The organism is Thermobacillus xylanilyticus, assembly GCF_907165215.1.
Taxonomy (GTDB): Bacteria; Bacillota; Bacilli; order Paenibacillales; family Paenibacillaceae; genus Thermobacillus; species Thermobacillus xylanilyticus.
This window is the reverse complement of record NZ_CAJRAY010000081.1, coordinates 19,780-77,450: the sequence shown is the minus strand read 5'-3', so window position 1 is coordinate 77,450 and position 57,671 is coordinate 19,780. Positions and strand designations below refer to the sequence as shown.

38 protein-coding genes (1 of these 38 running past the window's edge) are annotated in these 57,671 nt (G+C 58.6%); 1 reads left to right on the top strand and 37 read right to left on the bottom strand.

Annotation, left to right across the window (positions count from 1 at the left end; genetic code table 11):
- From KJQ12_RS15315 to KJQ12_RS15220, 20 genes are all read right to left on the bottom strand, one after another.
- A protein-coding gene (locus KJQ12_RS15315) for a glycoside hydrolase family 78 protein (protein WP_213485629.1) crosses the window boundary here: on the bottom strand, nucleotides 1-4,296 show its 5' portion. It extends 2,217 nt beyond the left edge of the window; 4,296 of the gene's 6,513 nt are visible here — the first part of the coding sequence; the start codon lies at nucleotides 4,294-4,296; the stop codon falls past the left edge of the window.
- 4 nt (nucleotides 4,297-4,300) lie between these two features.
- Nucleotides 4,301-5,572, bottom strand: a complete 1,272-nt coding sequence (locus tag KJQ12_RS15310; RefSeq protein WP_015253161.1) for an S-layer homology domain-containing protein — start codon at nucleotides 5,570-5,572, stop codon at nucleotides 4,301-4,303.
- A 327-nt stretch (nucleotides 5,573-5,899) separates the two neighbouring features.
- Entirely contained in the window at nucleotides 5,900-6,373 is a 474-nt protein-coding gene (locus KJQ12_RS15305; RefSeq protein ID WP_213485627.1) for a hypothetical protein, read from the bottom strand.
- A gap of 159 nt (nucleotides 6,374-6,532) precedes the next feature.
- Nucleotides 6,533-7,258 carry a response regulator gene (locus tag KJQ12_RS15300; RefSeq protein WP_015256544.1) on the bottom strand — a complete coding sequence of 242 codons (726 nt, stop codon included), beginning with the start codon at nucleotides 7,256-7,258 and terminating at the stop codon, nucleotides 6,533-6,535.
- A gap of 17 nt (nucleotides 7,259-7,275) precedes the next feature.
- Nucleotides 7,276-8,466, bottom strand: coding sequence for a sensor histidine kinase (locus KJQ12_RS15295; protein ID WP_425315984.1), 1,191 nt, complete (start codon nucleotides 8,464-8,466; stop codon nucleotides 7,276-7,278).
- Between the two features lie 31 nt (nucleotides 8,467-8,497).
- On the bottom strand, nucleotides 8,498-11,137 hold the full coding sequence (locus KJQ12_RS15290; protein WP_213485625.1) for a stalk domain-containing protein: 2,640 nt from the start codon (nucleotides 11,135-11,137) through the stop codon (nucleotides 8,498-8,500).
- Between the two features lie 268 nt (nucleotides 11,138-11,405).
- Nucleotides 11,406-15,749: an Ig-like domain-containing protein gene (locus tag KJQ12_RS15285; protein ID WP_213485623.1), complete on the bottom strand. Its 4,344-nt coding sequence runs from the start codon at nucleotides 15,747-15,749 to the stop codon at nucleotides 11,406-11,408.
- 164 nt (nucleotides 15,750-15,913) lie between these two features.
- The gene (gene metK, locus KJQ12_RS15280; protein WP_213485622.1) at nucleotides 15,914-17,116 is read right to left on the bottom strand and encodes a methionine adenosyltransferase; all 1,203 of its coding nucleotides are present in this window, start codon (nucleotides 17,114-17,116) and stop codon (nucleotides 15,914-15,916) included.
- A gap of 244 nt (nucleotides 17,117-17,360) precedes the next feature.
- Nucleotides 17,361-17,630 carry an alpha/beta-type small acid-soluble spore protein gene (locus KJQ12_RS15275; RefSeq protein ID WP_015256549.1) on the bottom strand — a complete coding sequence of 90 codons (270 nt, stop codon included), beginning with the start codon at nucleotides 17,628-17,630 and terminating at the stop codon, nucleotides 17,361-17,363.
- An 81-nt stretch (nucleotides 17,631-17,711) separates the two neighbouring features.
- Nucleotides 17,712-18,200, bottom strand: coding sequence for a hypothetical protein (locus tag KJQ12_RS15270; protein ID WP_213485620.1), 489 nt, complete (start codon nucleotides 18,198-18,200; stop codon nucleotides 17,712-17,714).
- A gap of 21 nt (nucleotides 18,201-18,221) precedes the next feature.
- Entirely contained in the window at nucleotides 18,222-20,735 is a 2,514-nt protein-coding gene (locus tag KJQ12_RS15265; RefSeq protein ID WP_213485619.1) for a hypothetical protein, read from the bottom strand.
- Nucleotides 20,736-20,877: 142 nt separating this feature from the next.
- Entirely contained in the window at nucleotides 20,878-23,877 is a 3,000-nt protein-coding gene (locus KJQ12_RS15260; protein WP_213485618.1) for an S-layer homology domain-containing protein, read from the bottom strand.
- A gap of 521 nt (nucleotides 23,878-24,398) precedes the next feature.
- Nucleotides 24,399-28,481, bottom strand: coding sequence for an S-layer homology domain-containing protein (locus KJQ12_RS15255; protein WP_213485612.1), 4,083 nt, complete (start codon nucleotides 28,479-28,481; stop codon nucleotides 24,399-24,401).
- 275 nt (nucleotides 28,482-28,756) lie between these two features.
- The gene (locus KJQ12_RS15250) at nucleotides 28,757-29,893 is read right to left on the bottom strand and encodes an MraY family glycosyltransferase (protein ID WP_213485611.1); all 1,137 of its coding nucleotides are present in this window, start codon (nucleotides 29,891-29,893) and stop codon (nucleotides 28,757-28,759) included.
- Nucleotides 29,894-30,095: 202 nt separating this feature from the next.
- The gene (locus KJQ12_RS15245; protein WP_213485610.1) at nucleotides 30,096-30,890 is read right to left on the bottom strand and encodes a WecB/TagA/CpsF family glycosyltransferase; all 795 of its coding nucleotides are present in this window, start codon (nucleotides 30,888-30,890) and stop codon (nucleotides 30,096-30,098) included.
- A gap of 11 nt (nucleotides 30,891-30,901) precedes the next feature.
- Entirely contained in the window at nucleotides 30,902-32,071 is a 1,170-nt protein-coding gene (gene csaB, locus KJQ12_RS15240) for a polysaccharide pyruvyl transferase CsaB (RefSeq protein WP_213485609.1), read from the bottom strand.
- A complete protein-coding gene (locus KJQ12_RS15235; RefSeq protein WP_213485608.1) occupies nucleotides 32,032-34,158 on the bottom strand; it encodes a DUF5693 family protein in 2,127 nt (708 codons plus the stop codon). The genes csaB and KJQ12_RS15235 overlap by 40 nt, the downstream gene beginning before the upstream one ends.
- A gap of 12 nt (nucleotides 34,159-34,170) precedes the next feature.
- Nucleotides 34,171-35,880 (bottom strand): phospho-sugar mutase, encoded by a 1,710-nt coding sequence (locus KJQ12_RS15230; protein ID WP_213485607.1) that lies wholly within the window; start codon nucleotides 35,878-35,880, stop codon nucleotides 34,171-34,173.
- A gap of 54 nt (nucleotides 35,881-35,934) precedes the next feature.
- The gene (fabZ, locus tag KJQ12_RS15225) at nucleotides 35,935-36,378 is read right to left on the bottom strand and encodes a 3-hydroxyacyl-ACP dehydratase FabZ (RefSeq protein WP_425315985.1); all 444 of its coding nucleotides are present in this window, start codon (nucleotides 36,376-36,378) and stop codon (nucleotides 35,935-35,937) included.
- A 174-nt stretch (nucleotides 36,379-36,552) separates the two neighbouring features.
- Entirely contained in the window at nucleotides 36,553-37,068 is a 516-nt protein-coding gene (locus KJQ12_RS15220; protein WP_213485605.1) for a CDP-alcohol phosphatidyltransferase family protein, read from the bottom strand.
- A gap of 224 nt (nucleotides 37,069-37,292) precedes the next feature.
- Here KJQ12_RS15220 and KJQ12_RS15215 point away from each other — a divergent pair, with 224 nt between their 5' ends.
- On the top strand, nucleotides 37,293-39,461 hold the full coding sequence (locus KJQ12_RS15215; protein ID WP_213485603.1) for an Ig-like domain-containing protein: 2,169 nt from the start codon (nucleotides 37,293-37,295) through the stop codon (nucleotides 39,459-39,461).
- 94 nt (nucleotides 39,462-39,555) lie between these two features.
- Here the strand turns inward: KJQ12_RS15215 and KJQ12_RS15210 are convergent, their stop codons facing one another.
- The 17 genes from KJQ12_RS15210 to KJQ12_RS15130 form a co-directional block, all read right to left on the bottom strand.
- A complete protein-coding gene (locus tag KJQ12_RS15210) occupies nucleotides 39,556-39,897 on the bottom strand; it encodes a DNA-directed RNA polymerase subunit beta (RefSeq protein ID WP_015256562.1) in 342 nt (113 codons plus the stop codon).
- A 17-nt stretch (nucleotides 39,898-39,914) separates the two neighbouring features.
- Nucleotides 39,915-40,748, bottom strand: coding sequence for a flagellar hook-basal body protein (locus tag KJQ12_RS15205; protein ID WP_015256563.1), 834 nt, complete (start codon nucleotides 40,746-40,748; stop codon nucleotides 39,915-39,917).
- Nucleotides 40,749-40,804: 56 nt separating this feature from the next.
- Nucleotides 40,805-41,671: a flagellar hook-basal body protein gene (locus tag KJQ12_RS15200; protein ID WP_213485602.1), complete on the bottom strand. Its 867-nt coding sequence runs from the start codon at nucleotides 41,669-41,671 to the stop codon at nucleotides 40,805-40,807.
- 103 nt (nucleotides 41,672-41,774) lie between these two features.
- Nucleotides 41,775-42,773 carry a rod shape-determining protein MreB gene (mreB, locus tag KJQ12_RS15195; RefSeq protein ID WP_015256565.1) on the bottom strand — a complete coding sequence of 333 codons (999 nt, stop codon included), beginning with the start codon at nucleotides 42,771-42,773 and terminating at the stop codon, nucleotides 41,775-41,777.
- A 237-nt stretch (nucleotides 42,774-43,010) separates the two neighbouring features.
- On the bottom strand, nucleotides 43,011-43,301 hold the full coding sequence (gene spoIIID / locus KJQ12_RS15190) for a sporulation transcriptional regulator SpoIIID (protein ID WP_015256566.1): 291 nt from the start codon (nucleotides 43,299-43,301) through the stop codon (nucleotides 43,011-43,013).
- 299 nt (nucleotides 43,302-43,600) lie between these two features.
- Complete coding sequence (locus KJQ12_RS15185; RefSeq protein ID WP_213485601.1) at nucleotides 43,601-44,332, bottom strand: M23 family metallopeptidase; 732 nt, start codon at nucleotides 44,330-44,332, stop codon at nucleotides 43,601-43,603.
- Nucleotides 44,333-44,400: 68 nt separating this feature from the next.
- Entirely contained in the window at nucleotides 44,401-45,624 is a 1,224-nt protein-coding gene (gene spoIID / locus KJQ12_RS15180) for a stage II sporulation protein D (protein WP_213485600.1), read from the bottom strand.
- 256 nt (nucleotides 45,625-45,880) lie between these two features.
- Nucleotides 45,881-47,272, bottom strand: coding sequence for a UDP-N-acetylglucosamine 1-carboxyvinyltransferase (murA, locus tag KJQ12_RS15175; RefSeq protein ID WP_213485599.1), 1,392 nt, complete (start codon nucleotides 47,270-47,272; stop codon nucleotides 45,881-45,883).
- A gap of 229 nt (nucleotides 47,273-47,501) precedes the next feature.
- Nucleotides 47,502-47,747 carry a DUF1146 domain-containing protein gene (locus tag KJQ12_RS15170; protein WP_213485598.1) on the bottom strand — a complete coding sequence of 82 codons (246 nt, stop codon included), beginning with the start codon at nucleotides 47,745-47,747 and terminating at the stop codon, nucleotides 47,502-47,504.
- A gap of 1 nt (nucleotide 47,748) precedes the next feature.
- Entirely contained in the window at nucleotides 47,749-50,832 is a 3,084-nt protein-coding gene (locus KJQ12_RS15165) for a S8 family peptidase (protein WP_213485597.1), read from the bottom strand.
- 216 nt (nucleotides 50,833-51,048) lie between these two features.
- Nucleotides 51,049-52,617 carry an NADH-quinone oxidoreductase subunit N gene (locus KJQ12_RS15160; RefSeq protein WP_213485595.1) on the bottom strand — a complete coding sequence of 523 codons (1,569 nt, stop codon included), beginning with the start codon at nucleotides 52,615-52,617 and terminating at the stop codon, nucleotides 51,049-51,051.
- Nucleotides 52,618-52,621: 4 nt separating this feature from the next.
- Nucleotides 52,622-54,229 carry a complex I subunit 4 family protein gene (locus KJQ12_RS15155; protein ID WP_213485593.1) on the bottom strand — a complete coding sequence of 536 codons (1,608 nt, stop codon included), beginning with the start codon at nucleotides 54,227-54,229 and terminating at the stop codon, nucleotides 52,622-52,624.
- Nucleotides 54,229-56,097: an NADH-quinone oxidoreductase subunit L gene (nuoL, locus tag KJQ12_RS15150; protein ID WP_213485591.1), complete on the bottom strand. Its 1,869-nt coding sequence runs from the start codon at nucleotides 56,095-56,097 to the stop codon at nucleotides 54,229-54,231. Before nuoL ends, KJQ12_RS15155 begins: the two co-directional genes overlap by 1 nt.
- Before the next feature lie 5 nt (nucleotides 56,098-56,102).
- A complete protein-coding gene (gene nuoK, locus KJQ12_RS15145; protein ID WP_015256575.1) occupies nucleotides 56,103-56,405 on the bottom strand; it encodes an NADH-quinone oxidoreductase subunit NuoK in 303 nt (100 codons plus the stop codon).
- 2 nt (nucleotides 56,406-56,407) lie between these two features.
- Entirely contained in the window at nucleotides 56,408-56,932 is a 525-nt protein-coding gene (locus tag KJQ12_RS15140) for an NADH-quinone oxidoreductase subunit J (RefSeq protein WP_213485589.1), read from the bottom strand.
- 3 nt (nucleotides 56,933-56,935) lie between these two features.
- Nucleotides 56,936-57,385: an NADH-quinone oxidoreductase subunit NuoI gene (gene nuoI / locus KJQ12_RS15135; protein WP_015256577.1), complete on the bottom strand. Its 450-nt coding sequence runs from the start codon at nucleotides 57,383-57,385 to the stop codon at nucleotides 56,936-56,938.
- A gap of 15 nt (nucleotides 57,386-57,400) precedes the next feature.
- Nucleotides 57,401-57,671, bottom strand: a 271-nt coding sequence (locus tag KJQ12_RS15130; protein WP_213485587.1) for an NADH-quinone oxidoreductase subunit H, incomplete at its 5' end; no start/stop codon positions are given.

Sequence of the window (57,671 nt, the reverse complement as noted above, 5' to 3'; positions counted from 1 at the left end):
CGTCTCGACCGCGTAACGATTGGCCGCATTCGCTGCCCTGAACGACATGCCGACCAATTCCCGATCGACATCCGCATCATCCAGGGACAACGTAAAGGTGATCTCATGATCCTTGACGTTGTCGGGCGAGAGCAATTGACCAAGGGTAAGTCCCGGACCTTGGCGCTCACCCCCAACCGGAACCCCGACGTTCAACCACGGGTAAAAATAAAAGCTATAGGGACTAGCAGTACTTATCATCATGGACAGCAAGATGCCATCCCCGACATATTGCGAGTTCATGATACGCTCCGCAGCGGTAGCCATGTAGCCGTCGTAATCAATTATGCCTCCCGCGGTAAATGAAAACTGCGATTGTCCGTCCCAGGTATAGCCATTATACCGATTTTGGTTCCATGTGAACTTGATCCCATACGGTGTATAGGAGTACGGCGTCGTTTTCGTTGATCGCATCTGTTTCTGGCCAAAAGCGTCGATATCGAAGTTGGTGCCTTCAAAATCAAAAACCAGATTGGGATCAAGCGTGCGCACAGCGCCGGTATCCATATTTACAGCCTGAAGGACTTTCGTACCGTTCCATTCGTTCGTGTATTTATACGTCCGGACGATAATTTCTTTCTGGGCCGAATTGACAACCATGTCCGGAATATCAACAGCGGTATCGGAAATATTGGGTTTAAAATCCGTTCCTTCAAGCTTGGTCCGCCATACGAGATTGAAGTCGGGGTCAAACTTCACCAGATACACAGAACCGTAGTTTCTCGACTCCATGGAGCCGTTCATACAGTTGTGTTCTTCATACATATAGGTGTTTTCATTAAGATCCTCAAACGCAAGTTCATAGTTATAAGCTCCCGAGCACGTCAGGTACGGTTGCGGAGGATTGATTTGGATCGGCGGTATTTCTTTCGTGCTTTTAAGATTCAAATGTCTGTCATAGGTGTGGGCTGAGAGCTTTTTAAAGTCGGAATACCAAATGACCAAATTCCCGTTTCGGGAAAATCCATTGTTCAGGGTGTTATAAAAATAATCGATTCTTTTCTCCAGCCCGTTTGCAATCATCTCACCCGTTTTTAAATCATAGGAGATGATCGTTTGCCCGTTTTTCGTATAAATTTCTCCATCACTTTTTAAGCAGGAACAACTCCATTTGGCGATTTGATATACGGTATCCTCCGTTACAAAATACTTGTCTGGCGTAAGGGTAACGGGTGCATAGCTGACACCAGGCTTTCGTTCGTTTTCTTTCACAAATTCAGGAACATCTTTCCAGTCCCGAACCTCCGCATAATACTTGATGCTTGGTGCGTTCAAGATGTAGTCATAGTAAGAGCCATCGGGCAGGTCGTGTCTTAAGCCCACAATCGATCCATTTTTCACTTCGAAATTGTATTCATATCGGCCAATTTTACTTTTGTTGAGCGCAAAGAAACGGCCATTATGACTGAAATAGACGTGTGTAGGCGTCGAAACGAAATTCGGTTTATTGGAACTGATGCCGAAAGCTATCGGGGTCCATTCCCCTGTACTGGGATTTGGAACAAGCAATGGCTGACTGAGGGTTTTATTCGGGTCGGCTGCACCGATCGGCCGATAAAGGTTATAGCCATTCTTCCCGTACCCGGCATCAGCGAATGGCGGAAAGAACGCTATAATGCCTGTTGGGTAGTACAGTCCGTTGCCGTATAACCGCTCATTCTTTTTACCGGTTTTTCCGAATAATTCCGTATCACTGAAGCTCCAGCGCATCCGCTTTCCGTCCAGCGCGCTGGTACTGTTGACGCCCGTCAATGTCCAGTTGAACATTTCAGCCGGCGTATAGACACGCCTGAGCGACAGATCCGGCTGCGGGTTCTTCCCTTCCAACTCAAAGGAGACTTCCGGTGGAAGGTTCCGAACGTCCATCATCGTGACTTCAACCGGATCGGACAGCGTATCGTCGCATTTGCCGTAGTCCTCGCAAACTTTGACGTAGAACTGGTATTTCCCGACCCGGTTCGGCTTGAAGACAGCGCGGGTCATATCCCCCGTCATGTCCGTCCACGGATCATCATCGAAGCCGTTGTTCTCGTCATCGTAGCGCATTTTGTACTGTACGGATGCGATTTTGTCTCCGTCCGGGCTGTACGATTTGTTGTACACGTAGTATGTCTGGCCGCGAATGCCGCGGGGTTCGACTTCGAGCTTGGCGACCGGCGGCTCGTCCGGCAGGACGATGAGCTCATGCACCGCCGGCTCAAGCGACCGCAGGCCGATGCTGTCGGTGACATAGAGCGTGATGGTCTCCTTGCCCGGCTTCGTGTACACATCTTTCAAGTTCGTCCACTCGTCCTTCGAGTGGTCGATCGAACGTCCGACAGGGCTGTAGCTTTTGGCGCTGCTGAACGGCTGCGGCAGCGGCCGGCCTTCCTTCACTTCTTTCGGCCCTTCGATAACGGCAACCGGGTTCGGCGGGATGACCCGGATGTACGTCGTCCTGGTGGTTGTTGCTCCGAATGCATCCCGCATTGTCGCTTTGACCTGGTGATAGCCAATGCCGTTCATGACAATGTTGTGGTATCCGTCGCCGTATTCGGGATAATTTTGCGGGATGGTTTTGGCCCAGCTTGAGCTTTCGGAAAAGTCGAAGCCCAGAAATTCCAGCGGGTCCCCGTCCGGATCATACGGCGTCGGAACGCTCGGGTCATTGATGTAAATCAGGTGCATGACCGTGCCTTCGACAACTTCATGAACCGGCTGGGTCGGGTTAAACGGATAGACGAAACCAATCTCAAATTGGGGAGGATTGTTGCCGCTCGGCCCGTTCACGACAAGCGTATGCGTAGCCGGCTGCGCCGTTCCGCAATCCTTCGTCCGGATCTCCAGTGTAATGATATGGGTTCCGATTCCGATAACCCGCGGATACGTGCTGTAAGAATACGAATGGCTTTCGCTTTGGCTGTTCGCCCAGGATGTGTAATAGGTGTCGCCATTCCGCTCGATCTTGTACCGGTGGCTGTCATAGGTGCAGCCCCTGAACACAAAATTTTTCGGCTTAAGTTCGAACGGTTCACGGAATTCAATAATAGGTGGCAGCACGTCAAAATCGCCGGTGAAGTTCTTGTTGGGATCCACCCCTTTGAACGATTTGGATACCTGGTTGTTGTTCTCGTTGCTCTCCGCAATCGCGTTGGCGCTGTCCACCACAAGCAGGAACGTCTTCTGCTCCGCGGACGTGAACGTGTAGGTGAAGTTTATGGAATACTCTCCCGGCTCGCTTGCCGGCTGGCTTGCTAACTTTAATTCCCCCCCATCGACCATGATTTTCACGTTATAGGGTTTTCCCGTCGTTTTATTATCCACCCGCCATTTCGCAGTAAAGTTCGTCGGTTTGCCGACTTCGATCGGACCGTTCGCCGTAATGTCCACCGCTACCAAGTCGGGTCTCTGGGTCTGTTGCTCTCGATATACGCCAACGATGTCCGTACCCCCTACAGCAACGGTCGGATTGCGGGTCTTAAGACTAGGATCACCCTCAAATTGCGGAAAATGTTCAACCTCCGGCTTCAGCTTGTACCGGATATATGACTTGTACAGTTGGTATGTCTTTCCATCCCGGCTGATGGTATCTGACAGCGTGTAGCTGAACGGTGTCCCGGCCTTCACGCCTTTCACCACGTTTTCAGGAGGGCGTTCCTCCACGGTTGAATCTGCACGGACAAGCCGTACTACGGCGTCACCGTCATACTTCGGCGACTGGAAAGTGATCAGATTATCGAAGCGCATGCGCAAATTTTCCCGTGTCGCCTGGGACCAGTTCTCCGCAGCCAGTATCTGATCCAGCGTGTAGAACAGTTTCCCCGCGTTCTTCGGGCTGTTCTCAATGCGGAAGATCGAGTGGATATAAACCGTCTGACCGTCCACGGCATCGAGCAGATCGGCATCCTTGAGCGCCTGTTCAAGGACAGTCCGGGGCACGGCGAAGAAGGTTCTGACATCCTCGCCCGGACCCGCATTGGGCGGGTCCTCCCTAATTTGAAACCCCGGATTGCCATCATTGTCTAGCATCACGCCGTGCGTATAGGCCAACGGATTTCCATTCGTTGGCACCTTCGTCACGGTCCAGCCGACCGTCCGATAGCTTATTTTATCTGGACTTGCCTTGACATCGTTGGATGATCCATCAAAGGTATCGGTAGCCTCGTTATATCTGAACATCATTTCACTTGCCTCGGCTTCCCGGACAGGAACGAAGGGCAACGTGAAAGGTGCGAGCAACGCCGCGATCAAAACATATGAAAACAGCTTGCGACGCATACCGTCACTCCTTGATGTTAAAATCGTAATTCCAGAAGAAGGTTGAATACACATGCCCCACTCGCATATCCGTCAGCGTATCCGGAAGAGTGACCATGTTGCCGAGTTCGATATCCGCGTAACCGCGATACCACCGTCCGATTTCGAATCCTTCCTTTGGCTGAAATGACATGAAGAACACGTCTTTCGGATTTTTCGCATCGACAATTTTAAACTCCACTTTGGCCCGAATGAACGTGCGATACAAATCGTCATTGACGATGATGGATGGCTCCAACCGGACGTTGCCAATGATCCGGATTTTCTCTTTCCGTACTTTCTCGGCGTAACGGGTGTAGAAACTGTCGATGGCATCTCTCCGGGCAAAATAATTGCCTAGATCGCCCATCTCCTTCACCCAACGCTCGTCAATCGTCCGGTAATCGACGTTCACCGCCATATTCAGCCACTGCTCCGCGTTGGGCAACCACTTGTCGATGTTTTCCCGTTTGTAGGACTTCAATCGTTCATGGAACTGCCTTGAAGTTTCGCCCAATCCATTCGGAAAGAACTTCTTGTTGTATCCCATCTCGTACATGGCGTTCGGGATGCCTTCGAGGATATACGGATACTCCGTCGCGTTTTTCGGAAGATTCGTCGTCCGAATAACTCGTCCCCACGGATCGGCTTTCAGCCCTTTCGCCTTCGCGTGTGCTGCGGCATCGACAGGCAACCCGTTTCCGGAACGTAACGCCAAAAGCCGCTCAATGAACGCCGCAGCTTCGGCGCGAGATGTGTGGCTGCTCAGTCTCAGATCTCCGTCGAGTCCTCGCAGTAACCCTGTCTCCGTCGCCAGTCGAACTAATTCGATTTCTTCCTTGTCGATATGTGCTGTATCCAGCGCCTTGACCGACAGCCGAATCAGCTCAAGCCGGGTAATCGGAGCGTCGTAATTGAGGAAGTGAAAGTCATCATCCTCCAAAATACCAGCTTTGCGCAGCGCATTGTCGTATGACTGGTACCACGGCTGACTGAGCCCTTCAGGCTGAAGTTTCAGCGCTACGGCCAGCATCTTGACGAACTCGGAGCGTGCAACATCCTGATTGGGACGGAACTTCCCATCGGGATATCCAGAGACATACCCTTTGGACACGGCGCTTTCAATCACCGATCTCGCCCAATGCTCCTTCCCCACGTCCGGGAACATCTGGCCGCTTTCCTCTGCTTCCGCTGCAACATTAATAGAAGTAAGCGATATAATGGCAACAACCCCGAAAATCAGCAGTTTCTTGAACATCTGATAATAGCACTCCTTTGCGTCATCTTACTGTTTAAAATTCATACACAAAGCGCATTCGCAGACTCATGCATCTGCAGCCGCAGTCCCACGCCCATAGCACCAAGCATACACCCTTTGGTTATCAACCCGCTTCCATTCAACTTTTGTCGACAAGTTCAATATTAGACGATTATCACCAATTCTGGAACATTGATCCCACAAAATTTTAAGAAAAAAACACCTGTCCCGCGCCAAACCCGCGAGACAGGTGCTTCCTGTCCGTAGTCAAAATTTTGCTTACATTATATGATATCCATGCCTGAAAAAGCAAGATATCTATCGCATTTACGGCAGCATCGCCACATCCGCCGGATCGCTCAGATTGATCAGCAGCGTGCTGTCCATGCCGCTTTCGGAATCGGCGAAAGCAAGCGAAGGCATTGCCGGCCGCCGGCGCAGCCACTTCTCCTTCAGCACGGCCGGATCCCCGGGATTGCCGCCCTCTATGCCGAAAATCTCATCCGGACGGACAACGGTTACCGCACCAACCGCGCCCGCCCGGCGATCGAACCGTTCCGCAATGGCCGCGGTGTCGTCGGTTGACCGGCAATCGACGAGGGTGACGCGGACATCCCGGCCGGTGCGGAGCGACCAGCGGCGAAGCCTGCGCAAATACCACTCGACCCGATCCCCATGATTGCCCGCGAACAGCACCACATGCATGCCGGCGCGCCATCCCGGCAAATGACGGGCGGCCATCCTCACCGCCAGCGCAGCGAAGGCGTAGCAGCCGATGATCGCAAGCAGCATCCACCACATGAGCATCCGCCTCCTTCGTGCCATCAGCATATGCACGCGGATGCCCATTCGTGATGGCAGGCATGACAAAAGCCCCCGCGCCGAACCGGGACGGATCATGGCTTTTCATCGATCCGCTTCCCGTTCCGGCAACCGGGGGCTTGTACGCCGGCGCGCGGTTTACAGCGTCACCCATCCATATTTGATGGAATTGATGACCGCCTGCGTCCGGTCGTCGACTTCCATCTTCTGCAGAATGCTGCTGACGTGGTTCTTGACCGTCTTCTCGCTGATGAACAGGTGCTCGCCGATCGCTTTGTTGCTCATGCCTTCGGCCATCAGCCGCAGCACTTCCGCTTCGCGCCGCGTGAGCGGACTGTTCTCGCCCGCAACGAACTTGACGCCCGACTCCTTGCTGGCGGCCGCACCGGATACGACGCCCATCTCGTCCAGATACGTCATCCGACGCAGCTGGTTGATCAGCTTGCCTGTCACCTTCGGGTGTATGTACGCATGGCCTTCCGTGACGGAACGGATCGCATTCACCAGCGATTCGGCTTCCATGTCTTTGAGCAGATAGCCGGACGCGCCTTTGCGGAGCGTCTCGAAGACATAGCTTTCATCATCATGAATGGACAGAATGATGACTTTCACATCCGGGAACAGGTCGCGCAGCCGTTCGGTGGCCACGACGCCGTTCTCGACGGGCATATTGATATCCATCAGCACGATATCCGGCTTCGTATGGTTGCAGAACTCCAGCACCTGAATGCCGTCGCTGCACTCGCCGATTACTTCCAGATCCTCTTCCATGTTGAGAATGCGTTTCAGGCCTTCGCGGAACAGCTGATGATCGTCCGCAAGCAGCACTTTGATCTTGCGGCTGCCCGTAGCCTTGAGGTCCATGATGATCACGGCTCCTTTCACAAATCCGTACTCACAGGTATGGAAATCGTGATTTTCGTCCCTTGTCCTCTGGCGGATTCGATATCTATCTTGCCATTGAGCAATTCCACCCGTTCGTGCATACCGATCAGTCCGTAGTGTGAACTCGTTTTCGACCGGGCCATGGTCTGTTCGACATCGAACCCGACGCCGTTGTCCTGGATGACGATCAAAATCCGCTTCGGAAAGAACGTCATCTCCAGACTGACGTATGTCGGAGAGGCATGCTTGAGCGCGTTGGAGAACGCTTCCTGGACAAGACGATAAACGGCGGCTTCCATGGCGGACGGCATCCGGAGTTCGCGGCCTGATGTTTCAAACACCGCGCGGATTTTCGCTTTCTCTTCGAAATCCTGCACAAACTTCCGGAGCGTCGGCACCAGCCCCAGATCGTCCAGAGCCATCGGCCTCAGATTGAAAATGATCTTGCGGATTTCTTCCAGTCCTGAGCGAACCTGACTTTTCAACTCCATTAATTCTTCCTGCACCAGCTGAAATTCCTGCTTCATCATCATTCTTTCCGCAATTTCGGTCCTAAGCACTAGATTTGCCAAGGACTGGGCAGGGCCGTCGTGAATCTCGCGCGCCATCCGCTTTCGCTCTTCTTCCTGAGCCAAAATGATCTTGAGTCCGATGAGCTGACGGTTCTTTGCCGATTCCAGGATGCGTGTCACCTGGTTGAGATCGCCGGACAAATATTCCAGCACGACGTTGATCTGCGAGCTGATCGTCTCCGCCCGCTCCACGGACACCTCGACGCTTTTGATCCGCTGCTGCAGTTCGTCCCGGCGCGCTTTCAGGTAGTACTCTTTCTCCCGGTACATGAGCAGATCGAGCTGGATCCGGGTCGCTTTCTCGTAGGCGCTCTTGATGTCGGCTTCCTTGTAGCGGATGAAATCCTTGCTTACCTCGACCAGCCGCATGCGCGCGCGCCGGAATTCGCGTTCCAACTCGTCTACCTTGTCGATCGTCTCGCTCGTTTCTTTCTTGACCCGCTCAAGCTCCTGCCGGAGCGACAGGAGCTCCTGGCGGGCCGATTCGGCGATCTCGAAAATCTGGTATTTGCTCTGTTCCATCACCGAGATCGCATTTTTGATAATGCTGTCGATGTCGTTTATCCGGACGTCCACAATGACTTCCGCACCCTCTCGCGATTGGGTTCCTACCATCTAAATATACCATAAAATGATTCGCGGTTCGTCACTGGATCGTCACGGTGTTGTTCTCCTTGTTCCAGTCCACCCGAAGTCCGAGCTGTTCCGACACGAGCCGGATCGGGACGAGCGTCCTGCCCTTTTCGGCATACGGCTGCGCGGGGGCGCTCTTCCGCTCACCGTTCACGATGATCGTCTCCTGACCGAACCGCAGCTCCAGCAACCGGTCTCCGCGCAGCACCGTCACTTTCTTCGTCTGCGCATCCCAATCCGTCGAACCGCCGAGCTGGTCCGCCACGAAGCGGAGCGGCAGGTAGGTGACGCCGTCTTTCGCGAACGGCGCGACATCCAGGGTTACCGGCTGTCCGCCGACCTTCGCCTGCCGGGAGCCGATCGCAAGCACGACAGTGCTGCTCTTCTGTTCTCCGGATGCGGCGGGATAATGCAACACAATATCGTCAAAATAGACCTCGCCGTACGCCGGCCGATCCGCCTGCCCCTCCTTGGGAGAAGCGACATACAGACTCTTGAGCTTGACCGGATAGACGAGCGGATAGGCGGTCAGATCCGCGGTCAACGTTTTCCATCCGTGCCAGTTGAGCGATTTCGCCAGGTCGACAAGGTGGTCCTTGCCGGCCGCGTCCGTAATCATCGCGCGGACCATGTGGCCGCTGGCGTCGCCGTACACTTCCACCGACAGACGGGTCGGCTGCCCCGGCAGCGCGACGCCTTGGCCATTGAACATCGCGTAAGCCGCTTTCGTCCGGTCTTCCGCGCTCGTCGAGAAATCGTACTGCAGCCGCAGCGCCGTAGATGTTTCACGTCCCGGCAAGCCGGACACGAAGCCGGTTCCGGCCGTCACTTCCGACGGCACCGAAGACGGCGTGATCGCAAATTTGACGTTCTCGAAATCTTCGAACAGCTGCTGCGAACTGCCCGCGGTCAGCGTCAGCAGCGCCGAGTAGCCGTCATAACGGGCGATGGCGTAGCCGGTTTTGACGCCCTCTTTCACCGCATGGATGTTGATGACTCCGTCCTTCGCCGTCCCCTCGAAGCCGCGGAATTCCCATTTCACGCTTGCCGCGGGAACGGACAGCTTGCGGCCGTCCGCGAGCTCCACGGATACCGGTACGCGGATCGAGGCGCCCGGCGCAAGCTCCGTCTGCGAGGCGGCGATCGTCATGCGGACGATCTGCTTTTCGCCGATCACTTCCAGCGCCAGCTTGTCCGATATGCTGCCCGATTTGACGGTCAGCGTGCCGGTGCCCGCCCGGGCCGGCTGAAGGACGTTGCCCGTCAGCTTGCCGAGCTCCGGCTTGTCCAGGCTCCATGCCGCGGACATTCCCGCCGGATCAAGCGGATTGTAGTATTCGTCATAAGCTTTCAAGGCGTACTCCGCCTGCTCGCCGATGAACAGCACCTGTTTGCCGGATATCGAGATGCCGAGCAGCTTGCCCTGCGGCGCGCTCGTGTATACACCGATGCCGTTCACGACCGGCCGCTGGTAGGTGCCGGATCCGCCGTCTTCCGTCGCGTGCGCCAGCTGCGTTTCGAACTCCCCGAGCGGCCGGGCGATCATCGTCGTCGAGCCGCCGCCGTCCAGATTGATGCCCCGCCATACGCCGAGCATGACCAGGATTTGCTGAAGTTCCGACAGGGTCGCGCCGGCGCTGGAGCCGCTCTTCTCGACCGTCACGAGATAGACGGTTTTCTTGTCCTGCGAATAGCCGATGGCCGTGCGGGCTCGGTCGGCGTTCGGACTCAGGCTCGAGACGCTCCGCGAGAAAGCAGCCGGAGCGCCGCCGTCCACCAGAATCGTATGGCCGCCGATCATCATGCTCCAGTCATTGGCGGAATAGGTCATGCCCGACGTTTCCGATTTGATGAAATATGTGGCCGTCACCGGCATTCCCGGCTGCAGATTATCCAGGATGAACTGCGCCGCCTGGCCGTGGCCGCGCAGAATATATCCGTTCTCCGGCGGCTGAACGGGCAGGGCCGCCTTGTCGGACACCTGCACGACAATCCCGTCCTGCACGAGCGCTTCCGTCGGCGTCGTGCCGCTATTGCCCGGCCGCTCCGCAGCCGTCCAGCTGCTGGTGTACATGTACAAGGCATTCGCATGGCTGGCGCTGCCGTCCTGCTTCCAGTACGCCGCCTCGTTCACGCCGCTGAGCTCGAATTTGGCTCCGTTCGCAGCGACCACGCTGCCTTGCATGGTGAATCGGTCAATGACCGGCAGACGGCTGGACGTAATGCCGAACATGTACATGCCGTCGAGTTTGCGCGCCGTCTTGAGCAGTTCCCCGCTCGTAATCTGGAAACCGAACGGCACCGCCTGACTGCTCGACATGTCAAAATAATCCGCGTTCACCCCGGCGACAGCGCCGCTCTCCTTCACCATCGTGCCGACAGCCGTTTTGCCGGGCAGCGTGCTTCCCCCCGTCATCGCATTCAGCGACACATAGGGGTTGGTCATATCGATCGCAATGACATGCACCCTCGTCTTCCCGTTCGCTTCGCCCTGCGCCGGGATGAAGTCATACGTGCGCCGAACGGCGCCGGAAGTGACGGGAGATTCTCCCAACAGGAGCAGCTGGGGCGATGCTGTCGCACTCGCCGACGATGTCTTGCTCGCTGCCGATGCCGTCCATGTCAAGTTGCCCGCGACTGGCTGCAACAGCATCGCGGCTCCGATTGCTCCGGCCATGAATGTACGCGCCATTCTCCGCATTGCCGGCCGCTTGGCGCTTCGACTCCATCCGAACTTGATGCGTTGCATCGCTTCTCTCTCTCCCATCTTATGGTCTATCGGGTAAAACGGACAACTTATAAACGCTTATCCTTCTAAAATAGACTACCATTCGAAAGGAAAAGTTCCGGTGATTCGACAAGAATTGTGGAAAGTTTGTTGGAATCGCAAGAAAACCGCCCTTATCGGGCGGTTTTCGATGTTACATCAGTTTCACATATTCGAGCAGCCGCTTGATCATGACAGCCGCTTCTGCCCGTGTCGCATTGTTTTTCGGGCCGAGCTGGTTGACGGACGTTCCGCTGATGATCGTGGCTTCAATCGCCCGGGCCATGTCTCCCCGCGCCCAAGTCGACAGCGAATTGTAATCCCTGTAAGGAACAAGGTAATCGGACTGCGTGCGCGACAGCAGGATATCTGCGCCCGCCGCCCGCGCGGCGCGAACCATCATCGACGCCATCTGCTCACGGGTAATCAGGCTGTTCGGCTCAAACCGGTCCGCCGATACCCCTGCGACGATGTTGGCCTTGTATGCCGCTCCGATATATGCGGCCATATCCGAAGAGGTTCTGATATCCCGGAATACGCCCGCTGCCTGCGGATCGCCTTCCAAGCCGAGGCCGCGTACGATAAATTCGGCGAATTCAGCCCTTGTAATCGGCTGGTTCGGCTCGAACTTCTGCGGCGTGCGCCCTTCGATGATCAGCTTGTTCAGCATGATCTGCAGGTCTTTGCGCGCCCAGTGGTTCGCCGGAATATCCGAGTAAGTCGCGTTATGCCGGATCACCACGTAGGCCGCGTTCTGCTTGTGCTTGAACGTCACGATCGACGAGCTGCCCTGATTCCGGATGGCCGTCGGAATGTAGGCGATTTTGCCCGTCTTCGGATCGAGCCAGACCACCGTATGCTGCTGTGCGTCCAGCGAGCCGGAGATCTTAAGCTCCCGCGTGGAATAGTCCTTCAATGCCGAGAGCGTTTCGGTTTTGGAACCGCTCGTGAAGTACAGATTGAACACATACGTGTCCGAGATCATCGTCATTTGTTTTTGAATCAATGCCGCCCGCAGTTTGCTGGTCTGGTTCACGTTGCCTTTGTCAATCTCGATCAACAGGTTGCCTTGGCCGTGATTTCGGACCAGCTCGGCCAGCGCGGTTTCATCGATCGCGCGAAGCGGCAGCTCGTAGACGATGTCGCCGTAAATTACGGCGAAGGAAGCCTGGTTGGACATCCCTTTGGCCTTCAGCAGCGCATCAACCGGTACTTCCACCATGGCAGCCGACTGCGATGCGGGCACCGTAAACGTCACGCGGTACTGGTTGAATTTCGACAGGCTGAGGTTGTAGGCGTCTGCCACCGTGGAGGACGACAGCGTGTAGCGGTTGGCCGTCCTGCCGCCTGCGGATGTCCGCGTCGACGCCGACCCTGCCTGGGTCTTGATGTTGACGCCTCCGCCCGGCGCCGATTCATAGTTTCCGCCCAGATCGACGCTTCCTCCGCTGTTACTTCCGCCGCCCGTGATCACATAATCGGTGAACGCAGGCACTGGGATGCCGGATGCCGATTGCAGCATGGCCGTCGAGGTCGGCGTGTAGCTGACCGTCACCGTTGAGCCGCTGCCAATCGAGACGGCCAGATCAAGCCTTACGACCGAACCGTTGACCGACACGGCGTTGACCGTACGGACCGAACCGTTCTCTTTCACGGTAAACTGCGATGCAGCAGGCAGATTGCTCGTCTTGAGCGTTTGGTCAAAATTCAGAAGCACCGTATTGCCGGATACCGAAGCGCTTTTCAGATTAACGGCGATCGTATTGTTCGTTACCGGCTGATTGCTGAACGCCGGCGCGCTGTTGCCGGCCAGATCCTTCAGGGCGGGACTGCCGCCGAGGTAGCTGACCGTGACCGCCTGCCCGCTTGTCAAGTTGGTCGACAGCGTCAGGATGACCGTCGCCCCGGATACCGAGACGGACGAGATCGTTCGGGTGACACCCGATTCCATCACGACAAATTGATTGGTTTTCGGAACCGAGCCGGAATCCAGCGCTTCATTGTACACCAGCGTCACGATATTGCCGGACGCATGCAACGAATAGAGCGCCGGTGCCGTCTTGTCCAGTGCGTTCCGAACAGCAAAATTGCTGAACCCTGCCACTGAATTTCCAATGACATCCTTGAGCGGATAGGATCCCGGTGAATAGTTGACATGAACATTCACGTCGGTCGTAACGGCCGACGACAGCGTGAGCGTAATCGTATTGCCGCTGCTCTTGATGCTGGTCGGCGCAATATATACGCCGCCCACATAGACGCTGAATTGCTGGTAGGCCAGTTCATGCACCGACTGCAGCGAGCTGTTGAATGTCAAGGTCAGGACAGCTCCGCTTACCGAGCCGCTGAGCGGTGTCGGCAGCGTGGATCCCGCTTCATTCTTGACGGCATAATTCGTCAGGTTCGCCGCCAGATTTCCGGACGGGTCCTGGATTGCCGGATAGGCCGGCGAGTTGCGCGTATAATACAGCTTCACGGTTTGCCCGTACACCACACCGGACTGAAGCGTCAGAATGACCGTTTGGCCGCTGACGGACACGGACGTCACGTTAATACGGATATCGTTGGCCGTGACATAGAAACTTCCCGAAGGCGGAACCGACTGCTCGTCAAGCGGCTCGTTATAGGTCAGCACGATGCGGTTGCTTCCCGACATGACGGCACTCTGGATGGCAGGCGGCGTCTTGTCGGTGCCGACCGTGCTGAACGGCCAGATATGCTCGTTCAGGATGCCGCCGAACGGATTGCCGGCCATGTCTTCGATAATGCCTGGCGGAATTTCAACATAATAGCTGGTCGCACTTTGCAGCCCGGCAGGTGTAATCACCAGCGTCTTGCCGTCGCTGTCGATGACAGCGGTCGAGGATACGGTGGTACTGCCCGACCCGGTTCTCCGGAATCGGATGTCGGACGTCGAATTCGAACCGTTCGCGAAGCGGACCGCTTCGCTGAACGTCAACTTGAACACTGCATTGGGGTCGACACTCTTCGTCCCGGGTGCCGGCTCCATCGAGGCAATTGTCGGGGCCGTGTTATCCTGGGAGACCGAGAAATTCCATGTTGTCTTGTCCGCGATGCCGGCGAAATAGTTTCCCGCGGCATCACGGAATGCCTGTTTGCCGATCATGACATAGTACGATTGATTCGAGGCAAACGATCGGCCGACCTGTATGCTGATCGTATCGGAACCGAACCCGGTCACGCTGCTGGCCGTCACCGGAATGGACGCGAATACGGCATCCGAGTTCGAATGGCGGATGGTAATTTCGCCGGTGCCGGGATAGACCGGCTCGCTGAACTTGATCTTGAGCGTCGACGGCAGGCTCGAATTGACGGAATTGTCCGCCGGCGTCAATTCGCGAATGGTCGGCGGCGTCGTATCATTTCCCGGCATGGTCGTGAAATTCCAGGCGGAAGCATCCGCAATTCCCGGGAAAAGCACGCTGCTGTCGGCCGCATCGACAAATGCGCCCGGGTCGACCAATACGTAATACGACGTGTTGGCGGCCAATCCGCCGGGAAGATTGATCGTGACGGTCTGCTGGTTCACAACGACCGAGCTCGAGTCCACCGGAATGGTGTAAACGACGGCGTTCGTGATCAGATTTTTGACCGTGATCGCTTTGCCCGCCGGGCCTTTTGCCACATTCTTGTTAAAGATCATCGTAAGCGAGTTCGTGCCGGCGGCAACGCCCGTCGCATCGTCAGCCGGCGCAAGGCCGGTCAAGGCAACGGAAGAGCCGGAAACCGTAACATTAATCAATGTGCCGGCATACCGGTTCTTGGCGGCATCCTCAAACGCCGTATTCGGCACACTGACCTGATAGACGGTGCTGCCTTTGAGCGGAATGGACGGCAGGATGGATATGGTCGTCGTACCGCTTCCCCGGACTTGACCGTCCGTCACCGGAATCGACCGGATGTCCGCGGCATCGTTCTGGTTCGTGAGCGTAATGGCGCCGCTGGCGGCATAGACCGGTTCATTGAACGTCAGGACAATCGGTTCGCCCACCCGGACCGTTGTCGAATGCTGCACGAGCTGCGGCGGCGTCGTATCCGCGCTGCCCGTCGTAAACGTCCAATCTCTCGCACTGGACAGGCCAGCATAGTCGATGCCGGCATCATTGCGAAATGCGCCCGTATCGACGATGACATAGTAGGAGGTATTGGCTTCCAGTGTAACGGAAGGAGCGATCGTCACTTCGTTCGATGAGATGGAAATGCGATTGCCGGTTGACGTCACGAACGCTTCAACCACGCTGTTGTCGGAAACGCGGCGGATCGTGACAGCCGCCAGCCCGGTTCCGACTCTCACAGGCTCATCGAACGTCAGTGTCAGATTCGTATTCGTGCTCACGCCTGTCGCATTGTTCGCAGGCGATATCGCCATCAGTTTCGGGCCCGACGCCCCGGCCGCTTCGGCCGTGGAGAACATGCCGGGAGCGCCGGGCGGCAAGAGCATATATCCGATGAGATGAAGGATTGCGATCAAAGCCATAATTGTCCGAACCCGTTTCAACGATGATCACTCCCAATGAAAGACACTCGTACTTAATTTTTCGGCCGATTCGCCGCAGATGTTTAGCCGGCGAGTGAACAAAAAGGCGGGAAAAACAAAAAATAAAGCGCGCCTCGCTCCCGAGACACGCTTTGTTATTCCGGTCATTTCAAGGCGTCTGCGCGCAACTGCTCCGCGCGGTCGATGCGTTCCCAAGGCAGATCGATATCGGTGCGTCCGAAATGGCCGTAGGCTGCCGTCTTCGCATAGATCGGACGGCGAAGATCAAGCATCTTGATGATCCCTGCCGGTCGGAGATCGAAGTTGCCGCGGATGATTTCCACCAGCTTCTCATCGCTGACCTTGCCCGTGCCGTACGTGTCGACGCTGATCGATACCGGATTGGCAACGCCGATCGCATAGGCGAGCTGGATTTCACATTTGTCCGCGAGACCCGCCGCGACGATATTCTTGGCGACGTAACGCGCCGCATAAGCCGCCGAGCGGTCGACCTTCGTCGGGTCCTTTCCGGAGAATGCGCCGCCGCCGTGACGCGCGTAGCCGCCGTAGGTGTCGACGATGATCTTTCGTCCGGTAAGTCCGGCATCGCCTTGCGGTCCGCCAATGACAAATCGGCCTGTCGGGTTGATGAAATATTTCGTTTCCTTATCGAGCCATTCACCCGGTACGACCGGGCGAACCACTTGCTCCAGGATGTCTTGCCGGATTTGCTCCTGCGTCACATCTTCTCCGTGCTGGGTCGAAACGACTATCGTGTCGACGCGCACCGGCCGTCCGCCTTCGTATTCGATCGTTACCTGCGTCTTGCCGTCCGGACGCAGATAATTCAACGTGCCGTTCTTGCGCACTTCCGCAAGGCGCCGCGAAATCCGGTGGGCAAGCGCGATCGGGAGCGGCATGAGCTCGGGCGTCTCATTTGTCGCGAACCCGAACATCAGCCCCTGGTCACCGGCTCCCAAAGCTTCGTTCTCTTGGTTGACTTCTTTGCCTTCACGGTATTCCAACGCGGCATTGACACCTTGCGCAATGTCCGCCGATTGCTCGTTCAGCGACGTGAGAACGGCGCAGGTATCGGCGTCAAAGCCATACTTCGCGCGGGTATAGCCGATTTCGCGGATCGTGCGGCGAACGATGGACGGAATATCGACATAGTCCGCGCGGGTGCTGATTTCACCGATTACAAGTACCAGACCTGTGGCCACTGCCGTCTCGCACGCGACCCTCGCGTACGGATCGACTTCCAGGAACGCGTCGAGGACGGCGTCGGAAATTTGGTCGCAGATTTTGTCCGGATGCCCTTCCGTAACGGATTCCGATGTGAACAAATGACGGCCTTTCGTCGTCATGGCGGATCGACCTCCTGCTGCATGGGAACTTTGCCCGACGGGCAAGCAAATCGGCTTGCGCCGTCCCTTGCAGGCAGGCGCATCCGTTTGCGGAGAAAGATAAGCCGTTATAAGCTTGAAACTTACAAATTCTTATCTTTCAAAAAATCAACCTTTTCCAATTGGAAAAGGTTGTTAGACAACTTTTCTAATAATTAATGATATCCGATTTGTCGGGTCCTGTCAATTTGCTGTTCGCGGTACATCAAATTCTGCCGAGGATCTGCTCGGCCTGTTGAACCAGCCTTCGCGTAATCATACCGCCGACTGCCCCCGCATCGCGCGTCGCAATGGAATCCCATTGCACGCTGCCGTAGACCGCTTCCGGCTGTGATCCGAGCTCCCCTGACGACTCGGTCAGAAAATCGGCAGAAGGCGATGTCAGGCCAAGCTCGGCCGCAATCTCATATTTCATGCGATCAATCGCGGCTTGACACTCCGGCACGACCTTGATGTTTGAACGTCTTCTCGCCATTGTGAGCACCTCCCGTCGGTTGGTGCCCTTAGTATGAGACGAGAAAACCGCGCCGAAGCGTATAAGATGTTGACATGCGGGTCAGGATCCGCTGGAACTGGGCGCTGCTGTAATTTCATACCCGCCGATGACCAGTACGGTAAGGGCGGCTTTGGCTTGCGGATCCGGCATGACGCCGCGTCCGTCGCGCGGGAAAATCAGCAGATGATTGTTCGCCACCGGCTGTCCGCTTTTGATATCCTTCCCATCCGTTACATCGGATATGCCGTTCGCATCCGAACTATATGCGACGCCTTTGCCGGCACGCAGCACGAACTGCGCACCGGCTTTGGCCAGCAATACTTCGCCCGGATTGACCGAGACAACGGTGGTCTCAATCCCTTGCGTCGTTCCCTGTCCGCCCCCTGTCGAGCCGCCTGCCAGCAGCTTGTCGACATAGCTCTTCGTGACGAGCGGATCATCGATTGAACCCGGTTTGGCGCTGTCGGCCCTGGAATCCGAATGGGTGTAGATCATGACTGCAGTAGTTGTCAGTAAAATCAATAATGCCGTCAGCCCTAATTTCTTCAATGAAGCTTACCACCTTTCGCGTCACGGAACCGGAACCTGGAAGCTGTTGTTGGTCTTGGAACCGAGCAAACGTTTGTAGCCGTCAATTTCTTCATAAATGTTAACCTTGTATCCGTTGTAAATCAGATTGGCGATATTTTGACCCTGAATTTCAACCCGGATTTCCTGCTCGATTCCGACCTTGAGGCCGCTGCCGTCGTCCTGCTTCGGTTCAACTTCTACGGTCTTGCCATACTTCAGATGGTTTCCTTCCAATTCCACATACAACTTCCGAGCCGTTTCCAATACGTCGAATTCGGCTGTTTTATCCAGGGTATATCGGATATCCAGGCGTACATTCGAAGCATCGGACAATACCGCGAATGCATTATGGATCCTCAGCTTATACGGTCTGAAGGAAAGATCGACAAGCTCTTCTTTGGCGACATTTTGATTTTTCGGCAGTTTGAACGATACAGCACTGATATAACCGTCCGGCGTTCCGTCCGGCTTTGCATATTGTCCGTTCTCTATCGCTTCGCCGATGACCAATTCTACGTTGCCGTCGCTGACGAAAGTTTTCGGCACGACGGCTTTCGCTGCAAGAAGCGTAGTGCCATTCGATTTCAATTGCGACTTGACATTTACGACATCGGCTTCAAAGTACGTGCCGTCACTTGTTTTGAAGTAAGCTTTCAGCGCCGGGAGCGTCTTCGAACGCGTCTCGTCGTTTGAGTACTTAAACTCGGCGTACAGCAAATCGTCGTCCTTGCCTTCGAAGACATAGGTGTTCAGGAACTCAAGCGAAGCGCGTCTTCCAACGGAATCGATTTTGTGCTTGCTGCCAATCGACACGGACGTAGCCGGAGAAATCTTGTCTGCTCTGAAGAGACCAATGGTCGCTTTGGCTTCACCGGAGGTCTGCTCCGACAGGTTCAGCGTCAATTCATTAAATGTGTAGGTATACGGAACCTTGGTCGTCACGACATAGCTTGTCTTTTCTTTGGCGCCGAGCATGATCTTGTCTTCAATTTTCATGATCTTGACGTCTTGCTCGTTCACATTGATGCCATTCAGTTTCAGCGCAGCGGTAATCTGCGGAATGATTTGCGAAGTCGAACCGAGGTTCTCGACCTCGACATAAGCGTTGATGAGATCCTGATCTCCCCAGGGGAGGCGCTCCACCCGCGAAACGCTGATCTGATACAGTCCGTATTCGTTGCGGTACTTCTTGCCTTCGACCGGCCCCGTCGCCTGTTCAGCATTCAGTTTGAAAGCCGCCGCGATATACTCCGTCGGATTCGTCTCGTCCTTCGGATACCGAACCAGCAGCGTGAACGGTCCGTCAACAGTAGGCGGGGTGACGGCAGAGCCGATGATTTCCTTGTCGATCCCCGGCACAACCTGGACTTCAGCATCCGGAACCTCTACAGGATAGCGGACTCCGCGGCTGTCCATCAGTTCATACTTGTATTTCGGAAGTGTGACGGCGGAGTCTCCTTTATTCGTCCACTTGAGCGTAACCGTCCATTCATTCTGGGTTTCCGTTCTGTCGACATAGAGGGTTTCAATGCCGGCTTCCATGGCATTGTCCGACACTTTCAGCTGTGCCTTCTGATTTTCACCGGTTATAAAACTCGAAGCGGTATCCCATACTAGGTTGTACATGGCGATGGGCGTCTCGATGGCCTGTTCGCCGCCTGAAACCGCCTGAACAATCAGCTTCGTTCCATTCAGATCAATGCTGGATTTGATTGCTCCGGACAACGTGACAACGACTTTCTCACCAGGCTGAAGGTTCAGTGGGTTGGCAAGGTCGGATGTCAGTTTCACCATATGGCCGGCCTTCGTCAAGATGTAGAACTGCAGATTCGGTACCGTATAGGTCATCCAACCGACGTTTTCCATCTCAAAACGAAGCCGAACCTGATGGTCTCCGCTGACAGCCAATTTGCTGCCCGGCTGCAGATAGGTCTTTAACTTGTCGTTGCCTTTGCGGATAATGTAGTAATGTTTGGAAGGCACAGAGTTTTGATAGGCTGTTGTAATGGCAGCCTGCCCGATCAATCGCGTATAATTGGGCGCATTGAAATCAATTTTTTGAACCTTGAACACCAAATCCGTGTAGTTCAGGCTTGAGTTGATATTGGCGTAATATTTGAATTCCTCCGTCGTGCTGGGTTCCACGATGCCGGATTTTTTGTTGTCCGGATGTTCCTGAACCGTGAACTTCCCGCCGGAAGCAGCAAAAACTTCGGGGTAATAATACGTAAAGTCGATTGCGTGTTTGTCGCCGTTGTACACCAATATCGTGAAGAATACTTTTTTGCTGTTGTTGTCATACTGAAAGAAAATATCTTTGACTTGAACATAGCTGTTCGCGGATATCATGAACGTCTTCAATTTGGTGCCGGCAAACGGCTGCAACGCCTGCGCTTGCGCCGTCGTTGCAGTCTTTGAAGGTGCGGCTGCAGACCATGCGGCATTGGACAACGGGATGATCAGCATGCTGCCGGCGATCAACGCTGTGCCCGCTGTTTTCGCGATTTTTTTCATAAATCCTTTTCTCCTTTTTGCCTTCATCGTTATTTATATAGACGAAGAGACAGGCAAAAAGTTGCTTATAGATTTACGATTCATGCAATAAAAAAGAAACCCCGATTCCGAAGAATCGAGGTTTCTTTGTGAATCAGATTGATCAGCTTTCAGCTACAACTTTAACCGTGATGCTTACGCCCGATGCTTTGGACGTGAAGACAACCGTGTAGCTGTCGCCTTTTTCGACGCCTGCGATCGTAACCGTATCAGCGGACTTGCCGTTGTTGGTTACTACCATCGACTTGTTGGCGTCATCTTCATCAGTGATGGAGACCGTAGCGTTGAATTGCGATGCAGCGCCGTTAACTTCATCCGGATTTGCACCATTCATTTCAAAGCCGAATTGGTCTTTGATCTTCAGCGCTTGGAAGACAGTTGCCAGGTTAGCAACGTCACCTTGCGGTCCCTTGATCACGCCGTTCGAACCTTTCAGGTTGCCGCTGTCCTTCAGCTCGATCGTCGTCGGAACGAGATCTGCCTTGGAAATGACAACTTCTTTTTCGATCGTTTGGCTGGTGGCCTTGATCGTAACGACAACCTTGGCCTTCAGTTCGCCGTTGTTATCGAAGCCGCCATTGATGCCGTTTGCGCTGAGCTTGCCGGTATTTTCGTCATACGTCAGACCGCTCGTTGCCGTTACCGAATATTCGTCCTTCGGCAGTTGGACCGTCGTGCTGTTCGAACGTTTGCCGTAGACTTTCAGCTCGACTTCACGGTTAGCCTTGTTGCTCATCTTCGGAATGTCATCAACAGTGTAGTCGGCAATGTTGCTCTTGTCGACGACATTGAAGATGAAGCCTTCGTACGAGTAAACAACTTTGTTTTCCGCTGTGTTGACAAGCTGAACTTTCACACGTTCGCTGCCCTTTACTTTGCCCTCGAACGTGATCTTGTCGCCGTCAAACGTCAGTTCGTTGTTGGATTTAAGAGCATCCGTCGGGTCAGCTTTAACGGCAATGACATCCCACGTATTGTCTACCGGTTCAATGACAACCTTGTAGTTCGGGAACAGATCCTTCAGTTCCTTATCGCGGCCATAGTTGTCTTTCACAACGACATGCTTCGGTTCAATCGAAACCGTTGCATTTACCGCAAGGTCGGAAGCGACATCTTTCAGGCCGGAGATCGATTCAGGCGTCCATGCCTTCTCGATGTTGAACTGAACCGACGCTACTTCTGCGCTGTTCTTGATTCTAACCGACAGGTAAACCGGAAGAGCATACTGAACGTTCAGATTGTTCGGAAGCGTCAATTCGAGATAAGCTTCCTTCGTTACGTAGTCTTCCTTCAGCGCGAAGGTGCTGCCTGCCAGCGGAGACGGCAGAACTTCGAGCTTGTCTTTGAGTTCGCTGTACTTCGTGATGCGGTTGCCGTTTTGGTCTTCAGCAACAAACGGAATCTTGACCGAATCGTCGTTGCTTGCAACCACTTGGTTCGGAGCGCTCAGCGCGATCTTCGCTACCGTCGCAGCTTTCGGCACTTGCACGTCATACGTGAAGGTCTTGCCGCTGTACGACTGGATGCGGATCGTGTTCGTGCCGTCATATCCGAGGGCGTAGACCGGATCTGCCAGTTGGATGGCAACCTGGTCTTTGTTCGGACCTTTGTTGTCAACGATTCCTTTGATTTGGAAGATCATCGGATTCGTTACGGAATACAGCACGCCGTTTTGAACGTCCGTTGCTTTCAGCTTGTTGCCGTATTGGTCTTTCGCTTCGATCAGGACGTAGAAGTCCTCAAACTTCGAAGACGTGTTCAGTTGCTTGTTGTCGTCATGATATACGCCTTTGAACTCGATGCTGTCGATCTGCGAAGGTTGACCAACGGACAGCGTCTCGGAGAACGTTACGACATACGTGCTCACGGAGAGGTAACCCGTGATCATAACCTGTTCGTTCAGATAGAACGGGTTCGTGTTCGTTGCCGTAACCGTCAGAACGCCGTTTGCAGCGCTAGCGGTTGCGCCAGCCTTGCTGACGACGAAGTTCGGCGAATAAGCGAGCGTCGTTTCTTCACCAAATTGGTTCAGAACTTGGAAACCGACTTTCGCTTTCGTGAAGTCCGTCAGCGATTGCAGAGCAAGCTTGTCGCTCTTGAACTTCAGTTGCGTTACGCGTTCATCTTCAGCCTGGAACTTGGCTTCGATGTTGTTTGCTTCAATGCCGCTGATCGTGACAACCGAATCGCCGTTTTGCAGGCGCGTCGTCAGTTCAACAATGGCTTTCTTCTTGTCGTCGGATACCGTAACTTTCGCAACGTCGCGCGAAATGATGCCGTTCTTCACAGCAAATTTGACTTTCGAATCGTCAATTGCTTTGTTGAACGCAACTTCGATCGTCTTCGCGCCGACTTGCTTGGCCGTAGCGGCCGTAGCTTCGAATTCAACTTCAACTTTATACTCGCGATCGTTGTACGTAACCGTAATCGTGTTCTTGCCCAGCTTCAGCGGCTCGTCGAGTTCAACTTCAACTTTGCCGCCGTCCGAGAACGATACGACAACTTTCGTTGCGCTGACGACTTCATAGCCCGTAACCTTCGCGATGTTTTGGAGAACTTGGTAAACTTCATACGTAACGTCTACCAGGTCACCGCGCGTTGCGTTAACGGTGTAGTCGCCGAGCGGTTGAATGAGGCCGGCCGCGATTGCAGCTGCGATGTACGGTTGCGCCCAAGCGCCGGCTTTGCCGTCAACCGTAGCATCTTCGTCGATTTCAAGACCGACGATCGTTACGGCAACTTTGATCAGCTCTTGCAGCGTCACATTCTTCGACGGTGCAAAGTTGTTGTTGCCGGTGCCTTCCATGTAACCGGCTTCCGCAACAGCGGCGATGTCCTTCGACGCCCAGTGGGAGCTCGGAACGTCATTGAACTTCGCCGTGCCGCTGGACGTTACGCCAGTCAGACGAGCGATGATGCCAGCGAACTCGGCGCGGGTCATTTCATTCTCGAGTGCGGCGGAACCGTCACCCGTACCTCTGAAGACACCCGCTTTCTTGAGCTCGTTGTACTTGGATTGAGTGTCGGTTGCTGCGGCTGCTACGGTCGCGAACATCGAGAAGACCATAGCAATGGCCACGAGCAGGGACAAACTTTTCTTCATAACCTTTTTTTCTCCTCCTCTGAACTGCTTCGGATGTTGAGAGTGTTGTGGATGGCTCTTCCTCATCTGCCGATTCACCCCCTTCCCAGAGTTGAGCGCGAATTCGTATTAAATGATGTCTGCGTCAAGTCTCATACGAAAATGTAAGATCATGTCGCAGAAACTCGTAACCGTTGGAAGAAAATCTTGGTAGCTTCATATACGACACTACAACATTATACAATGCTTAGACAATAACCGTAAAGAGGCAGTTCGGAACCGGCAGCCTGCGATGCTCTGCAAATTCCGTGATTCCCGAAAGTCATGTATTTAGACGCAGACGGTTCAAAAAAGTTGCGATGTTTTGCTCAGATACGAAGAAATTATTTTTTGAATTTCCGCTGGTTGAATCGGCTGACTTACGCTTATGAGTATAGCTTGATGAGGTCTCGCCAGTCGATATTAACTATCTTCCAAGAAGCGCGATTTTTGCATGCGGAAAACCGGATCATGATGATCCGGTTTTCCGTGCATCATCGGGCTTACTGCTGCGGCGCGAAAATCTTCGGCAGCTTCTTCTGATCGGCCATTACGCGCGCGATGATGATGGCGGCGTCGGACCGCAGCAGACGCGCCGTCGGTTCGAAAACATAGCCTTTCGACAAATCGTTCGCGTCAACCGGCGCACCGGTAATGAATCCTTTCTTCTGGATTGCCGCGATGGCCGGTTTCGCGTAGACGCTGATGCTCGCCTCGTCTTTGAACGCTTTCTGCAGCTGCTTGCGAATGTTGTCGTAATTCGTATCCTGCTTCAGGTTCAACGCATTCGCGAGCATGACGGCAGCGTCCTGGCGCGAAATGTAATTGGTCGGCTCGAACGTCTCCGGACGGGTTCCCTTGACGATGCCCGCCCTGGCCGCCGTTTCGATATAGCGGTAATCCCAGAGCGCATCCGGGCTGACGACTCCGCCCGTATCACCGATGTCCATGAAGTGTTTCGGGCCGTCGTAATTGAGCGGCAGCTCGAGCGCGCGGACGATCATCCGGGTGAACTCGCCGCGCGTTACATATTGATCCGTGCCGAACGCGCCGCTCGGATCGATCGCGTTCATGACGCCTTTGGCGAACACGGCTTCAACCGCATTGCGCGCGTACGGATGGTCGATAATATCGTTGTAGCCGGCGGACAGCTTGCCGACGACGTAGTAGCCGAACCGGTCGAACGGCACCGTAATCGTGTTCTTCTTCTCGTCGACTGTGCCGCCGATGTTCTCCCATTGCCGGGTGAACGGGTCGAACCGGAATACGGTGATCGTCACGCCTGCGCTCTGGCGCGCCGACGGGTCGTACCCGAGCGTCAACGTGCCCCGTTTCGACGGGATCAGCTCCCTTTCGGGATTGCGTTGGAAATAGTACTCGCGGCTTTCATCCTTGATTTTCGAGAACGGCAGCGGATCGTAGCCGGACGTAATCGGATCGTAATGCGAAGTCGCGATATCGTCGGCCTGACCCGCGTCGATCCAGAACACCGGGCTGACCTTCACGAATCGTTTCGGGAAGCTCGCGGAGAAATATACCGAGCCCAATTCCACGTTCAGGTCATATCCGGCCGGCACGCTCTCGAACTCGTGCCGGTCCACGACGCCGTCCGTCGGGTTGGCAATCGCAAACAGGATGTTGTTGCCGTTGTATACCTGAGTCTTGTATTCTTGCGGCACGTTATAATCCCGCCGAATCAGGTTGGTGCCCCGCTCGAACGACAACGTCAGCGCATTGCCGAACGGCGTATGCTTGTTCTTCATCGTCTCCATAACCTGCGCACCGGGAATGTTCTCCGGCGTGTAGGTCACGGTGAGGGTGTCTTGAATTTTCTCGGAGCCGCTCGTAATGACAAACTTGATGTTCGTCGGCTTGTTCGCTTTCAGCCCCGTGACGAGCCCATAGAAAGCGTCCAGTTCTTCTTCCGGCGACTTCGAATAGTCGATGTAACGGACCTTCTTCGCCTCTTTGCCGTCAATCTGCACCGATTCAGCGCCTTCGGAGTAGATCAGCACTTCGACGAAGCTCTTGTTGACGGTGCGCTTCTCGGAAACCGGCGACAGGATCGTGTACGGAATCGTCGTCGGGTCCACTTCCAGCCGATAGGTCGCCCGCGGTCCGTTCAGACCGGAGTTGAATACCGTGATCGTATAGACGATCGGACTGCCGTCCACCGGAAGAGCCTGATTCTCCAGGATGAAGGAGAAATATTGCCCTTCCAGATCGTAAGTCACGTTGATCGGAGAATCGTCCGAGTTATGCTGTTGGCCGTCCGAATCCCGGAACACTTTGGTCAAGTCCCATTGGATGGGTTCCGAGTCGCCGGTCCGAATTTGAAGAATGTAGTTGTTTTTATTTTGCAAACCATTGAGCATTGTGCTCACCGATCCGGAATCCGTGCCCAAATCGATGAAATCGAACGTTCCGTAAATATTCATCCGCGCTTCGCGCGTCGTATAGACCGAGCCGCGCAGCTCGAAGTTCGGATCGTTCTTCAATGGCTCCGTCCGGTTCACGCTGTACGGGAAGACGCCGTCCGTGTTTTTCGCCGGAATTTCGGGCAGATTCGTCGGGATGATGACGAATTTCGTCTCGTTGACATAGCTGTTGTTCGGCGTCAGGAAGACGAATTTGACGACATTCTCGCCGCCTTTGAAGATCGCATCGAAGGCCTTGTCCAGGTTAGAAGAGTCGCTTGTGTCCAGCATGAACCGCGTCACCGGTCCGGTGGCATTTTCTTGCGTCAGCTTCACTTCAATGTTGTTAATGTACATGAATACCGTTTGCAACTTGGCCGGCGGTCCCGGATCATTGGAGTATCGAATATCCCCGGTGTTGCTGACGTTCTTCAGTTCGCCCTTGAAGTCGCTCAAATACGTGTCGAGGAAGTTGACGGCCTCGCCGGCATTTTGGAACTGTGTCGTGTCATAGTAAATTTCCATGCCGTCATACAGCCGGTCATATTTGACATACGGACCGTACAGCAGCTGGATCTTGACCTCCGTGCTCGTGCCGTTTGTAACTTCGAACTTGAGCGTCAGCGTTCCGGAAGCCGGCAGCTTGTCAATCCTCAGAAATACGCGCTGGAACTGACGGTCGACGCCGTCAATCGTCCGGGTCACGAACACCGGCGACGTCATTTTGATCTGATCGGCCGAATATTCGGAATCCTGCGCCGGTGTGCCTTGCGAATTCTTGACCCCCGTCAGCTTGACTTCTTCTTCATTCGCCGTATCCGGGTTGCCGATCAGCAGTTCCACGCCGAGCGGCAGCGCCGGTATCGTGGCGCCATTCAGCGGCGAACCGGTCATGCCGGGCAGCTGCGATTCATTGGTCGCATCCGAATACCCCGGAAGATAATTCACTTCATGAATATACGGTTTGTCCGCATTGCGGAGGTAGAACGCGAACCTGCCGGTGGTGTCGATATTCGCCGGCGCATTCTTCATCGCATTCACGCCGCGGAACTCCAGCGTGTGAAGCGTGTCGAAAGAAAGATCGTTGTCTACCTCGCCGATCTCCTGTTCGAACTGGACCGTCACGAATTGGGTGGCCGGCGTGAACGCCGGGGGATCGGGATCGGTCAGCGTGAGCTTGGACCAGGCCGCGCCATTCAGCGAATACTCATAACCGGAAGTCGGATTGCCATCGAATATGCTGACATCCGGCGTATAGACCGTCTCAAAGTCGTTTTCGTTATTCAAACCCTGCTGCGTCACCTTGACCGGCAATATGACTTTGCCCGTGACGAAGACCGTTGCCCCCGATTTGACGGAATAGTTCGGCGCCGACTCGAGCGAAGCGGTCGACGAATCGCCGTTGTTCGTCAGCGTCAGATCGTAGAACGTCACTTCGCCGTTGTAGAACGCGATGTCGCGCGTCGTCTCTACGTACTGGGTGCCGTTGTGAACACGGATCGTCACCGTGTTCTTCCCTTTTGAAACGTTGACCGGCGATGCCGCAAACGTCCATCCGTTAATGGAAGAAACCGTATAGGTATAGCTGCGGCCGTTCACAATGACCGTCACGCGGTCGGCATTCGGCGCCTTGCCGGTGATGATGATGTCATAGTTCGGCTTATACCGCGACAATGCCGAATGAATGACCGTCGTCCGGTCTTCCAGAATGTCAAATTGCTGTCCGTCGATAATCGCCTTCAGATCATAGAGCGACGGACTGTTCCGGTACTCGATGTAGATGCTGCTTGATACTTCCGTGAACCCGTTCAGGCCTTTGAACGTAATTTTGTTCACGCCCGGGAACAGCTGAATGCTGAGGATCCGGATCGAGTTGCCGTTCAGGATAATGTTGGCCGTCTGATTCGGATTCGACTGGACGACCTGCTCCACCCCGTTCGACTTGACGACTCTCTCGACCGTGTACGAAATGGTGGACCCGATGACCTGGTTGATCGTCCCCGTCAGGTCAATTGTGTTTGTCAAGACAACTCTGGCATTTTCAAAATCCGATTGTTCCCCCGGAAATATGAAATAATCCCCGTCTGCCGCCGATACAGGCGCGATCGCCGTCGGAACCGACACCAGCGCCAGGCAGATGGCCAGCAGCACAGCGGTAAACCGTTTCACAAAAGCTCCTCCTCCTTGCGCAACATCATTTGTCCGAAAAAAGATTCCCGCACCCGCCGTTCAGCCTTCTTCATGCGCGGGTGACAGTCGTTCCCGATTCGTCAACTGCCCTCCTCCTGTTCGACTTCCCGTAACCAAGTTATCGGCGCGCAGGACGCGAATATTTAGTCGAACAACCGCGAAAGAGCACAAAAAAAACCCGGCCGCAAAACCGACCAGGTGAAAGAAAAATGATGGGATCCGTCTTCACGAGCGGGTACATCCCGCGTTCGGCATCACTTCGACCGCGTCGAAATTCCCGCCTTCATCCGCAGACGGGCCAGCAGGTTGAGCACCGGACGGCGCGATTTGTCCACGATCCCGATCAGTTCCGCGCCGATCTGCAGAATGAACACGAGCACCGCGATGACGACGAACGTCACCCAGTTCGCCGACGACGACGGCACGACGGTCGACATGAAAATCGCGGTCGCGCCGAAGAATGCGGCGATTCCGTAAATGATCAGCACCGTGCCGCGGTGGCTGAAGCCGAGCTCGCGCAGACAATGGTGCAGGTGGCCTTTGTCCGGCTCGAAGATCGGCCGCTTGTTCACCACCCGCCGGACGATGGCGAAGAACGTGTCCGACAGCGGCACGCCGATGATGAGCAGCGGCGTCACGAACGAAACGATCGTCACCTGCTTGAACCCGAGCATCGACAGCGTCGCCAGGCTGAAGCCGAGGAACAGCGAGCCCGAGTCGCCCATGAAAATCTTTGCAGGATGGAAATTGTACCTCAAGAATCCGATGATGCCGCCGAGCAGCGGCGCGCTGAGCAGCATGACCGGCTCGGAGCCCATGATGACGGCCATGACGAGAATCGTCGCGATCGCGATGCCGGAAACACCGGCCGCAAGGCCGTCCAGTCCGTCGATCAGATTGATCGCGTTCGTGCAGCCGACGATCCACAGAATCGTCAGCGGTATCGCCAGCCATTCCGCGACCGGCTCAATCGTCGCGCCGAACGGGATGTTGAGCAGACTGATGCGGATGCCGAAACCGAACACGACGACGCAGGCGGCCGCAATCTGCCCCAGCAGCTTCACCTTTGCCGACAATTCGAACCGGTCGTCGAGCGCGCCGATCAGCACGATGATCGTGCCGCCCGAGAGGAGCGCCGCGATGAATCGCTTGTCATATCCGCTCAGCATCGCATCCGGCAGGAACGGCAGAAGGGCGAAAAGCCCTATGGCGAACGCGGCGTAGATCGCCAGTCCTCCAAGCCGCGGCATAATGCGCGTATGTACCTTGCGTGCATTCGGCTTGTCGACGGCGCCGATCTTGAACGCAAGCGCCTTGACCGCCGGCGTCAGAAGCAGCGACATCGTTGCAGCGATGATAAATCCGATAACGAGGTAAACGCCCGTGGGCATCATCACACTCTCCCGTACAAGCATTGCTGCGTTGCAACCGGATTTGCCGCTTGCCCGCGCTCACGGTTGCGGCAAAACCATAACGAATGCATTATACGCCTCTTGGGAATGAAAATCCATCCTCGTTTTCAGCCGATTTTCACAGGCAAAACGGCTGCACCCACCGAATCAAGCGAAAGTCGGGCCGATTTGATCATGCAGCTTAAATTTTCTTCATTTCCGTCTCGCGCACCGAGGCCGGCCGCTCCCCGAGTTTCCGGCCCGCGCGCAGCACTTTCAACACAAAACGCGGCAGCGCGGCCATCCGGCCCGCGCGCGAAGGCTGGCGAAGCAGCCGGTACAGCCATTCAAGCCCGAGCTTCTGAAAAAAAACCGGCGCGCGCTTCGTCCGTCCCGCGATCACGTCGAAACTGCCGCCGACCCCCATCATGACGGGCACGCCGAGCTCATGCTTGTAGCGCGCGATCCACGGTTCCTGCGTCGTCAGCGCGTCGCGCGCGACGAACAGGAGATCCGGCGCGGCTTCCCGGATCGCGGCGACAACGCCGGCGTCATCCTCCGGTCCGAAATAGCCGTTCCGCCAGCCGGCGATCCGGACCAGCGGGTAGCGTTCCTGCAGACGCCGCGCGACTTCCTCGACGACTTCCTGGCGCGCGCCGAGCAGATACGCCGACCAGCGCCGCCGCTCGCCCTCCCGCATCAGTTCGTGCAGCAGGTCGAAGCCGGCGACGCGCTCCGGCACCGGATTGCCGGCGAAGCGGGACGCCCAGACGATGCCGGCGCCGTCCGGCACGATCAGTTCCGCCTGCTCCATGACGCGGTAATAATCGGGCCGCTCAAGCGCCGCCATCACCATGATCGGGTTCCCGGTGATCACCTGCGTCGGACGCCGCGCTTCGACCGCCCGCGCGAGATATTCCACCGTCTCCGCCATATTCATCTTCGAGAACGGCAGGCCGAAAATCGGCACCGCCGGATAATCGGGCTTCTGGCTCATGTCGTCACCCCTTATGCCATGCCGCGCAGCGTCTCCACGACAAGCTGCGCCGGCCGGCGCGCTTCCCGGCGCAGCGCTTCGATCGCGGAACCGTACCGCTCCCGCCAGGCCTCCGCGCCTTCCGGCGTCAGCAGGCCGTCAGCCGCGGAAGCGAACGCCTCCGCATCGAGCGCTTCCGTCGTCCCGATCGGCGCAAGACCGAGCCGGGCGAGAAAATGATCGATCTTCGGATCGTAGGACAGACCGAGCATCGGCACGCCGCGGTTCGCGGCGTAGATGAGCGCGTGCAGCCGCATGCCGAAGATCAGGCTGCAGCGCCCGACCTCGAGCAGCATCCGCTGCGGATCGTCGCCGGGCTCGGCGAGCTCGGCGGCGTCCCCCGCGCCCAGCGCGGCCAGCCGATCCATCACGGCACGCGACGCCTCCGCGTCATCCGGCGTGTGCAGCGGCAGGAAGCGCAGCCGCACGGCGCGCCGGCGGACAAGGGCGGCCAGCGCCTCCGCGACCCGCGCCAGGTCGGCGCCGTCGGGCCGCCAGCGGCGCACCGACACGCCGACCACCGGCGCGGCGCCGTCATCGCCCGGGCCTTGGCCGCCCATGCCATCCCCGGCGCGCGCCTCCGCATCCGGAGGCAGCGGCATCCCCATCACCGGATCGGGCACCACCTCGATCCGCCCGCGCGCCGCCCCGAGGCGCGCGAGCAGCGCGGCGCTCTCCTCATCCCGCACCGTCACGATGCGGGATGCGTTCATCGCCGCGCGCACAAGCGGGCGCAGCCACGCCCGCTTGACCGGCCCGATCCCCTGGGCGTAGACGAACACCGGCTTGCCCAGCAGCCGGGCCAGCCCGACGATCCCCGTGTAATAGGGGATCGTCTTCGCGCTCGTCGCGTCCTGCAGCAGGCTGCCGCCGCCGCTGATCAGCGCGTCGCAGCCGCGCAGCGTCCGCAGCACCTCGGCGGGCCGCATCCGGTGCGCGGCCTCGACGCCGTGCGCCGACTGCGTCCAGGCCGGATCGCCGGACAGGACAACCGGCTCAATCTCCACACCGGCCGCCCAGGCTTCCTCCCGGAGCGCCGTCACGATCGAACGAAGCACCGCTTCATCCCCGCTGTTGCGAAACCCGTAATAGCCCGAGATCGCTACGCGGAACGCCGCTTGCCCTTCGCGGAGAGCGCCCATCGCCGCCACGCTCCTTCCCCGAGCTGCCACAGGGCGATCAGGATGAGCCCGATGATGAGGCCGAGTCCCAGACCGAGCAGACAGCGGATCAGCGACAGCAGAATCGGCGAATGGATATGCGCGAACGTGTCCACCATCGACAGCTGCCCGAGAACGCCGGCGATCATCAATACCCATGCTGCCCGATAGCGGAACGACAAGAACAGACCGAGGACGAACAGCGGATGCGCCAGCAGAAACTCCTTCGTGCGCGGCCGGACGCCGAACGTCGACTCGAGGAAATTCCGGAACGCGAGCTCGATGGACGTCACCTGGCCGGAGTTGCCCGTGCGCGTCATATAATAGTAGCCGACGCCCGCCAGCACGGCCGCGACAACGACGCCGAGCACCGTCACCTTAAGCCGCAGCAGCTTGCGCAGCTGCCCGGATACGGACCGCCCGGTGTACAGGAACACGTACAGCGCGACGAGGAAGATCGGCGCCGCATGCAGCACGCTGACGCCGCGGAACTGCTGCAGCACCAGGCTGTACGTCACATTCGTCAGCAGGCCGAAGACGAACGCCGTGCCGCAGAGCGACAGCAGCGATGTCACCGCGAACAGGAAAACAGCCGAAACAAGCCGCCTGCCCGCCGGGTGGCCGTCGAACAGCCACCGGCCGCCGAACAGCCGCTCATCGTCCGCGCCAGCCGGGTCGGCATCGCCGAACCCGCCGACCGGCCGCCGGTCGCCTTCGGTATGCGCGCGCACGCGTCCGAGCGCCCAGATGACGGCCAGCGTCGGCGCCGCCACCGACGCGCCGAGCGCCAGCGCCTGCTCCAGCAGCGACGGGCTGAGCACGAACAGGCCGGCGCTGCCGACAAGACCGATGACGAATGCGATCAGCCCGAAGCCGCGCAGGAACGCATCGAGGAGCAGCGCGATGATCGCGATCGCTCCCAGCGCGACGACCGCGCGCAGAACCTTCTGCCACCCTTCATACCGGTAATCAAACGGCTCGGCGAAGCCCGCCTTGAAGCCGAACCGTTCCAGCTTCGCGACGGCCCCTTCCTCGCCGTCCCGGCCGTCCAGCGCCGCGACCAGGTTGTCCAGCGGATCGGTAATCGTCGGTTTCGACGCGCTGCGCATCGGCGCGGCGTTCAGATAGAACATCCGGATGTTCCGGTCCTTCGCCGCCAGCAGGAAGCGGTCGGCGATGGCGGCGGGACTCATCGTGGACGCGTCGTTCTCGGACAGCGAGTACAGCCGCACGACATCGTAATCCGTCTTGAAAGCCAGCGTCGCGAAGCCTGCCTGCGGCGTGCGCATGTTCTCGATCGCCGCAAGCCCGAAACCGTACTTGTTCAGCAGCGACGCGAAATGATCCAGGCTCTGCATCTGCGCCTGGTCGCCGAAGCCTGTCGCCTCGGTGCCCTCGAACAGCAGACGCTCCACGCCGAGCTCGGCGAACCGGCCGAGCATTTCGTCCATCAGGTCCGGATCGTAAGGACGAATCCGGTCCGTAAGACGCGGCAGCAGGCGGAAACCGGCAGCCGCGAGCTCTTCCAGCGTCAGCGGGTCCGGCTCCATCGGCCGAAGCTGCGCATCCTCGACCGACGTCTCCAGCACAAGGCCGGGCTTGCCGCCGAAAGACCAGGTCCGGACCGCGTTTCCGCTAGCCTCGAACGCCCGCCGGAACAACGGTTCGAGCGCCTCGGCCGCCTTCTCGTCCGCAAACAGCACATACGTGTAGTTCTCATCCGCCGGAGCGGGCTCTCCCTGCAGCAAAGCGGCCTGCATGGAGTTGTAGACGGTGATCCGTCCCGCCCGGGCGAAATCGTCCAGCGACCCTTCGAACACGGCCAGCGTCGTCACGCCGGCCTCCTTGAGCAGCGCCAGCTTCTCTTCCATGAACTGCTGCGGATGCGCCTGATAGGAAGCGACCAGCAGCAGATCGCGGTAATCGAAGACGAACTCGACCGTTTTCGACTTCTGCTCCATCTGATGACGAACGAAACCGAGCGGCAGCGCCGCAAGCACGCCCAGCGCCGTCAGCACCAGGAGCAGCCGGCGCGCCGCCCGGTTCCAGAATCGATATGCTTGTGGCAAAGTGTCCACTCCTTAACTTCGATTGTCCACCCGCGCCATCACTTCGGCGGTCAGGCGGGCGAGCGCCGCCTCCGCTTCTTCCCGCTTGCTTCTGCGCACGGCGAAATAGACTTTGATCTTCGGCTCCGTACCCGACGGACGCAGGCAGAACCAGGAACCGTCCGCCAGCATGAACTTCAGCACGTTCTCCGGCGGCAGGCCGTCCAGTCCCGGAAGATAGTCGAGCACCCGCTCCACCTTGACTCCGGCGACTTCCGCGGGCGGCGCCGTCCGCCAGTCCTCCATGATGCCCTGAATCTTCCGGACGCCGTCCAGCCCTTTCAACGTGCGCGATTCCAGACTTTCGAAATAATACCCGTAGGTCTCATACAGTTCGAGCAGCACATCGTACAGCGTCTTGCCCTGCCGCTTGTACCAGGCGGCCGCCTCGGCGATCAGCAGCGAGGCGACGACCGCGTCTTTGTCCCGCGCATAGTGCCCCGCGAGATAGCCGTAGCTTTCCTCATAGCCGAACAGGAACGTCGCTTCGCCCGTCTGCTCGTAGCGCGTCATCCGCTCCCCGATGTACTTGAACCCGGTGAGCGTGTTGTCGACGCGGACGCCGAAGCTGCGGGCGATGTCGGCCCCCATCTCGCTCGTGACGATCGTCTTCACGACGGCTCCGTTGTCGGGCAGCCGGCCCGCTTCGCGCAGCGCCGTGAGCAGATAGTGCACCAGAATGGCGCCGGACTGGTTGCCGGTCAGCACGACATACTCGCCGCGCTCGTTCTTCACGACGGCGCCCATCCGGTCGCAGTCCGGGTCGGTGCCGATGATGAGGTCGGCGCCTTCCCGCTTCGCCTGCTCGATCGCCATCGCGAACGCTTCCCGCTCTTCCGGGTTCGGCGACTTCACCGTCGGGAATCCGCCGTCCGGCTTCTCCTGCTCGGCGACGACCCGCACGTTGCCGAAGCCGGCCAGCTTCAGCACTTCCCGCACCGGCACGTTGCCCGCGCCGTGCAGCGGCGTATAAATAATGGAAAGCTCATTTCCCGCGCCGGCTTTCAGCAGCCCGGGCCGCAGGCTCTGGGCCGCGACCGTCTCGTGGTACGCCCGGTCTTCGCGCTCGCCCAGCCAGACGATCAGCCCGGCTTTCTCGGCCTCCCCGCGGGCCATCCGCTTCACTTCCGCGAAGCTCTTCACCTTCCGGATATGGCCGATCACTTCCTCCGCGAGATCCGGGACAATCTGGCACCCGTCGGGTCCGTAAACTTTGTATCCGTTATATTCCGGCGGATTGTGGCTCGCCGTCATCACGATGCCGGCATCCGCGCCGAGATGGCGCACCGTGAACGACAGCTGCGGCGTCGGGCGGAGCCCCGGCCACAGATACGTCTTGATGCCGTTGGCCGCCAGCACTTCCGCGGCCGTCAGGGCGAACGCATCCGAATTGCGGCGCGAATCGTGCGCGATCACCACGGCGGGCTGCGCCTTGCGGCCGAGCAGCCAGTTCGCCAGCCCCTGCGTCGCCTTGCCGACCGTGTAGGCGTTCATCCGGTTCGAGCCGGCGCCCATCACGCCGCGCAGGCCGCCCGTCCCGAACTCGAGATCCCGGTAGAACCGGTCCGCAATCTCCTGCTCCTGTCCTTCAAGCGCCCGCAGCTCGCGCTTCGTCTCTTCATCGATCGACGGATCCGCGAGCCACGCCCGATATCGCTCAAGAGCTTCACCCAGCTCCATCATCGTCCCCACTCCTTGCTCGACATCATGATTCCTCAATCGTCCGGCCGGCGCGCCTCAGGCGCCGGCGTTGCCGTCCCCGTCCGTCAGGGCGAACATGATCTCGCCCTCGACGACCGTCTTGCCATCCACCGACGCGACCGCCTTGCCCTTGCCGATCGGCCCCTTGAGGCGGATGATCTCGACCGACAGCGTCAGCGTATCACCCGGAGTCACCTGCCCGCGGAAGCGGAGATTGTCGATTCCGGCGAACATCGCAATCTTTCCGCGATTCGCTTCGACCATCAGGATGGCGGCGGCGCCGACCTGCGCGAGCGCCTCGACGATCAGCACGCCGGGCATGACCGGAAAGTCCGGAAAATGCCCCGCAAAAAAAGGTTCGTTCATCGTTACGTTTTTCAGCCCGACGGCCCGCACGCCCGGTTCCACTTCCAGAATCCGGTCAATCAGCAGAAACGGCGGGCGATGCGGTATGATCGCCTGAATCTGTCTGACATCCATCACGACATCATCATCCTCCCTCAGGTACGGCTGCATAAAATTTCGCGGAACCACCAAGAATAATAACACCCTTCGCGAACCTGCAGATCGCGGAGGTTCAGATAAGGGAGCTTGTCCAGCAGGGATCGAAGCATCCCGCGGGGCAAGCTCCTTTTCGGCCTGATCGCCGGTCCGTCAGCCCGGCTGACGGCTGTTGAGCGCCCTGAACTTCACGATATACATGACCGATGTGACGAACGAGAACGCGATGACGCACCAGAGCAGCGCAACGCCATACGGCAGTTCCAGGAAAATGAACATCAGCGCCACATAGAACAGCACCGTCGTCAGCTTGCCCATCCAGTTTGCCTTGACCGTTTTTTTGCCCCGGAAATGGAAAAACGCCGACCCCGCGATCATCCCGATGTCACGGATGAACAGCAGCACCGCCGCCGCCCACGGAATAATGCCCGCCATAAGCAGCGACACGATGACGGCGATCAGCATCAGCTTGTCGGCAAGCGGATCAAGCAGCGCGCCCGCCGTCGTCTCCAGGCCTCTGGACCGGGCAATGTATCCGTCCAGAACATCGGTCAGCCCCGCAGCGGTGAAAACGATGAACGCCGAGATCATATGCCCGTTCGCGAATACGATCAAATAGACGGGAATCAGCAAAAACCGCAAAGCCGTGAGCATATTCGGCAGATTCAACGTCTCCCCTCCCCCTCTGTCTGTCTCCGCGTTTGGAGCCGCCTTCCAAGTTCCCCAACCATTATACCGCTTGACCGTCAAAAATAAAACCGCCGTACCCCGCAGCAAACTTTCCGACACGCAGGAACATTTTTCCGTCCAATCCTTCAGAATGCGCGTCTTCCGGCCGTTAATATAAGAGTAGACTGCCTGACGGCCGCAAGAGCGCAAGGAGGATGACATTGATGCAAACGAAACAAAGGCATGGCAAAACCGGCATTCGCCTGATCGCCGCAATCACCGCGCTGATCCTGCTGGCGCTGCCCGCCGCGTGGGCGGCTGCAGCAGACGAAACGGTGAAAGCGATCGAGTTCGCCGGCATCGGCAACACCCTGTCGATGTACGTCGATGAGAAGCAGCAGATATCCGCCGTCGCGGAATTGTCCGGCGGCACCTACAAGGACGTGACGTTCGAAGCCGTCTGGAGCACGTCCAACAGCAGCGTCGTCCAGGTGGACAAGGGGCTGCTGACGGCGAAAGCTTCCGGCTACGCCGACATTACCGTGAAGTATGCTTCCGCATCGAAAACGATGCGCGTCACCGTCACCCACGAATATGACAAAGTCGAAATCGCATCGTCCGGCGGCGGCCCGGTCGACTCGACGCTCGACGTCGAGCTCGGCGGCGACTTCGAGCTGAAGCTCCTCGCCTACAAGAACGGCGCCTCTTCGGACGTGACCGATGACGCGGAATGGAGCACCTCGAACGAAGCCGTCGCCCGGGTGGAAGGCGGCAAAGTCGAACTGTCCGCTCCGGGTTCGGTGACGATTTCGGCCCGGTACAAAGGCCGCACCGACAGCGTCAAGCTGAATGTGACCTCGCCCTACGAATCGCTGTCGCTGGCTCCGGAAGAGCTGATCGAGTTCCGCTACGGCGATGCGGGCGTGCAGCTCACGGCAACGGCCGCATTGAAGAACGGCGGCAGCGAAGACGTGACGGAGAAGGCTGACTGGCTGTCCGCCGACACGTCCGTGGCCACCGTGCAGAACGGCCTTGTGAAGCCGGCCGGTGTCGGCACGACGACGGTTCGCGCCGAACACCTCGGCGTGCATGAGCAGGTGACGGTCGTCGTGCGGCCCGCCTACGCCGCGCTTCGGCTGTCGGCGGACAAGCCGCTGCACCTGCTTCTGGGGAGCGATCCGGTGCCGCTGCAAGCCTTCGCGGCGAACCATCCGGATGAACCGGAAGACGACGTCACGGCGCTCGCCGAATGGAAATCATCCAATGTTTATGCAGTGACCGTTGCGGACGGCGTCGTGACGGCCAAGGAAGAAGGCAAAGCCCGGATCACGGCATCGTACAAAGGCCGCACGGTCGGCATTGAAGTGACCGTCTACCCGTACATCCGGTCGATTGAGATCGACAAGGAATCGATCGACGCATTCGAAGACGGCGAAGGCACGCTGCCCAAGGTAACCGGCGAGTCGCTTGCCGGCGCGTCGATCGATGTGTCCGGCCTGGCCGAATGGACCTCGGCGAACACCGATGTCGTCACCGTCGAAGACGGAAAGTGGTTCGCCCGCGGCCTCGGCGAGACGGTGCTGACGGCGCGCGTCGGCACACGCACGGCGCAGGTGAAGATCACCGTGCAAGAAGAGCCGCTGGCGCTGCTGTCCGACACCGAAGAATTGACGGTGGTCGCCGGCAAGTCGATTCCGCTGCCGGACGTAAGGCTTATCCTGAAGAACGGCAACACGGTCGAGGACATGGAATCGAAGCTGGAATGGACCACGTCGTCGCCGAACATTCTGGTGGCCGGCAATGAGCTCAAAGGATTGCTGACAGGCCGCTACACGCTGACCGCGACCTACCTCGGCAAGAAGCTCACGTTCCGCGTCACCGTCGAGCAGGAGATCGTCCGGCTTGAAGCAAGCCCGGCATCGATCGAGCTGAACCCGGGCAAGTCGAAGTCGATCAAAGTAACGGGTTACTACAAGAACGGCAAATCGGTCACGCTGAGCAACAAAGTCGTCTGGACGTCGAGCAATCCGTCCGTCGTCTCCGTAAGCGGAAGCAAAGTGAAGGCCGCCGCCGCCGGACAAGCGTCCGTGGTTACCGAATACCAGGGCATTCCGCTCATCGTACAGGTATCGGTCGTGCCGAAGCTGACCAAGCTGACCGCGTCGGTGAAGTCGCTGGAGCTGGCGCCCGGCGCAGCCGAACAGGTGCGGCTGACTGCCGTATTTGACAAGACGGAAGAGGCTGACGTCACGTCGCTGGCCGCATGGACGTCCTCGAACGAACGCGTTGCCGTCGTGTCGGGCGGACAGATCAAAGCGCTGGCACAGGGCACGGCGACGATCAAGGCATCGTACGGCGGCAAGACCGTATCCATCCGGGTCAAGGTGAAATAAATCCGGATTTCAGGCACAAAAAGGGCGCCCCGCCCGTCGCAATGACGGAGCGGGGCGCCCGTTTTCACGGCTGAGCCGCGTTTCCGATTCCATTTCAGGACTCGGCGAAAATCAGATCGTACATGTGCTTCCACGTCTCCCAATTCCAGACATCATCCGGCGATCCGCCGCCGAGTTTCGTATAACCGATATACAAACCTGCAATCAGCGCCGCGATGAGGAGCAGCGGCACGATGGCCGCGCGCAGCGTCCGCAGCAGCGCTCTTACAGCCGGATGGCGCCTTGGCTTGCCGGGTTTGCCCGAACCGCCTTCGGACGGCCGCTTCGCGCCCGTCCCCGACTCGCCGGCCGGCCGCACCGGACGGGCCGCCGTTTCGGTGCGAACCGGTTCCGTCTCCCTTGCCGGCGCCTTCGGCCGGTCTTGTCCGTTAATCATGTCTCATCCCGTTTCGCTCAAGCGCGCAGTCCGTTGGCCAGACTCATCATCGTGTCGGCGGATGACAGCGCGCGTGCGCTGAGTTGATAGGCTCGCTGCACCATCAGCAGCTCCGACATTTCCGTCTCCAGTTGGACATTGGATTGCTCGAGGGCGCCCTGCGTAATCCGGACATCGTCCTCTTCGCCCGGCAGCACGTCGCGGAACACATCCGCGGCATCAACGCCGTCTGCTATCGTGTACAGATTGTCCGCCGCAGCCAGCAGCGCATCCGGTCTCACCGGTTCGACCAGTTTCAGCTGCCCGAGCGCCAGACGATCGCTTCCGTCAACGGAGACGGCGCTTACCCTGCCCTGCGCGTCAACTTGCAGCTCGTATCCGGCAGGCAGGAGAAGCGGACCTTCCGCGCCGCCCTCATCCCGGACGACGACCGGATAGCCGTCCGCGGTTGTCACGACAATGTCGCCCGCTGCGTTCAGCGTCGCCCGGAAGGCGCCGCTGCGCGTATAAGCCCGCGTTCCCGCATCGTCCGTAATCACTTCGAACAACGCATTGCCGTGAATCGCGAGATCATACGGATTGTCGGTGATTTGAATCGACCCTTGCGACAAATCCTGCTGCACTTGCGTCATCCGCGCGCCCCAGCCAATCGTGAAGCCGAGCGGCGTCAGCCGGCCCGCTTGCGCGAACCGTTCATCCTGCTGCTTCGCGGTCGTAAGCAGATCCTCGAATGAGGCGCTCTTGCGCTTGTAGCCCGCGGTATTCAGGTTCGCGATGTTGTCGGCGATCAGATCGAGCTTGCGCTGCATCGCGTTCATCGACGTCATCGCGTTAATCATCGAGCTGTTCATCGAACCGCCCCTTTCCCGCTTTCATCCTGCATCATAACCGAAATTCGGCGCGAAAGCTAGACCTTGCCGACCTCGTTGACCGCCTTGCCCAGGCTTTGGTCATAGAACTGGATGACCTTCTGGTTCGATTCGTACGCGCGAAGCGCGCTCATCAGGTCGACCATCGCCTGCGCCGCGTCCACATTGGAACGCTCCAGGTAGCCTTGCCGCACCTCGATGAGGTCACCGGCTTCAGCCGCCCGCGCCAGATCCGCATCCTCGTCGTTCAGCCGGAACTTGCCGTACCCTTCCTGAACGAGGCGATTCGGATTCTCGATGACCGTGATCAGCAACTGGACGCCGGCATCCGCGCCGTCCGCGTCAACGAACCGCAGGTCGCCGGTCAGCGACAGCCGGTCGAGGCTCAAACCCGGCGGGAACTGAATCGGATTGTTGTCCGTTCCGAGGACGAATGAACCGTCGTTCGTGACAAGGAATCCTTCGTCATTCACCAGGAACGATCCGTTCCGCGTATAGCGGATGCCGCCGTCCCGATCCTGCACCGTGAAGAACGCCTGCGGCTGGAACACGACGTTGCCGTCAGCGTCAATCGCCTTCCCGGAACTGTCGAACCGAAGTCCCGGGACCTGCAGATTAGCCTGAATGGCGAAATCCGACATTCTGCCGGTCGCGTACGCGTCGCCCTGGATATGGACCGACAAGCTCTCTTCCGCGAACACGCCGGTGTTCACAGCGCCGATTCTTGCAGGCTTGTCCCCTTCGATGCCGGTCAGATACAGCAGCATTTCCGGGAACGATCGGCCTACCGGTGTGACCTGCTTGTACCCCGGCGTATTCAGATTCGAAATATTGTTCGTAACCGTATCATGCCGCCGCTGCTGGGTAACCATCCCTGCCGCGGCCGTATACAAACCGCGAAGCATGATCTTCCTCCCTTCACTCGTCCAGGCCGGCTTCCGGCCATGCCGCAAAAACACTTACGGCTATTTTATCGGCATTCCGGTCCCGAATTGTGAATCGGATGTCTCAGAGCTTCTTCGAGCTGACCTTGTCCAGGTTCTCCAGCATGATGCCCGTGCCTTTCACGACGCAGTGCATCGGATCTTCCGCAATCAGCACCGGCACTTTCAGCTCGTCGGCCAGCAGCGCGTCCAATCCGTCAAGCAGCGCGCCGCCCCCCGTCAGAATGACGCCGCGATCGATGATATCCGCCGACAACTCCGGCGGCGTCCGTTCCAGCACCGCCTTGGCGGCCTGGACGATCGACATGACCGAATCCCAGAGCGCTTCCCGCACTTCCTCCGAGCGGATCGTCACCGTCTGGGGCAGCCCGGTCACCATGTCGCGTCCGCGGATGTCCATCGATTCCTTTCGCCCGTCCGGATGGACCGAGCCGATGCGGATTTTGATGTCCTCGCTTGTCCGCTCGCCGATCAGCAGCTTGTATTTGTTTTTGATATATTTCATGATCTCGGAGTCGAATTTGTCGCCCGCCACTTTGATGGACGAGGCCGTGACGATGTCGCCCATGGACAGCACTGCGACATCCGTCGTGCCGCCGCCGATGTCGACGACCATGTTGCCGCTTGGCTGGAAAATGTCCATGCCGGCTCCGATCGCCGCCGCCTTCGGCTCCTCCTCGAGAAACACTTCCTTGGCCCCGCTTCGTTCAGCCGCTTCCCGGATCGCTTTCTGTTCGACCGACGTGATGTTCGTCGGCGCGCAGATCAGGATGCGCGGACGGCTGTACCATTTCCGACCCCCGACCCGGTTGATGAATGACTTCAGCATTAGTTCCGTAATCTCAAAGTCGGCGATCACGCCGTCCTTCAGCGGACGGATCGCCACGATGTTGCCCGGCGTCCGGCCGACCATCCGTCTCGCTTCTTCGCCGACGGCCAGCACCCGCTTCGACTCGCTTTCAATGGCGACGACGGAAGGTTCGTCCAGCACGACGCCCCTGCCTTTGACATGAATGGATACATTGGCTGTTCCGAGATCGATTCCGATATCTTTGCCCAACATTTCTGCATGTCCCCCAACCCGAAAATTATCAGGGCGTTTCAACCGGCACCCAAGGCTTGTCCATTTGCAAGCCGCCTGAAAAAAGGCCTGTCCGGACTCGACGAATACCGCGCGCCGTACCGTCCCGCCGGGACAAAGGCACACGGTATGTCATGAAATGTCGCTCGATTCCAAATCGGCCCATAATCGATATCAATTCGCTATTGTTGTCCGAAATCCTCTATTTTTGTAGAAGAATTAACCGTTTTTTCCGGCCGTTATCGCTTCGCGTTTCTTCCCCGCCGATTTCTTGTATTTGATCTTCGTCGCTTCGCCGCCCCGCAGATGCCGAATCGATTTGTGGTACTCGAGAATGTGCTTCACCTGGTCCGCAAGGTCGGGATTGATCTCCGGCAGCCGCTCGGTCAGATCCTTGTGTACCGTGCTTTTCGAAACGCCGAACTCCTTCGCGATCGTTCGAACGGTATTTCTCGTCTCGACGATGCATCTGCCGATTTTGATCGTCCGTTCTTTGATGTAATCGTGCACGTTCCCGCCTCCCAACTCGGAATAGTTTGGTACATTATATGAGTCGGGGAGGTTTATATTCGCCGTGGTCAAGCGTGACAAGCCTGACTGTACAAATTATTTTCCGGGAAATAAACGCCGCCCCGGGAACACCATCCTGCACCGTACGGGCGCGTCCGGAGCGACGGGATGGGAAAGCCGTTTGCAAAAAAAGGAAAGCAGGGGTTCCCCTGCTTTCCCGGCTTAGCCTTCGTGCACTTCTGCGCCGCCGGTCCGTCCGGCCCGCCTGTGCGACCAATGGCCTGCATGGTCTGTTCGCATCATTCTTCTTCGTCAAGCAGTGCCAACGGATTGACCGGCGTGCCGTTCTCGCGGACTTCGAAGTGAAGATGTACGCCGAGATCTTTCTCCAGTTCGCTGCGTCCCGCCTTCGCGATCAGCGTGCCTTGCTTCACTTCGTCGCCGACCTTGACGTTGATTTCGCTCAGGCTCTGGTACACGGTGACAAGCCCGTCCGGATGCGCGATTTCGACAATATAACCGTTCGTCGGATGCTGCTCGGCTACCGTCACCTTGCCGCTCATCGCGGCAGCGACATCGAAGGCCGCATTGTCAGGCCGCGCCAGATCGATGCCCATGTGCGGCATGAACGTCGTGCCGGACACCAGAAGCGCCTGCTGCCGTTCTTCACTCGGCGCATCCGCGTCATAGTGCGGGAGAACGATCTCCAGCTCCGAGCGGTCGACGACCGGCCATTGCAGCGTTTCGCCGTCCGCAATGACCTCCAGCGTACGCTCATCGGCCACGGCTTCATCGGTATTCGTCACGTCGCTCACTTCAGCGGACTCGTCATCTGCAGGCTTGACTTCCGACTTGTCGGTCCCCTGATAGAGCCACATGATCGTTACGATGATTGCCGCCGCGGCCATGAACAATGCCGGAGAAACCCATTTCTTCGACAGCAATCTCTTCCAACCGGACGATTTGGCGGCTCCGCTTCGGGACAGCCCGGAAGCTTCCTCAAGCGGTTTCTGCTTGTCTTGTTCATTCATTTTTTGATCACCTCACCAGCCATTGTTGCCAGTGAGGAATCTTTTATACGTCGCTGAAATGATAATTTTCAAGTTTTGAAACTTTCGAACGATGCCGCAAGACTCGCAGATCGGACAAGCCTTGTTCCCCGGTAATAGTAGGCCAGAATCTGCTCCGCGTCATTGCCCGCCCTGGCCAGCGCCTGCGCCCCCCATTGGCTCATGCCTACGCCATGTCCGTAGCCGTAGCACACCAGCGTGATCCGTCCGTCTTCGATCCGCCAGCTGAAGTTGGCGGACGGCAGATCCAGCGCCTCCCGCACCTCCCGTCCGGTGAGCACCTTCTTCCCGATCCGGATCTCTTTCACACTTCGGCCCGCCGTCCGGCTCAGCACCTCGATGCCGCCCTTTCGGTCCCGCTTGCGGATGTCCAGGCGGTCATAGAATTCGTCCAGCTCCATTTCGACCTTCTGTTCGAAACGCGGCGACAGCTGCGCGTCCCAGGGGCTGGGCACGCTTCTCAGATACGGAACCTCCACGGACCAGTAATCTTCGGCATTCTCCGTATAACCGCCGCTTGTCGAGAAATAGGCCGCCTGAATCGGCTCGCCCTCGTAGGTCAGCACGAGCCCCTGCGTCTCGGCGACCGCTCGTCCGATCCGCGCCAGCTCTTCCTCCCGTTCAAGCCGCATTTCCCGGATTTTCTTCAGCGGCACATACACCTGGTCGGCCTCGCCGTCCGTCACATCATATTCCCGCTTTACATCGCCGGTATCTTGCGCTGCGGTGAACAGTTTGCGGATGATATAGGTTCTGGCCGCAATCGCCTGCGCTTTCAGCGCTTCAAGCTCGAAATCAGCCGGCATCTCTCCCGCTACGACGCCGAGAACATACGTCTCCAGCGGCACCGTCTCCACGCGTCCCTCTTCCGCCAGGTAGACGCGCACCAACGGCTCGTCCGGCGCTTCGTCCTTCCCGGCGGCGCCGCCTTCACCATCTGCGGAATCGCCGGCCTGTCCGACCGCTCCATCGGTCTGTACTCCATCCTCATGTTTCAGATTGCCGCTTCCGGATTCCGGCATCCGCGGTCTTCCTGCCAATTCGCTGCTGCCGGCTTCCGAAGCTTCCGCCGCCATGACTTCCGGAATCCCGTCGGATTTTGTATGCGAAGCGCCGGTTTCTGACACCCCGCCGCCCGCGGACATCAACTTCAGGAACATGGCCGCCGCCATGCCGAGCAGAAACGCCGCCATCCAACCCGAAGTTCCAACACCGCCCTGCAGGATGCGCCTCCATGCCGTTCTCCGTCTCATTGTGTCTGCCCTCCAATCGACGCTGGTACGTCTGCTTGAATCTCTCATCCGCCGGCCTTGGTACATCCTATGAAGCCGTTTGGTAGGGCAGAACCACAAAACCTCGGTCAAGCGAAAATGCCGGCAGCTTGCGGATTTCCGGCCGCTTCTATTTTGATGAAAGCGCATTTGTATCCCGAATGGAAGAAATGAATCGTTCCGGAAATAAAAAAGAACGCGTCTTTCACAACGCGTTCTGATGATCGTTCTGCTTGCTTCACGCCCAGGAAGGCCTGACCTGAATGCGGGCGCGCTCCTCGCGGGCGAAGACCGCCTCGGCCGGCACTTCCCCTTCCGCTTCCTCGAGGCGGAGGGCCTGCGCTTCTTCCGCCGCCCGGGCAAGCGCGGCTTCCGCCTCAATCCGGCGAATGTCCGCGCCGAGAGCCGCCAGCTTCTCCGTAATCCCCAAGTATCCGCGGTCAATATGATGAACGCCCGTGATCTCGGTCTCGCCTTCGGCGCGCAGCGCGGCACAGATCAGCGCGGCTCCGGCGCGCAGATCGGTGGCGCACACCTTGGCGCCGACGAGTTTCGCACCGCCCGTTACGATCGCGGACCGCCCTTCCACACGGATCTGTCCCTGAAGCTTGCGGAATTCCTCCACATGCATGAACCGGTTCTCGAACACCGTCTCCGTCACGACGCTCGTGCCTTCCGCCACCATGAGCAGCGCCATGATCTGCGACTGCATATCGGTGGGAAATCCCGGGTGCGGGAGGGTCTTCACATCGACGGCGCGCAGCGGACGGCTTACCGTCACGCGGATGCCGTTCTCGCATTCCCCGAAATCGACGCCCATTTCTTCCAGCTTCGAAATCACCGGGGTCAAATGGTCGGCAATTGCGCCTTCAATCATTACATCTCCGCCGGTTATGGCGGCGGCAACCATATAAGTGCCGGCTTCCACCCGATCGGGGATTACCGTATGTTCCGCACCGTGCAGCATGTCGACCCCTTCGATGCGGATCATGCTCGTACCCGCGCCTCGCACGACGGCGCCCATGCTGTTCATGAAATTCGCCAGATCGACGATTTCCGGTTCCCTCGCCGCATTCTCGATGATGGTCGTCCCTTCCGCAAGGGAGGCGGCCATCATGATGTTCTGCGTGGCGCCGACGCTCGGCACATCGAGGTAGATCTTCGCGCCTTTCAGCCGTCCGTGCGTGCGCGCTTCTATGTAACCTTGCCCCAGGGCGATGTCAGCGCCCATCGCTTCGAAGCCTTTCAGGTGCTGGTCAATCGGGCGCGTGCCGATGGCGCATCCGCCAGGCAGCGAGATGCGCGCCTGTCCGAATCGCGTCAGCAGAGGTCCCATCACGAGGAAGGAAGCCCGCATTTTACGGACCAGTTCATATGGTGGTTCGAAGCTTTGCAGTGATGAAGCATCAACGAAGACGGTATCGCCGTCCTGGCGGAGGCCGGCGCCGAGCGAAGCCAACACCTGCCGGATGGTCAAGACATCATCAAGCAGGGGGACGTCTCGAATGACACTGACGCCCTTTTCGGCGAGCAGCGACGCGGCCAGAATGGGCAGCACCGCATTTTTGGCGCCGCTGATGCGAACCGTTCCGGAGAGCCGCCGACCGCCGCGGACGATGATTTTGCTCATATGGGTCCCTCCGCGCACATGATCCTACCAATCACGATCCGAACTAGTACTTTTTTCATCCGTCCAACATTCCGTGAATATCTTAGCATTTCCTTACACAGATCGACAAGCACAAAATTTCGAATCTATACAGGAATTGGCGAAAATTCCCGACATTCTACATCATTCGCAGCCGAATGCCGAATTCGGACCGTAGAATCAATACCATTGTTGACGGAATCCGTTCTCCTTATTCGACAAGCAGGCGCAGCGACGTCGACCATTCCCAGTAATCCAGGATGAACCGGGAGAACAGATAGCCGATCGCGACCGCCATCATCAGACGCAGCATGACGGCGCGCCTGCTCTTGGGCTGCTTCAGGAACACGTCGAGCTTGAGTTCCTGAAGCACCACCCAGGCGAGATAGACGCTGAACAGCATGACGGCCGCGGACAGCAGCCCTCTTATGCCCAACGTGAAATAGACATCCTCCATCTCAGTTCAATCTCCTCTTCTCCACCGCGCGAAGCAGAAAGACGCTGAATTCTGCCCGGCTGATCCGTTCATCCGGTCTGACAAATCCGCCGGGATAACCGCTCAGCAGCCCTTCTTCCTGCATCCGGTTGATCATCGCCGCCGCCCAATGGTTGGCCTCAAGATCGGCGAACGGCGCCGATGTCGTCCTCAGCGGCGCAAGGCCGAGCGCGCGGCCGATCATGACGGCGGCTTCGGCCCGGGATACCGGATTTGATGGGCCGAACCTGCCGCCCGGCAAACCGTTTACGATGCCGGCCGCCGTCGCCTGCTGGATCGCTTTATAGGCCCAGTGGCTCTCGTCCAGATCGCGGTAAGCGATCGTGGCGGCCGGCGTTCCCGATCCGCCCAGCGCCCGCACGACCAGCGCGGCCGCTTCCGCGCGGGAAATGCCGCGATCCGGCTCGAACCGGTGGTCGCCCGTCCCCGACACGAGGCCGAGCGCGTTCAGCCTGATGATCGAGTCTTCCGCCCAATGGCCGGCAATATCCCGGAAACCGCCCACGAGCGGCTCCACATTGACCCGCAGCCGGTACAAGCTCCGGTCGAACGGACGGTCGGATGTGAGCCTGATGTAATGGCTACCCTCATCATATTCACGCTCGATGCGGATGCTTGCCGTCTCAGGTGATGTTTCGAAGGTCTCCAGCAATTGCTGGCGCTTGTCGTACACTTCCATCCGCACGCGGCGGTCCGTCGGCACCCCGTCCAGCGTAACCGACACGATCGATCGGCTGTCCAGTTTCAGCCTGAACCAGTCTTCATCGCCCTGGACGGCGAAGACACCCCGGTACTCCGTGCCGGGCGCAAGCGGCGTCGCCGCATAGATCCGGTCGTTCGGCTCGTTCGGATCTTCATGCCTCCGCTCAAGTTCCAGCGACAGCGTATAAGTGCCGACGGAGGGATGCGCGGATGCCGACGATGCGTCGCGCACCCGGATCAGATATCGGCCAGGGGTCACCGGAATGTTCGCCCGCTCCGTCACCCCTTCGCCGTAGTCGTCCACGCGCTGTTCCGTGCCATGCTCAGGCTTGATGAGAAAGGCCGGATCGATGCGCATCGTATCGACCGCCAGCGAAAGCTTCAAATCGCCTGTCTGGCCGATCGTCACGGCATACCAGTCCTGGTCGCCTTGCTGATGGAACGTTCCGGTCACCTTCAGCTGCCCGTCCGTCAGGTTCTTCAACTGATGGGCAAATGCCTGCGCGTCATTCGGCTCATATTCGTCCGCGGCCATCCGGAATCCGGTCGTCAGCGTGTAGGGCACGACCGCGGTCTCTTCGCCGTTCTTGAACTTCAATTCCAGCCATTGGACGCCGCGCTTTACCGGCCATTCCACCTTTCCGGCGTTCATGCGCCACTCCGCGGAAGCCGTCGTTCCGTCTTTCCGGTGCAGCACGGCGGATACGGCGGGATACGCCTTATTCTCCCCGGGATGGCCTTCAAAAGCAAACGTCATCCACCCGTCATGCGGCGCATCGATCCGGAACCAATCGATGTCGGATCCGCCGCTCAAAGCCCCCGCGATCTGATTGACGACCGGCAGCGCAGCGGCTTCCTGCCGTGTGTTGTTCGGCTCCCGCGGGTCCGGGTTCGCCGCCGCCTTCAGCGCAAGATCGACCCGAAGCAGCCCCGCTCCGGTCTGATCGTCGCGGCCGGGTGCCCCGATATCCTGCGCCGTCTGCATCAGCCGCTCCCGCACCTGCCAGGCTTTCAGATGCGGCTCCTTCGTCCAGACGAGCGCCGCGGCAGCCGCAACCTGCGGCGCAGCCATCGACGTGCCTTCTTCCTTGCGGTATCCTCCGCCGAGCGCCGTCGTGTACACTTCCCAGGCTGCCGCGATATCGTTCTCGGGACCGGCATTGGCCCGGCGTTCCGGGCTGCCGTCCGCCGCCGCGCCGGAGACGGCGAGCACGGTCGGGTAGGCCGCCGGATATTTGACCGCCGCCTTGCTGCCGTGCTGCAGGCCGTCATTTCCGCTTGCCGCGACGAGCAGAACGTCGTTTTTCTCGGCATACAAGGCGATGTCCTGCATGTAGGGGGAATACCGGTAAAGCCCGACCGACAGGACGACGATCTTCGCGCCGGCATCCACCGCTTTCACAATCGCTTCGCCGAGCATCTTCTCATCGCCGAATCCGGTTTCGTCCAGCGCCTTGACCGGCATGATCTTCGCCTTCCACAGCACGCCGGCCGTCCCGATGCCGTTGTTGCCTATGGCCGCCAGCACACCGGCGACCCGGGTGCCGTGCCCGTTGTCGTCCTCGGGAGGCTTGCCGGGCGCAATCAGATTGATGCCCTGCACGAGATTGTCTTTCAAATCCGGATGATCGAGATCGACGCCGGTGTCCACCACCGCGATCGTCAGATCGGTCGCCATGCCCGGCGCCAGCGCCCAGGCGCGGTCCGCTCCGATCAGTTTCAGATAAGACTGCCTGTCCAGATGCGGATCGTCAGGCTTGCCCGGAAGATCCGCGGCTGCCGACGCCGCAGGAGACTGGGGGTTTGCTGAGGATTGCAACGCCGCTTCCGTCTCTGTTGCCGCAACAGCCGGCGTGGACGCCGTGGACGTCATGTCTGCCTGTTCTCCGCCGTTATCCGCGCTGAAGGCGAGCAGCTTGACCTTGCCGACCGGATGCACATATTCCACATCCGGGTGCGCGGTCAGCGTATCGAGCCAGCGTTGCCGGTCTTCGCCGTCTGCCGGCACGACGACTTCCACGCCCGTCTCCGGCTGCCGCGAGAGCACGACGGTGCCCGGCAGCCGGGCGGGATCCGCCTCTGCGCCTTCCCGCCATTTCAGGAGCCAGCTCCCGGTTGTCCATACATCTGCCGCATCCGCCGAAGACTTCATGTTCGATGGGGCGCTTGCTCCGGCCGTTGCAAGCGGACCGCCCGTTTCCCCAAGCAGCGATCCCGCAGCCAGCACGCACGCCAACAGCGCCGCAGGCACGGCGATTCTTCGCCGCCGCTGACGCCGGTCGGCGCGCGCCGCCGCTTCCTTTCGGTTGTCGGTCCTCCGGCCGTTCCCTTTCATGATTCGCATTGCGATCTGTCCTTATCCGTCCGTTTCCATTCCGATGCTATCTATTATAATCGATAAAAGATTTCATTGCGTTTAAAAAACTCTCACTTGCCGGAAAGCATCCAATACACCCCGAAAAAACAATCCGGCCGCGTCCCGTCCATTCCGGACAAGACGCAGCCGGATTTGACTGTCACACCAACGCTCTCTTCGCCTGCCGACACCGTCCGCGAGCGTTTATCGCGGCATTGCCACCCAGACGTCGCGGGACAGCGTTACGGCCTGCTCCAGCATCTCCATGAACGCGTTCGGCATGAAGCCGAGCGCCAGCGTAGCCGCGACGCAGATCCAAAGCGCGATGCCCGTCGGCACGGGGACGCTCAGCTTCGCCTCCGTCTCGGCGGTCCGCATGAACATCTGGCGAATGATGCTGAAGTAGAAGTAATACGAGATGACGCTGGTCACGATCATGATCGCGGCCAGCCAATAATCTTTCATTTGCGCCGCGCTCAGCAGAATGAACAGCTTGCCGAAGAAGCCGCCCGTCACCGGCAGCCCGGCCAGCGAGATGAGCAGCACGATCATCCCCGCCGCCGTCCACGGCGCACGGTAGTACAGGCCGGCATAGCCCTTCAATTCGTCATGCCCGGCCGTCTGGCTGACGACCGCCATGACCGCGAAAGCGCCGATCGTCATGAACAGGTAGGCGACCAGGTAGAACGAGAAATCGCCCAGGTTGTTGGTCGACGTCGTGCCGAGCCCGATCGCCAGCGGCACGAGCAGATAGCCCGCGTTGGCGACGCCGGACAGGGCGAGCAGCCGCTTCACGTTCTTCTGGCGCAGCGCCGCCGTCGTGCCGACGATCATCGCCGCGGCCGCCAGCACTTTCAACGCGAGCAGCACGTCTTCGCCGACCGGGCTGACGGCCGGCCCGAGGATGAACGGCGTCTGGATGATCGCCGTGTTGAAGATCACCCGCACCAGCGCAATGAACGCCGCGGCTTTCGAGACGACGGCCAGAAACGCCGTGACGGGTGTCGCCGCTCCCTGGTAGACGTCCGGCGCCCAGGCGTGGAACGGAGCGACCGCGATCTTCACCGCGAAGCCCGCGACCAGGAAGAACAGGCCGACGTAGACGAGCGCTTTGAAATCGGTGACCGCCTGCTCCAACATCCGGGCAATCCAGCCGAGGTTGGTCAACCCCGTCACCCCGTACAGGTACGACATGCCGAACAGGATGAACGCCGACGAGACGGCGCCGATGACGACATACTTGAATGCCGCTTCAGCCGCCAGCTTCGATTTTTTGCGGAAACCGATCAGCACATATGTCGAAATGCCGAGCAGTTCCAGTCCGACGAACATCGTGATCAGATCCGCCGTCGAGCAGAGGATGAGCGCACCGGCGACGGCAGGCAGCATCATCGTGAACGTTTCGCCTTTGTCCGGAATGGCATCATCCCGCTCGATCGTCCGGATGCCCATCAGCAGGATGAGCATGGACGCGGCCAGGATGATCAGCTTCATCGTGAGCGCGAAACCGTCGATCCGGTAGCTGTCCCTGAGCAGCGAAATGACTTCCGCGTTCTCGCCGAACGGATCGAACGACAGCAGCTGCCCGACCACGACGGCGGCGGAACCGGCCATTGCAGCCAGCGTCAGCCAGCTCAGAAACCCGCGGCGGACCGTATTCGGCAGCAGCAGATCAAGGATCGTAAGCAGAATCGCCGCGCCGACCAGAATGATCTCGGGGACGAGGTAAGCCACATCCGGCCCGGTCAAAGCTTGCGTTGCCGTTGTCACCATGCGACTACCCCCCCATCCTCGTGTTCAAATGCGCAATGATGTTGTCGAAACTTCCCTGCATCGTATCCGTCAGCACCGATGGATAGACGCCGAGCAGCACGATGAAGGCGAACAGCGCGATCATCGGCACGGCTTCGATGAGCCGTGCGTCCTTCAGCACCGCGTAGCGCTCCTGCTGCGGGCCGAACGTAATCTTCAGCACGCTGCGCAGGATGTACACAGCCGCCAGAATGACGCCGATCGCGGCGATTGCGGTCACCCACTTCATCGTCTCGAACAAGCCGAGGAAGGCAAGGAACTCGCCGATGAAGCCGGACAGCCCCGGCAGTCCGAGCGACGCCATCCCCGCGGCCAGCAACACGCCGCTCATGAACGGCATCGGGCGGGCGAGGCCGCCGAGCTCTTCCAGTTCCGTCGTGCCGGTCCGTTCGTACAGGCTGCCCACGATCAGGAACAGGAGCGCCGAGATGAGGCCGTGCGACACGAGCTGGAACACCGCGCCCTGCAGTCCGATCTCGTTCAGCGACGCGATGCCGAGCAGCACGATGCCCATGTGGCTGACCGACGAATAGGCCAGCACCAGCCGGAACTCCCGCTGGACGAACGCCAGCACGGCGCCGTACAGCACGCTCACGGCGCCGAGCAGCGCCAGCACGAACGACGCATCTTCCGCCAGCTCGGGGAACAGCCCGATGCCGAATCGGATCAGACCGTATCCGCCCATCTTGAGCAGGACGCCGGAGTGAATCATGACGACGGAAGGCGGCGCTTCCGCGTGGACGCGGAGCATCCACGTATGCAGCGGCAGCACCGGCAGCTTGATGCCGAAGGCCGCAAGCAGCAGGATGAAGATCGTCCACCGCATTCCGTCGCTCAGCGCGAACGGATTGTCATACCCGCCGGGCAGGTTCGTGAGCGATTCACCGGATGTCAGATTCGCCGCAATCGTCGCGTAATCGCCGCTGTAAACCAGATCGCCTCCCTGCTCCGTCGCATTCAGCGACGCGCCCGCGGTGGAAATGAGCAGCACGAACGCGATCAGCATGAGCGCCGAACCGAGCCCGTTGTAGATGAGGAACGTGTTCGCCGCTTTTTCCCGGTTCAGGGAGCCCCAGATGCCGATCAGGAAGAACAGTGCGATCAGCGTCAGCTCGAAGAACAGGAAGAACAGGATCAGGTCGCGCGCCAGGAAGACGCCGAGCATCCCCGTCTCGAGCAGCAGGAACCAGACATAGAACGCTTTCCAGCGCTTCTTGATATGGACCGACGCCAGCGCGGCCATTACCGCGACGAGCGCCGCGAGCGCCACGAGCGGCAGCGACAGGCCGTCGACCGCCAGATGGTACTGGAAGACGTAGGCGCTGGAGCCGATGTTGACCGCTTCATGGTTGAGCGCGATCGTGATCCAGTCGACCTGCTCCCGGAAGGCGTTCGGATTCGCCGCGTCATAGGACGCGAACAGCCAGAGTGACAGGCCGAGCGGGACGAGCGTCGTCACGATCGCAGCCGTGCGGAGCGCGCGGCTGTTCGTACCGGGTATGAAGAGCAGCACCAGCAGCCCGATGATCGGCGAGAACGTCAGCAGCGTCAGCCAGGGGAAAGAGCTTTCCATTACCAAAACCTCCTTCCGGCAATCGCTGCAACGAGAATGACCAGCCCGATGACGACGTACAAGCCGTAGGACTGCGGTTGGCCGCTTTGCATCCGGGTTGCCGCGCGGCCTGTCCAGAAGGCTGCGCCTCCCGCCAGCCGGACGGCGCCGCCGACGACATGGCGGTCGAAGGCGTCGCACGCCCGTCCGATCGCGCGCAGCGAGACCGTGAAGACCGCATGATAAATTTCGTCGATGTAATATTTCCGTTCGAGCATACGGGTCAGCCAGGGCGCGCGGGATGTGACGACATCGCGCGAAATGGCCCCCTTCACATAGATCAGCCAGCCGAGATAGATGCCCAGAAGGCCGATCGCCGTGGAAACGAGCATGACGAGCGCCGCACCTTCATGCTCCGCCGCATGCCCGGTCAGCCATTCGCCGAACCAGCCCGTGCCGCTGAACGGCATTTCGACGAAGCCCGCGATGACCGCCAGCACCGCCAGCACGATCAGCGGCACCGTCATGGTAGCCGGCGATTCATGCGCTTCGCCGCCCGCCTTCGGATTGCCCGCGAAGACGAGGAAGAACAGGCGGGACATGTAGAGCGCCGTCAGAAACGCGGCCGCGATGCCGACGACGAACAGCGCCGGATTCGCGTGGAGCGCTTCCGCCAGAATGGCGTCCTTCGACCAGAAGCCGGAGAGCGGCGGGATGCCGGCGAGCGCCAGCGCGCCGATCGCAAACGTCCAGGCGGTCGTCTTCATCGTCTTGCCGAGGCCGCCCATCTCGTGAATATCCTGCGTATGAACTGCATGAATGACGCTGCCCGCCCCGAGGAACAGGAGCGCCTTGAAAAACGCATGCGTGAACAGATGGAACATGCCGGCCGTCACCGAACCGAGCCCGATCGCCATCATCATATAGCCGAGCTGGCTGACGGTGGAGTAAGCCAGAATCCGCTTGATGTCGTTCTGGGCGATGGCGATCGACGCCGCGAAGATCGCGGTGAAGGCGCCGACCCAGGCGACCGTATCCAGCGCCGCCTGCGACGCTTCGAAGATCGGGAACGTGCGGGCGACCAGGAACACGCCGGCGGCGACCATCGTCGCGGCGTGGATCAGGGCGCTGATCGGCGTCGGGCCCTCCATCGCGTCCGGAAGCCAGACGTGCAGCGGGAACTGGCCGGACTTGCCGACCGCCCCGACGAAGATCAGAATCGCGATCAGCGTGGTGATGCCTTCCGTGATCAGGCCGGTCTGGCCGAACACGTTCTCAATCGCGGCGAACGACAAGTCATGATCCGGCATGTACCAGAACAGGAGCAGAAGCGCGATCAACAGACCGACATCGCCGATCCGCGTGACGATGAACGCTTTCTTCGCCGCGGCCTTCGCTTCCGGCTTCTGGTACCAGAAGCCGATGAGCAGGAACGAGCAGACCCCGACCAGCTCCCAGAAAATGTAGAGCGTGAGCAGATTGTCGGCGAGCACGAGACCGAGCATCGAGAACGTGAACAGCGCCACGTAGCCGAAAAACACGGTCATGCGCTCATCGTCCTTCATGTAGCCCATCGAGTAAATGTTGACAAGGAACGCGACGAGCGAGACGACGACCAGCATGAGCGCCGTCAGATTCGTCACGTCGAAACCGGCGGTCAGGGCATAGCCGCCGATCTTGATCCAGTGGAAACTGTCGTTGTATTCGTCGGCGCCGCCGAGATGCTCGATCAGCACGAGCGCCGACAGGGCGAGCGCCCCGAACGATCCGAGCACGGCGACGATGGCGCCGGTCTGCTTCAGGCCGCGGCCGAACGCCGTCAGGATGAGGAAAGCCGCGAGCGGGAACACCGGAACGAGCCAGGCGTATTGCGAGTACACGGTTGCCATAGCCGCTACCTCCTCATCTCGTTGAATTCATCGACGTTCACCACGCCGCGCGCGCGGAACAGGGCGATCAGAATCGCGACGCCGACCGCCACTTCGGCGGCCGCCACCGAGATGGTGAACAGCGAGAAAATCTGACCCGTGAGCGACGGCAAGACGCCGTATTTCGAGAAGGCGACCAGATTCAGGTTCACCGCGTTGAGCATCAGCTCCACCGACATGAGCACGATGACGGCGTTGCGTTTCGACAGCGCGCCGTACAGTCCGATGCAGAACAGAATGGCGGCCATGGTCAGGTACGATGACAGCACGTCTACTCCGCCTCCTTCTTCGCGATCACGATCGCGCCGATGAACGCGACCGTCAGGAGAACCGACACCAGCTCGAACGGGATGACGTGCTGCGTATAGAGCTGCTTGCCGATCTCCATCGCGTTGTCGACTCCGGCCTGCAGCGGCGGAGCCGAAGGCTCGAATTCCGTGGTACGGATCGCGTAGAACAGAATGCCGAACAGCAGGATCGACGCGACGGCCGACACGATCTCGTGCACCGGTCTTGCCGGCTCATGCTGCACGGCCTGGTGGTGCGTCATCATGATGCCGAAGATCATGAGAATCGTGATGGCGCCCGCGTAGATGAGCACCTGCACGAAGGCGACAAATTCCGCTTCCAGCACGACGAACATGCCGCCGAGCCCGAGGAAGACGGCCGCCAGCGACACCACCATGTGGACGACCTTCGTCAGCGTCAGCATCAACACCGCGCCGACGATCATGATGACGGCGAACGCGAAGAACGCAACCAGTTCGCCGGACCAGTTGATGTAGAACCCGCTCATCGGTTACTTCGCGCCCCCTCTCTGCGGCGCGCCGATGTTGTTGTTGTCCTGCCGGACGTTCGTGTTGTTGTTTTCCAGCCACTCGCGATCCTTGAACAGTTCGTCACGGCTGTATGCCGCCAGTTCGAAATTGTTCGTCATGACAATCGCTTCCGTCGGACACACTTCGGTGCACAGATCGCACAGGATGCACAGTTCGAAGTTGATGTCGTAGGTATCGATCACTTTGCCTTTCTTCTCGGGATCCGGATTCGGCTTGCCGACCAGCGTGATGCACTCTGTCGGGCAGATGCGCGCACACTGGTTGCAGACGATGCATTTGTCCGGCTCGAAATGCTGGACGCCGCGGAACCGGTCCGGCATCTTGAGCGGAACGTCCGGGTAGGCATAGGTGACCTTCTTCGTCGTCATCGCCTTGAGCGTAACGCCCAGACCCTGGATCAAACCTTTCATGGCCCTAACCCCCCGTTACCCTTTGATGAAAAGCTCGAGACAGACCGCCGTCACGAACACATTCAAGATCGCCAGCGGCACCAGCACCTTCCAGGCAAATCCCATCAGATGGTCGACGCGCACGCGCGGCATCGTCGCCCGAAGCCAGAACAGGAAGAAGATGACGAAGGCCATCTTCAGGATCATCCAGATGATGCCCGGTACGAAATCAAGGAACGGCGCCGGCGGATGCCAGCCGCCGAGGAACAGCACCGACGCGAGGCCCGCGATCGCGAACATGTACACG

Bases quoted from the DNA above. Each gene is read 5' to 3' on its own strand.
- KJQ12_RS15310 (WP_015253161.1), bottom strand. From the start codon at position 5,572: ATGTTCAAGAAACTGCTGATTTTCGGGGTTGTTGCCATTATATCGCTT.
- KJQ12_RS15305 (WP_213485627.1), bottom strand. From the start codon at position 6,373: ATGTGGTGGATGCTGCTTGCGATCATCGGCTGCTACGCCTTCGCTGCG.
- KJQ12_RS15300 (WP_015256544.1), bottom strand. From the start codon at position 7,258: ATGGACCTCAAGGCTACGGGCAGCCGCAAGATCAAAGTGCTGCTTGCG.
- KJQ12_RS15295 (WP_425315984.1), bottom strand. From the start codon at position 8,466: ATGGTAGGAACCCAATCGCGAGAGGGTGCGGAAGTCATTGTGGACGTC.
- KJQ12_RS15290 (WP_213485625.1), bottom strand. From the start codon at position 11,137: ATGCTGTTGCAGCCAGTCGCGGGCAACTTGACATGGACGGCATCGGCA.
- KJQ12_RS15285 (WP_213485623.1), bottom strand. From the start codon at position 15,749: ATGGCTTTGATCGCAATCCTTCATCTCATCGGATATATGCTCTTGCCG.
- metK (WP_213485622.1), bottom strand. From the start codon at position 17,116: ATGACGACGAAAGGCCGTCATTTGTTCACATCGGAATCCGTTACGGAA.
- KJQ12_RS15275 (WP_015256549.1), bottom strand. From the start codon at position 17,630: ATGGCGAGAAGACGTTCAAACATCAAGGTCGTGCCGGAGTGTCAAGCC.
- KJQ12_RS15265 (WP_213485619.1), bottom strand. From the start codon at position 20,735: ATGAAAAAAATCGCGAAAACAGCGGGCACAGCGTTGATCGCCGGCAGC.
- KJQ12_RS15260 (WP_213485618.1), bottom strand. From the start codon at position 23,877: ATGAAGAAAAGTTTGTCCCTGCTCGTGGCCATTGCTATGGTCTTCTCG.
- KJQ12_RS15250 (WP_213485611.1), bottom strand. From the start codon at position 29,893: ATGCCCACGGGCGTTTACCTCGTTATCGGATTTATCATCGCTGCAACG.
- KJQ12_RS15245 (WP_213485610.1), bottom strand. From the start codon at position 30,890: ATGAGCCAGAAGCCCGATTATCCGGCGGTGCCGATTTTCGGCCTGCCG.
- csaB (WP_213485609.1), bottom strand. From the start codon at position 32,071: ATGGGCGCTCTCCGCGAAGGGCAAGCGGCGTTCCGCGTAGCGATCTCG.
- KJQ12_RS15230 (WP_213485607.1), bottom strand. From the start codon at position 35,880: ATGATGGAGCTGGGTGAAGCTCTTGAGCGATATCGGGCGTGGCTCGCG.
- fabZ (WP_425315985.1), bottom strand. From the start codon at position 36,378: ATGGATGTCAGACAGATTCAGGCGATCATACCGCATCGCCCGCCGTTT.
- KJQ12_RS15215 (WP_213485603.1), top strand. From the start codon at position 37,293: ATGCAAACGAAACAAAGGCATGGCAAAACCGGCATTCGCCTGATCGCC.
- KJQ12_RS15210 (WP_015256562.1), bottom strand. From the start codon at position 39,897: ATGATTAACGGACAAGACCGGCCGAAGGCGCCGGCAAGGGAGACGGAA.
- KJQ12_RS15205 (WP_015256563.1), bottom strand. From the start codon at position 40,748: ATGAACAGCTCGATGATTAACGCGATGACGTCGATGAACGCGATGCAG.
- KJQ12_RS15200 (WP_213485602.1), bottom strand. From the start codon at position 41,671: ATGCTTCGCGGTTTGTATACGGCCGCGGCAGGGATGGTTACCCAGCAG.
- mreB (WP_015256565.1), bottom strand. From the start codon at position 42,773: ATGTTGGGCAAAGATATCGGAATCGATCTCGGAACAGCCAATGTATCC.
- KJQ12_RS15185 (WP_213485601.1), bottom strand. From the start codon at position 44,332: ATGAATGAACAAGACAAGCAGAAACCGCTTGAGGAAGCTTCCGGGCTG.
- spoIID (WP_213485600.1), bottom strand. From the start codon at position 45,624: ATGAGACGGAGAACGGCATGGAGGCGCATCCTGCAGGGCGGTGTTGGA.
- murA (WP_213485599.1), bottom strand. From the start codon at position 47,272: ATGAGCAAAATCATCGTCCGCGGCGGTCGGCGGCTCTCCGGAACGGTT.
- KJQ12_RS15170 (WP_213485598.1), bottom strand. From the start codon at position 47,747: ATGGAGGATGTCTATTTCACGTTGGGCATAAGAGGGCTGCTGTCCGCG.
- KJQ12_RS15165 (WP_213485597.1), bottom strand. From the start codon at position 50,832: ATGCGAATCATGAAAGGGAACGGCCGGAGGACCGACAACCGAAAGGAA.
- KJQ12_RS15160 (WP_213485595.1), bottom strand. From the start codon at position 52,617: ATGGTGACAACGGCAACGCAAGCTTTGACCGGGCCGGATGTGGCTTAC.
- KJQ12_RS15155 (WP_213485593.1), bottom strand. From the start codon at position 54,229: ATGGAAAGCTCTTTCCCCTGGCTGACGCTGCTGACGTTCTCGCCGATC.
- nuoL (WP_213485591.1), bottom strand. From the start codon at position 56,097: ATGGCAACCGTGTACTCGCAATACGCCTGGCTCGTTCCGGTGTTCCCG.
- KJQ12_RS15140 (WP_213485589.1), bottom strand. From the start codon at position 56,932: ATGAGCGGGTTCTACATCAACTGGTCCGGCGAACTGGTTGCGTTCTTC.
- nuoI (WP_015256577.1), bottom strand. From the start codon at position 57,385: ATGAAAGGTTTGATCCAGGGTCTGGGCGTTACGCTCAAGGCGATGACG.